We start from the raw sequence: 56,920 nt of genomic DNA, 5'->3' as shown, positions 1-56,920 counted from the left end.
ATCGACGAAATTCGGAGCAGAGCGCACCGAAAGAGCGCCTGGATATTCGCTCAGATTGACACGATTGCCCAGAGACCAAAACTAACGCCAACGCGCCGGTTTATTTCTGGCGAGACCCATCTTTTGCTTGGCCGACAGTATCGGTTAGCAATCGAGCAATCCAATGATCCACACGTGAGAATTGAGGGCGGGCGAATGGTGATCAGTGCCCGTTCGACCGACGATCAGCCCCATTGCAGACGTCTTCTTCACGCATATTATGCACTCCGCGCTCGAGAAGTGTTCCGACAACGGTTGGAAATTGTCGCGGAACCGTTCATTCGAAAAGGTTTGAAGCGCCCCCCAATGATAATTCGCCGAATGTCAAAGCGCTGGGGTAGCTTCACGCCTGGAGGACGGGTGGTGCTCAACGTCGACCTGGTGCGTGCCAGTTTCAGGTTGATCGACTATGTGATTTGTCATGAACTAGCGCACGCTTTCTACCCAGATCACGGCGAAGAGTGGAGCAAATTGCTTCGAACGGTAATGCCTGACTGGGAGGAACGAAAGGGAGAACTGGAAGCGAAGTTACGCTAAATCGGCGACCATAAGCCTAGCGCGCTGATCGCAACTGATCACACCGCAGTGGCAAGTCCTCCTGTCGCTTCGCTTTCGCGAATTCCCAATCCGTCTCCATAAGCCTGACGACCTTGGGCACTATGAGCTTTGCCGGCTCCGTCGTTCCTGCCTCGCCATCAGATCCAAGAGCTGAAACCGGAGGAAACAGAATGACCTCGTTCGATCATCGGAGATAAAGTCGCTAGCGAGCTCCTGCCGGAGCCTGGTTCTCTGCGCAAGGCCCACCAAATCCGGCTTCGACCCTTCTAGTGGCGAGACTTACATCCAATTCTTTAGGCGCCAGCTTGATGCAGGCCTTGATTTCCGTCAACGGAACCGATTGATTGCCAAGCAATTTTGGATTTGGGAGTCGGTATGATTGACGAAAAAATTGAACTTGGCCTTAGTGCTTTGGATATTCCAAGTCTATTGTGGTTAGTCCGCGACGGCATAGAACAAGTAAAGAACTCACGCGACCCTTCTTTGAACTACGCTTTGGGGATCGAGGACCGCCTCCACAGCTTGGGGTACTCGCCCGAACCAATATTTCACCCAGACGAGATCAGGGTGATGATTGAACTGCTTGAGATCGGCAAGGGCAGAAACTTAGACTCGATTGAAAATACGGATAGAGCGCCCGGTCTGACCCAACGCGTAAGTCTCGTCAAATCAAAGCTGGAAGCCCTGGTGTAACCAAAAGCGTCGATTTGGATTCGCAACCACTGTAACCGACAGCTATGCAGTCGGTTTAAATGTTTTTGGAATGAGTAGAGAGGGGGTGGCGTCACGCTGCCGGCAGCTCGCATTCCGGAAACTGGACTGGATGGTTGTCGCGCTGTCGTCGCGCACTCCGTCCCGGAATATTGATGCTTTCTATCCTCACACCCCGCCTGTCTTCAGGACCACAAGATGTGGCTGCCGTCGAAACAGGTTCGACGGCAACCACATTGCCTTGGGAGGCTAGTGCAAGTTGAATTTGTCCGGGAATCTCGTCTCCTGATCGGGAAACTAGACGCAGCCCTGTTGCAGCACATTCGGCCCGAACGCGATTGCCGCCGCGGGAATCGTTGGGGTGTGCCACGCTGAACTCTCGCGCCGGCGATGACCCTCCTTCAGAGGTGAATTGCTGGCAGCAGCCTTAGCAGAAGTGCAGCCGATTGTTATCACGCCTCCCTATGGCGGCTACGACCTGGTGCGCATTTGCCAATGTCGAGAAAAATGCCGGTCATTATCTTGATTCCCTCGCGCGCGATCGAAAGCAAGGCGTGCTCGTCAGGCCCATGTTGTCCACAATCGGCGTAGGAATGAGGTATCCAGATTGTGGGCAATCCGAGTATGTCGGCAAAGATGTCGTTCGGCAGCGAGCCTCCAAGATTTGGCAGGACGTGGGGGCGCTTGTGAATGGTTTTCTCGATCGAGTCACAAACGAAGCGCACCCAGGGATGGCCGGGCGAAAGCCGGGTGGCCTTGAACGGCTCGTCAATCTGCGAAAGTTTGACCATTCGGAAGCCATGGGCGTCGAGGTGTCGCCTCAAGGAAGGCAAGATGTCTTTCATTTCGGTGCCCACGACGAAGCGCAACTGTCCAATGGCCCTGGCTTCACCAGAGATGGCTGATTGCGGAGCGTCAATAGATCCCGAAGATGTCGCAAGGATCGAGAACGAATTCCAGCCATAGACTCGCTCTGGCGGCGTGAGGTAAGGCTCGCCCCAATGAGGATCATTTAACGGATGCGGAAGATCTACAAGCGCTTCACGGATATCATCTGTCAGGCTATTTGGTAGCCACTCGGGAATGCGAACCACCCCTCGCGCGTCCGCAATGCTTGCGATGGCGTGGGCAAGAATGATCGCGGGATCAGCCAGCAGCCCACCGAAGTTACCCGAATGAGAATCGCTGTCCCGCAGTCGTACGACCATTTCGAATGCGATAGTCCCCCTGGATCCCAAAAAGACAGTTGGAGTCGCTGGTGAATGACGGGGGCCGTCTGAAGCGATGAAGACATCAGCAGCAAGCTCGTTCCGCTTGGCGGTCACAAACTCGCGCAGGCCATGAGAGCCTTTTTCTTCTCCCATTTCCAATAGGAACTTTACGTTAAAGCCAAGCTTGCCATTGGTTTCAAGAAGGAGGCCTAAAGCCACCACATTTATCAAATGTTGGATCTTGTTATCCGCCGTTCCCCGGCCATACAGCCGGTCGCCCTCCTGAACCAGTTCAAAAGGCCGCAAACCGTCGCGCCAGCGATGCTGCTCGCCGTTGCACACATCGCCGTGTCCATACATGAGCACCGTTGGTGAAGCTCTATTTTCGACATAACTCGCCACAAGCAGAGGCGCGCCCCCGCGTAGCGGGTTTTCGTGGATCTCGGTAGCAAAGCCGTAGCGGTTTAGCAGCGGCCCGATATCTTCTGTGAGATAGGCCATAAGATTTTCCGGCTTTCCCTCATTCTGACTGACGGAGGGCCGGGCAACCAGGCTCGCAAGATCGCGTATCAATGCACCATTGTCCACGTAGTCGATGGCACGTTGTAGAGAGAATTCATGGGACATCAAAAACTCCGGTTTGGCGGCCGCATCGGCCGTGAAAAGCTAAGAGATGGGCTCCGGGGGGCTCGCCGATCAGATGAACCCGGAGGACGGCCTCGTCTGGGGCCATGACACAAACGCACGCCAAACCATAGTCATTACATCTTTCGGCCGGTCCCTCAGGCAACTGATCGCCGATCAGTGACAGAAAGCTGAAGTCCTGCGGTGCTTGGCGATTGCTGTCTTCAAATGGGACAAGATTTGGATGCATTGTCGCGTCACGGTTTTTGCGGCGTATGGGATGGCTGGTGCTCAACGGTCTATTTCAATCCTCCGAAGTAAGCGCGCTGCACCTCGGTATTTGACCTGAGGTAGTCTGCTGATCCTTTGACGATGACATGGCCTTGCAGCAGGACATATCCATAGTCGGCAATGGCGAGGGTTTGATTGACGTTTTGCTCGACCAGGAGCACGGTGACGCCGGTTTTTGCGATGTCGCGAATGACATTGAAGTTTTCTTGCACGAAGAGCGGTGAGAGCCCCAGCGACGGTTCGTCGATGATGAGCATATGCGGGTCCGTCATTAATCCGCGTCCGATCGACACCATTGCCTGCTCGCCGCCTGACAGGGTGCCTGCAATCTGCTTTTCGCGTTCTTTCAGGCGCGGAAAGATCTGAAACACGCGCTCCAAACGGGCGCGAATTTTGGCGCTGGATGGCTCATTGTAAGCGCCGACGTGGAGATTTTCTTCAACGGTCATGCGACCGAAGATCCGGCGGCCTTCGGGGATACAGCCAATACCGAGACGAACAATCTCGTGGGTCTTCAATCTGTCGAGGGTGTTTCCGTTGAAAGTGACGGTACCGGCCCGGGGCGGTGTGAGCCTCAGGATCGATCGGATCAAAGTCGACTTGCCCGCCCCGTTTGCCCCGAGAATGCAGGTTATCTGTCCCGGCAGAACATCTATATCGACCCCCGTCAGAACGTCGACGCTGTCATAGGCGGTGTAAACGCCGCGAACTGTAAGAATCGGGTTCATGACTCCCCCAAATATGCGCGTCGGACTGCAGGATCGGCTGCCACCTGTTTAAAGGTTCCTTCGCAAATCTTCTGTCCATAGTTCAAAACGATGCAGTGGTCGGTGACGCGCTCGATGAGACCCATCTCATGCTCGACAATCACAATTGTCGGGTTTCCGAATTTTGGTCGGATCGCCAGGATTTCATCCATAAGCTGGTTCGTTTCGTCGTGCGTCATCCCCGCAGATGGCTCGTCGAGGAGAAGCAGCGAAGGCTTTCCAAGAAGGGCGCGGCAAATCTCAACCCGTCTGCGATCAATCATCCCGAGTGTTTCAGCTTGCGCAAACATCTTCTTGGCCAGGCCATCATCGAATTTGGCAAGCAAGTCCTCGATCTCCTGCGTGAGGTGGCGAAGTTCAGCGTGGAAAGCAGAGCGTCGCACTATGTTGTGCCACAAGGTGCTACAGACGCGTTCCTGCGCTCCAATGGCGATATTGTCGAAGACCGAGAGGGGGAGGCAAAGCCGCGAGCGCTGAAATGTCCGCGCCAGGCCTCGCGATGCGAGCTGGTCAACCTTCACTTTCGTGGTGTCGGAACCTTCGAAGGTAATCGATCCGGAGCTGGACCGAACCAAGCCGCTGATCGTGTTGAAAAACGTGGTTTTTCCCGATCCATTCGGGCCGATAAGGCCGATGACATCTCCCCTTGAAATGGAGATATTGAGGTCGTTCAGGGCCAACAAGCCGCCAAAACGCACGGTCAAGCCACGGGTTGCAAGGACGGTATCATTCATGCTGTGGCACCTTCCTGCAAGCGGCGCAGTCGTCGAGGCAATAGCCCGGAAGGGCGCACAATAAGGACGAACACCACCACCAACGCGAATATGAGGAAACGATACTCCTGAACAATCTGGAGCTTCTCCGGCAGCAGCACGACCAAAAGCGTCGCGGGAAGGATGCCCCATATGTTTCCAACGCCTCCCAAAATGAGGATCGACACAATGGCCAGACTGTCGCCCAGCTGAAAATTCGCAGGCGCGATAAAGCCGGTCATTTGCGCATAGATCGCCCCTGCCAGCCCGAGCAGAAAATTACCCAGGGTGAAGGCGAGGAGCTTCCAATACCAGACGCGCAAACCAAAGATCGAGGCTGCTGTTTCATCCAGTCGAACCACGTCCAGCCACACGCCGATCCAGGACCGGTTCATCAATCCGAGTAGCAGGCCGGATAATCCGACCAGGCCCCCGGTCAAAATCACATAGTTTGCAAACGAGTTGAAGGTATAACCACCCAAGAGAATGTCTTTGCTGAAATCCCAGCCGAAGAGCACCAGGCCTGGGACCTTAATTCCCTGCGGGCCGCCGAGCACATCACTTGCCTCTACATAAACCGTGAACATGACACTGAACGCCAGGGTGGTCAGCGCAGCATAGTGCCCTCGGGTTCGAAGAACCGGGGCCAACAAAATAAATCCAATCACGACGGAGACCGCACCTGCACAAATCAAGGATATCAAGCCCGGCACCTCGCCGAAGCGTCCAAGCATTGCGACCGTGTAACCACCGGTCCCCATAAAGGCAGCGGCCCCGAAATTCGTCAATCCAGCGAACCCCATCTGGATTGTCAGGCCGAAACAAGCAAGAACATAGATGAGGACAGTTGCAAGCATCAGCAATCCGAAGATATCTTCGCGCAAGGCGACGATCAAAACAATTGCGGACACCAGGAGACCGGCAAGAAGTAAATTTGGTTTTTCCTTAGCTGCAAGTTCCGCCCCAAGCAGTAATCCTGCGCGATGCGCAAGCCACGTCCCGGCGATAATGACGAGCAACACAACAATGAAGAGCGTCTCGTCCGTTATCTGAATGACTGCCGACAAAGCGCCGGTCGCCACAATCAATGTAGCCAGCAGGGCTGCAATTCGCCTTGGCGCCGTATCAAATATATACATGGCTATACTCTCTCACTGGTACGCTCGGCCAATAAGCCGGTGGGCCGCCACGTAATTAGTATGATCATTATCGCGAATCCTATTACGTTCTTGTATTCACTCAGAGAGGGCGTCGCTGCGACAACCAAAGTCTGCAAAGCAGCAAAAAGATATCCTCCGAGGATCGCCCCCCAAATGTTTCCCAAGCCGCCGACAATTGCAGCTGAGAAACCTATGACAGACAGTAACAAGCCCATGTTGTAGCTGACCTCGCTGTAGTAGATTCCATACATGATGCCGGCGAACCCCGCCGTCATGGATCCGAGCGCAAAGGTAAGAGGCGCAATACGTTCAAAATTAATTCCCATCATGCTGGCAGTCTCTAAGTCTTCAGCCACAGCACGCATCGCCAACCCGAACCGCGTTCTGTTGATAATCAGATAGACGAGGGCGATTGATCCCACCCCGCCACAGATCAGGAGCATTCCGTCCAATCGCACATGAGCTCCCAGAAACTCATATCCTCCCGCTGGCAACAACGAAGGGAAGCGTTGCGGATTGGACCCGTTCGGAAAGAACAGACGAATGCTTTCGCGGATCGCGGTTCCAACCATCATGGTCATAAGAAGCATGTTGAGAGGCGGCGCATTGCGCAGCGGAAGAATGAGCACTCTGGAGATCAAGGCTCCCAGTACACTGGCCAACAAGATTGCCACTGTGAATCCGAGCAGGAGTTGACACCAAATCGGCAAGCCGATTGCATCGGCCATCCATACGGCAACCAGACCCCCAAATGCGCCAAACGTGAAGACATCCCCATGGGAGAACTTAATGACGTTCATCACACCGAAAAAGATCGTGAATCCCATCGCAACAAGCCCGTAGACGGTGCCTTGCATGAGGCCGTTTATTATGTGTTGGATCCAAGTGGCCATGCTACTGTCCTGTTCACGTGATGGAAATTAACGAGGGCACAGAGTACCGGCATCGGCGTCACTCCAGATTCTTCAACTTCCGCTTTCCGCTCGCATATTCGCTATCTTCCCAAACGATCCATTTGCCGTCCTGAACTATGTATTTGGTGGTCTGAAGCGTTACGTTTTGACCATGATCGTCGAAGGTGATGGGTCCCACGATGGACGGGCGATCTTTCGTCTTACCGAGCTCCGCGGTCACGGCAGCTCTTGTTGGCCCAACCTTCTCGATCGCCTCCAGAACAAGCATCGTCGCAGCGTAAGAGAAATGGCCGTAGGCTTCGGGCGCCTCTTTAAAGCCAGCTGTTTGGTATTTCTCTAGAAAAAACTTACCGCCGGCTGTTTGCGAGAGTGAGGGGCTGTCGTAGAACGCAATTGTGCCTTCTGCCAACTCTGGTCCCACCGCCGTGATATAAGCATCACCCATGATCGCAGAATTGCCTTCAAACTGCGCCTTGATCCCCAGCTTCTCCATTTGCGTTCTTAGTCTGGCGCCAAGGGGGACCAGCCCTCCGAAGTAAACCACTTCAGGGTTCAGCTCTTTTACTTTTGTAAGCTCAGCGGAAAGATCCTGCTGATCCGGCGGGACACTGAAACCCGCAAGGATTTTGCCGCCTTCCTCGCCGGTATAGAGGCTAAAATATTTCGTGGTCGATTTGCCAAAGTCGGTAGAGTCAGCAAAGGAGATGAAGGTCTTATAACCCGCATCCTTCATGAACTTTGCGCCGACCTTGTTCTGACCAATCAGCGCACCCGTTACGCGATGCACCTCGGGATAGTTATTGCCATAGGTAATTTCTGGAAGCACAGCCGCCCATACAACCATCGGCAGCTTGTAACGGTTGAAAATGTCAATTGCCGCCATCGCAGTTGAAGAGCAGTAGAACGGTATTGCCGCAATAATCGACCGGTCAACCGCTGCCTTGGTCACAACCTGGACCCCGACATTCGGTTTGCATTCATCGTCGAGCGCCACGAGCTCATAGTCGTAGTTAGCCGCTGAATTCGCGTTCATCACTTGAATGGCCAGTTCCGCGGAATTGCGGCCGCCCAAGCCGTAGGCCGATAGGGCGCCTGTCAACGGCCCCACCCATGCGATCTTCACCTTTTGCTTGGCTTCCGCTCCATGACTGACTGCCACAAGTGAAGCACTCATGACTGCAGAGATTATGCACTTTGTTACGAAACGCATGTGAGATCCTCCTCCCTGTAAGCCGCCGACTTTACTCCCTGTAAGCCGAAGACCTTGGGAAGCATAAGCGCTCGCAACCCGGCCCGATAGGACGTTTGCGCGGCTGGATTTGGATTATTGCGACGTCATCGGAGACGGCGGCGGAGCTTTCATATACCCACGGCTTTCCAATTCTATCGAACCGATCGCACTCGGGCGAAGATGCGCTTGATGATCGATCCGATGAACCTGCGCTTTGGAGTGATCGCAAGCTGTTCACTAAGGGAACAACGTTGGTCACAGGCGAGCATCGATCAATGTTCCGGATTAAGAGCCTAAGGAGTTTTTCTTCATGAGACTATATTGGTCATCGACATCGCCATTCGTAAGAAAAGTCATCGTAAGTGCACATGAGCTCGGACTAGGCGACAGGTTGGAAACGATCCCGACGCGCGTTGCGCCGAGTAAGCCCGACCCGGCTTTATTGCCATACAACCCGCTTGGGCAGCTCCCAACCCTCGTTCTGGATGGCGGGACCGTGCTTTACGATAGCCTGGTAATCATCGAGTACCTCGATCATATGGCCGGTGGTGCTAAACTCATTCCCTCCTCGTCGGAGCGGCGAATTGAAGAGCTTCGGCTGCATGCGCTGTGCAATGGTTTTCTTGACCTGTTGGTGCAATGGCGGATCGAATCTCTCAAGGAGACAAAGCAGATTGCGCTCATTAACGCCTTCAATTTGAAGGCAAGTAAGATATGGACAAATCTGGAGGCGACAGTCGAGGCAGGACTTGCCCAACAACCCTTTGGGTTGTCGTCAATTACCCTGGCTATCGTTGCTGAATACACTGACTTTCGGTTTCCGAAGCTCGGCTGGCGGGAAAAATACCCGGCACTGTCCAACTGGCATCAATCTATAAAGTCACGGCCCTCTTTGGCCTCTACCAGATTTTTCGACAGCGCGAAGCCTCAGTAGGAAAGCAAGATTTTGCCGCGGCAATGACAACGGTCCATACTGCTGCTTCGTACAAGGACTATAGCTTACGATCTCCACGACGACTGCGGATTCCACCAAAACAGGATTACAAAAATGTCGAAACTCGAGCGCAAACTGATCCCGACCCCTGAAGGTCAGGTCGAACTTTTTGTCGAAGGTAAAGGCCCCCGTATTGTCCTGCTCCCCTCGCTGGCGAGAGGCGCTTCGGATTTTGATGAAATTGCCCCCATGATTGCTGCGGCGGGATTCCGCGTTTTGCGACCGCAGCCCCGCGGCATAGGCGCAAGCACAGGCCCGACCGAAGGCATCACATTGATCGATCTTGCCGCCGATGTCGTTGCTGCCATCGAAGCTGATTGTGCGCCGGAAAAACCCGAAGCTTTGTTTGTGGTCGGCCACGCATTCGGCAACTGGGTCGCGCGGGTTCTTGCCCACCATTGGCCTTCGATGACCAGATCCGTCGGACTTCTTGCTGCTATTATCGGCAGTACGATATCGCCCGAACTGTTGATTTCTGTGAATGTCGTATCGGACAATTCCAAGCCGGACGCAGATCGCCTGTTTTATTTGCAGCGCGACTTCTTCGCTCCGGGGCACGATGCTTCCCTCTGGTTAAGCGGGTGGCACACAGAGGTCTCTCAATTTCAGCTCGCAGCCACAAATGCGACGGCGGACAGCAGCTGGACCGAAGTCGGCAAAAATCTGCCGGTCCTTTATGTCGCCCCGGAATTTGACAAGATCGCCCCCGTTCCCGAAGAAGACTTCCTGCGAGACCGTGTCGGCCATCTCACGACATTGGAAATCATTTATGGAGCTGGCCACGCCCTTCTTCCGGAAAAGGTTTCTGAGGCCGCGGCGGTCCTTGTCTCATTTGCAAAGTCCATCATGCGCGGCGAAGCCGACCAACCCAAATCCGCCTAGACCGCGCACATGCGCTTCAAAGCTACCAACGCACAAAAAGAGGGACATCATGAAACAGGATGGTCGTCAATCCTCATGCTTGCATCAGCCCGCGCGCCGCGTTCAGGTGGGGATATGTTCATTCAGACGGGTAATCGACCTCATGGGTGAGGCAATTGCCTGCGTCTCGCTCAACTAGCGTGGCCACAATCGCCTGGATCGGAGGTTGACTCGCAAAAGCAGCCGAGACGAGAGAAATATCGTTAAGATAATACGGGAGAGATCGGCATACGCCGGCGCCGACGGAGCAACCCCCCAAGGAAACTCTCAGGCAAAAATGACCGTACTTTCGAACACTCTGGAGAGAGACGCTTCGAGCGTCCACCGAAGGGGAACGCCGAGGTCAAGCGCGTCGGTTAAGCTCTCAGGTAAAAGGACAGATTTGGGGATAGCCGCAGATTTGAAGATCTGCACCCATTGATCTGTCTGGAGAGCAAACATGCCAGAAATTGTTGTTATTGGCGCCGGTGTAGCTGGCGTGTCGACGGCTTATTCACTTCTACGCGCTGGCTATAATGTCACCGTCGTGGAACGTCAGCGTTATGCGGCGATGGAAACGTCGCTTGCAAACGGTGGACAACTTTCAGCCAGCAACGCGGAAGTATGGAATCACTGGTCGACCCTCCTGAAGGGAATTAAGTGGATGGTCAAAAGGGACGCTCCCTTTTTGATGAACCCCAAGCCAACTTGGCATAAGTACAGCTGGCTTGCAGAATTTATCTCCAACATTTCCAAGTATCGCGAGAACACCGTCGCCACAACTAGGCTAGCAATAGCTGCGCGCAAGTTCATGTTCGAAATTGCGGAACAGGAAAAGATCGAATTCGACCACGTTCGTCGCGGCATTCTGCACGTTTACTGGGACAAGCATAGCTTTGAGCACGCGACCGTAGTAAACCGCCTGCTTGTTGAGGGAGGATTGGATCGACGGCCGGTGACGGCAAACGAAATGAAGACCATTGAGCCGACGCTGCACGGAACGTTCCATGGCGGATTCTATACGCCGTCAGATTCTACCGGAGACATCCACAAGTACACAACCGGCCTTGCCAAAGCATGCCAGAACCGCGGCGCTAGGTTCCTGTATGATGCTACGATAAGGCGCATCGAGCGGCGCGGCGGCTTCCAGTTAATCTATTCGACCACGGAGACCGAACGCGAGCCTCAGGTGATCGAAGCCGACGCAGTAGTTGTATGTGCTGGCACAGGCAGCCGCGATTTGGCAATGATGCTAGGCGACCGCGTCAACATCTATCCCGTTAAAGGTTACTCGATCACAGTTCATCTCGATGACGAGATCTCTCAACAGTCGGCGCCTTGGGTCAGCCTGCTGGACGACCGGGCAAAAATAGTCACAAGCAGACTAGGAATGGACCGTTTCCGAGTTGCAGGTACGGCCGAACTCAACGGTCTGAACTGGGACATCCGTGATGATAGAGTTAAGCCTTTGGTCGATTGGACACGCATGCTTTTCCCGGGAGTTGGTACGAAGCGCGTGGTGCCCTGGGCAGGTCTGCGACCAATGATGCCGAATATGATGCCCAAGGTCGGAAAAGGTCGCATGCCTGGTGTATTTTACAACACCGGGCACGGACATCTGGGGTGGACACTGTCGGCTGCGACAGCCGCAATGCTTGCGGAGGCCTTAGCACGGGAGTTGCCGCTCGAGCCACGGTAGAAGGGTGGGCGGCTTGTTTCACTATAGTATAAATTGGTTGGCGGCGGCCTCGTGACGGGACCAATCTCTGGGCATTGCCATCGTGCTTCGGATCCTGATTGCATAACTTCACTGATCGTTTTCGTTCGCCGGGTGCCGGACTGGGGAACCTAACCCAAGTGCACCATGCCTGTTTGGCGGGTAGGGGATCATGCTCGTTCGCGCAAATGGGTGGCAGCCTTCGGCCGGCGTTCTGTAACCGATGTACTTTCGCGGCTTGTCGTTCAGATGGCGGGCAAGTTGAATCAGGTCGCGTTGCGAGACGGCTGCAAAATCCGTATCGCCTGGCATGAAGCGGTACTGAGGCGCATCAATCCGGACGCTCAAGCACGCGCCACATCGGTGCCATTGAGCGCGCCGAGATGTCTGCAACGTCACTATTCTTGGCCAGCTCTCCGAAGCCCTGGCTGTGGACCCGAGGGAATTCTTGGCGAAAGTACACCAGGCTGGTTCCGATTTGGGGTGGAAGACAATGCGGGACGCGCCAACGCCCGAAGAACCTTAGGCGTCGCGGATGCGTTCGACGAAGTTTTGCACCTTCTCGAAAGCCGATGCGAATTCAGGTCTGTCACCATAAACCATGTCACCGAGCAGCTTCGCATAGCCCTCGGCGAACCTCTCGTTTTTGGACATGATCTCATACGCGCGGAGCGTTTCACCCCTGGGGTCTGCCTTATAGGCGAGGTATTCGTCGCCGCGGCTTTCAGCGTCTGCCTTCATCGTCTTCAAAGCAATCATGGCCGCCTCCGCTGCATCATAGTGGCCGTCCATGCGTGACAAGTCATAAACGTGACGGACAAGAGTGTGGTCGAGGTCTCCCAGTCCCGCGAAAGCGAAGCCAGCCCGACGCCCAAGCGCAACGAACTTGTCCGCGGCGGTCTCGGCCAGTCTCACGCATGCGACGTCGTTGGCTTCGGCGTCGGCACCACTGGCCTCAGCGACAAACGATGAGACAGAGAGCTTTTCCGGTGCGGTGCAAACAGGAAATACAGCGATCTCGATTTTGATCTCCGGGCGCAAGACGCCCTCTCCCTTAGCGATGGGTTCGTAGGGAAGATCATACCGGACGTAGCTGTCTTTATGCAGAACGCGGCAGTGGCCATCTGTCTGAAAACCCGCCGCTGTGAGCCTCTCTGTCACCTCTCTTCGAAAACGCCTCAACGCTCCGCGCGAGTTGGCCCCGTCGCCAATTATGCGAAGGTCGATGTCTTCTGACATCCGCTCGAGCAGGCGATAGGCGCGTCCAAGCGCCGTTCCCCCGCCGAACGCCAGCGTCAGTCCATCGATCTCCACATCGTGTATGGCAGCCAAGGCGCGAACGACAAACCAATCCTTCTCGACCAGAGCGGGCGAAGGAAGGCCAAAATAGTCTTGTACTTCCAGAAGCGTTTTCTGGTCTGGCTTACCGTTCAACACGAAGCTCCGTGCGACCGTCAGATAGCCGCCGGTTGAAGCGCGCCTTGACCTTGACTGTCGGGTTCACCGGGATCTGGGTAGAGCGGCCTTCATTAAAGGCTTTTGTGCTGTCGCTCTGCTCCCATGGCACACCAAGCTTATTGAGCGCCTGAAGTGCCGCACTGTGGAAACCGTTTGCGCTTAAGACCATAGGCCGACCGGTCAAGCGTGACCGCATCGCTCGGGCATAGACACCGTAGCCCAACCGCATCAGAGTGCCATCATGGACCAGTGACCTAAGCGCGCGCAGAACCTGGTCCTCGCCACTAAGGTCAGCAAAATCTCGCGGAAGAAAGACATCGGTCTTCTTCGTTCTGGCGACGCGGTTCTGAATTTTCTGCTTCAATGTCTTTGGCTGGTGCATGGTCAACTTCTTTCTGCAAACACCCGACATGCAATATATGCAAAAACCCGACACCAAACAAGAGCCCATGGCGCACCAGTGCAACCATCAGATCGGACGCCGAAATGGTTGCCATTAGCCAACTGATGGCCACCGTTTCCACGAGCCAACCCAGACTGGATATTTGTGAGGCCGTCCAGATCGAACGAAAAACCTCGTTCCGCAGCGGGGCAAGGGTCGGCGAACCGGACATGGGAAGCTCTTCGCGCTGCGTATCCTCCTAAATCTCGAACCTCCCAATGTAACGGCGATGCAGCAGGATATCCGGCCTGTAGCGACGTAAACCGGCATAAGTCATCAGTCTATGCAGAAAGTCGGCGATAGCGCCCGCACCAATAATGTTACGCTATAACGTATCGCATAACATAGCTTACTTAACGCGGACTCGATTGCCGTCTCGGGCGGGAGCGTTTGGCCGAAACTCGTCGCGTCTTTCCCAAACAAATCGGGCAACACGCTGGGCAGCGTCACGAGCCTTTTGTGCATCCCCATTGGCGATTACTAACACCGACGGCCCAGTGTCAGGGCTAGGGCGCCGACACGGTACCATATCTCTCAATCGGATCCGGGCACGGGGGCTACACCAGCATCATTATGGGCCCGACTGACAGAGTACTTGGCAAAGGTGACGTGCTTATTCTGGACACGGGATCGAAGGTCGGCGGCTACTACTGCGATTTTGACCGCAACTTTGCCTTTGGGAGACCGGCAGGCGAGGTGGAACGCGTGTATGACGCTCTTTGGCTGGCGACTGAAGCAGGCATCGCAGCCGCCCGCCCTGGAAAGACAGCGGCCGATCTATTTCATGCCCAACGTACTGTCCTCGCGCGGCTTTGAGGTCGGTACTGTCGGTCGGTTTGGCCATGGTCTTGGGAAGATCGTTACAGAGTTTCCGTCGAACGCGCCTGATGACACGACCATTCTCGAACCTGGAATGGTATTTACCATCGAACCGTCTGCAGATTATAACGGAAAGATCATGGCTCACGAAGAAAACATCGTGATACGGAAAGTGGCGCTGAGCTGATAGGCCCTCGTGCTCCCCGGGAGATTCCAGTCATAGAAGCTTAGCCCCTTACTGACGAGCGGCGCGGGACGCGCTTGGCTTGTTGGGGGGCTATGCTCAATGAAGGAAGTTGAATGCGTTATCGAACACGCCGGTCGCGATACTTTCGGCTTCGATGCTGAAATCCGTGCCCGGGCGCGCAAATGGCAACTGCGCGCCGGTGGTTGTCCAAGCTTCTGGGCCGGCCTCACTTCGACGTTCGTTCCTCGAACTTGCCGTTCTTGAGTTCGTACAAGACGAAATCCAAGCGGGTGACGTCACCTTTCTCTGTATAAGAAAGCGGACCGATCACCGTATCGATTGACATGCCGCTGTGGAGCTTTTCAGCGACTGCTTGCGGGTCCGCTTTTCCAGCCGCTTCGATACCTGCCTTGACTACTTGTACGGCAGCATATGCGTAGAGGGTGAAGCCTTCGGGATCAATCTTCTTGTCAGCGAACTTCTTGATGACGCCCGCGGCAGCTGGCTCCTTTCGAGCATCAGGTCCGAAGGTAATCAGAGTACCCTCACCCGCTGGGCCAGCAATCGCCGAAAATTCAGTCGAGAACATTGCGTCGCCACCAATCATCGCGACCTTGCTTGCCTGATCACGCAACTGACGGAGAATGAGGCCGCCTTCGGTATAGACACCACCAAAATAGATCACATCGGCTTTGGTTTCCTTGATTTTCGCGATCAGCGCCGAGAAGTCCTTGTCTCCAACGGAGATGCCCTCGAAGCCGACTTCTTTCAAACCACCTGCATTGATAGATTTCTTGACTTCCTCGACGAGCCCCTGACCGTAGGGGGTCTTGTCATGCACTAGGAAGACATTCTTTCCAGCGAAGTTCTTCGTGAGGTAGTTTCCAGCAATGGTACCTTGCTGGTCATCCCGGCCGCATGTGCGAAAGGTATTCCAGAGACCGCGTTCCGTGAAATTTGGGTTCGTGGAACCGGGCGTGACCTGCAACATGCCATTTTCGGCATAAACATCCGATGCTGGGATGGAAGCACCAGAATTCTGGTGGCCGATAACAAACTGGGCGCCGGCAGCCGCAAGTCGGTTGGCGACCGAGACGGCCTGCTTCGGATCGCCTGCATCGTCTTCGACCTGAAGGACGAGCTTTTCCCCCAAGATCCCGCCCGCAGCGTTAATATCCTCGACTGCCTGTTTCACGCCGTTGAGAGTTTGTTCGCCCACCGCGGCGCTGCCGCCCGTGATGGGACCACCCCAACCAATAGTCATGTCTGCGAGCGCAGAAGTGCTGATTGTTGCGAGCATTGTTGCTGCCAAAAGAAACCGTTTCATCTTCATTCCCCTTTTTTGGTTTCGAGATTGAGTTGGATTAGAGTCGGCGCTCGGCTCTCCGACCAAGGTCAATGCGCGGCCGGAGAACTTCGTCTCAGGAGGGACCGGCCTCCGGTAGGCGACGCCGCACGATTGCAGCATGGGTTTTAACCCCATAGATCAGACCAGCGTCATTGAAGTCATAGCTAGGATTATGGAGGGGTGCCGATGCCTCGCCGTTACCGAGGTTGAGAAAGCAGCCGGGAACCCTGCTCAAGTAGTGCGCGAAGTCCTCCGAACCCGTGAAAGGCTCAGTGATCTTCCGGACATCTTCCAATGGCAAGAAGGTGCGGCCAGCTTCGAAAACCTCCTCCGCCAATTCGGCGTCGTTGATTAGTGGCACGAATTCCCTACTGTACTTGACCTCAGCGGAGACGTTGTAGGCCGCTGCCGTCGATTCGGCGATAATCCGCATCTGCTTCTCGATGGTCTCGCTGACCTCCGGCTTGAAACTGCGGGCATCGCCAAGGATGCGCGCCAGACCAGGAAGCGCGTTGCGAGTACCATCCGTCAAAAGTTCAGTGACGGAAACGACTGCAACGTCCGTCGGGCTTACCCGGCGCGAAACGATGGACTGCAGGTTTGTCACAAGAGCGCAGGCGGCAACCAAAACTTCATTGCCCCAGTGCGGGCGAGCGGCGTGGCCACCAACGCCAGTCAGGATGATCTCGAAATTATCCTCTGCGGACATCATTGCGCCGCTCTTGGTCATCAATACGCCAATAGGGACACCAGGCATATTGTGAATCCCGTAAATCTCCTCGAACGGAAACCGATCCATCAAGCCGTCGTCTAGCATCGACAGCGCGCCCCTGCCCCATTCCTCGGCGGGCTGGAAGACGAACCGCACTGTTCCATCGAAGCCACCTTCTGACGCAAGATGCTTGGCTGCGCCAAGCAACATGGTCGTGTGACCATCGTGACCACAGGCGTGCATAAAACCGGGATTCCTAGACTTGTAGGACAGATCGCTATGTTCAGTGATCCGTAGAGCGTCCATGTCAGCGCGCAGTGCGATCGAGCGATTGCTCGTTCCCCGCTTCAAAGTTCCTACAACGCCCGTTCCTCCAAGACCCTCAGCGACTTCGAGGCCAAACTCGCGAAGTTTTGAAGCGACGAACGCGGAGGTCCGCTTCTCCTCAAAGCCGAACTCAGGATGCTGATGGAGGTCACGCCTCCAGGAAGTCATTTCCTCGTTAAGTTTCTGAAGTTCAGTCATCAGTGCGCTCCCGCCAGTTTGATTGATCGTGCCGCAATAACTTCATGGGAAACGCCAACCAGTTGCTGGTAGAGCGCCGGGTCGGTCGCCCCCTCGGTATTGATAAGCAAGACGCGGCTGTCCTTGCCCAACTTCAGCTTGGAGCGGAAATCCTGGTCGCCAGAAGCCTTGATCAAGGCAGCCAGACCCACACCACCGCTTTCACCTGAGACAATGGCCGGATCGCCCGCTTCCGGGTTCGCCAGACGGCGCATCGCGTCGATCGCTTCATCTTCCTCGACCGTCATGAATGCATCGGCGCTTCTGGATAAGATTCGCCAAGCAACTAACGACGGCTCGTAGCATTCAAGCATCGCCATTACCGTCGGTTCGCCTTGAGCGATTTTTATGGCCTTGCCTGCGCGTGCGCTCTCAAGGACGCAAGCTGCGCGGGAAGGATCTACGACTGTGAAGAATGGACGCTCATCGCCAAAAAGAAGGCTAAAGTAGCCTGCCACAGCCGCCGCGATGCCGCCTACTCCCGACTGGACGAACACGTGTGTTGGTCGCTCGGGGAGTTGCCTGACAGTTTCCCTGAGAAGCGCAGTATACCCCTGCATGACGAAGCCCGGGATTCGTTCGTAACCCGGCCATGAAGTATCGGAGACTGTCTGCCAGCCGTTCTGCGAAGCGACGCACGATGCCTCGGCAACAGAGTCATCATAGTTTCCATCGACGCGAATAATTTGGGCTCCAAACCGCGCGATAGCTGCGATGCGCTCGGCACTTACACCAGAGTGTACGAAGATCGCGCAGTTGGCGCTGACAAGTTGCGCACCTTGTGCGACGGAACGACCATGGTTCCCGTCGGTCGCGCAGGCTACAGTCAGTTTGCGTGCGACGGCAATGACTTCGGGCGAATGCAGCTCGGAGATATCGACCTCTCGGCCGAAATCCCGCGAGGCTTCTTCAAGAACTATGCGAATGACGGCATACGATCCGCCGAGCGCCTTAAAGCTTCCCAGTCCAAGTCGTTGGCCTTCGTCCTTGATATGGATCGAGCCAACGCCGAGCATCTCCGCAAGATCTCGACAACGAAACCAATGGCGTCTCCTTGTGACCTTCACGATAGCTAAGGAAGCGTTCGACTTCCTCAGCCGCGGCGAGGCTCAGGGTTTCCGCGTCGGACGGATCCAACTTCGTTCGATATTCAACGTTTTCGTTCAAGAGAAGCATTTCGTGGTCCACGAGCTAGAAAATGTTCCTGCATTTATATTGCAAGCGAGGTGTAATTTGCGCTTTAGTTCGCTGGCAACAATGAGATATTGGCTACTTAATGGGTGGGAAAATGAGCGAAAATTCCAGAACTGACGAGATCTCACTGGATCGGACGGACAAGGCGATCTTGAATCTCCTCCAGCGCGACAATAAGACGTCCCAGCGCAAGATCGCAGAGCAGGTCAATCTTTCGGCCCCTGCTGTCCAGCGAAGGATTAAGCGTCTTGAAGAGACTGGCGTCATCCAGGCAAATGTTGCGATAGTCGATCCGGCCAAAGTAGGTCAACCAATCACTCTCTTCGCGCAAGTCGCCATGGAGAGCGAGCGGACCGATCTATACGAGACGGCGAGGCGTTCCTTTGTCGCAGCGCCCGAAGTGCAGCAATGCTACTACGTCACCGGAGAGGCGGACTTCATGCTAGTGATTTCAGTCCGATCCATGAGCGATTATGAAGCCCTCACCCGCCGCCTTTTCTTCCAGAACAATAACGTAAAACACTTCCGAACATTCGTTGCGATGGATCGGGTGAAAGTCGGCTTGTCGATCCCTCTGGGCTAACGCAACCTCCGGCGTATCAATTGCTCGACCAAGCCCATTTCACGGTACAAAGTCGTAAATGGGCGCCGCTAAATCAGCCTCCACTAATCTCGCTTGGAACTATGGTGACGTTAACTGAAAAACCGTTGCGAACACAGGAGCCCTTGCCCATGAATAGCCTTTCCGTCGATGACCAGCGAATACTTGGCCGCCGACGCAGTCTCGGCGAGATTAAGCGTGACGGCGGGCTCGTTCGCCTCGCAGCGCCGGACAGTTAGAGCTCGGACGAGATAAGTTTGTCGAGGCTGAGGCAAGTCGGCCGTGAGGTCGAGACTGCATTGGTAACTGAACCACGCCCACTTGCGACCAAGCCCTCAGCCTAAGCAGCAATGCTCAAGCACAGGTTTGAGTATTAGCTTACATCTAACACGTTTCGACAGATTGAACTTATGGTCGGTGATGTCCGGCGACGGCTCTGGGCAACCGCTGCAGATCATCGAGGAGAGCTATGCCCAGGGAGACAGTTTCCTCTGCGGCTCTGCGACATGGAGTTTCACCAAACCTTCTCTATGGTTGGCGAGCTCGGGCTCGAAACGTTCTATCAAGAAAGCATAGTCGATGTGATTTTCGAAAGGTGTCGCGCGAGCAGCCCCGGCGGTATTCGCCGAACCAACAGTCTGTGCGACTTTCTTGGGGGAACATCGGCATTTTCCTTCGTCAAGTGTCTGTAAACATTGGAACTGTGCCGGCGCCAGAGGTGCGATACGGGCGATCCTTTCGGGCTACAGCGTCTTGAACCAGCGTTGAAGCAAGCTCATTAGCCCGGATTTGGTGCGGCGCACCATCAGCCCGATCGCCCTCCCGGATTTCAGGGCCGATAGCTTGGGCAACAGCGTCGCCGTCGCGTCGCCTCGATGGCCTCCAGGCGGCATCGACAAAATGAAACTCTGCGAAATGTTAGATCACCAGGACTCGCGGAAGGGCCGCAATTCTGTCAGGAATGACCAAGCGGAACGTGGCTGGTGAGTGACGTGCCAGACCTCTTCCGCGATGTCGGATGGCTGGATGAAAAAGTCATCCGGCTTGTCCGCGAACCGCGCGCGGGTCCAAGGCACGTCGATGACCGCATCGATCATCATGAAGGACACGTGCACGCCCCTAGGGCCCATCTCTCGGGCAATGGACTCAGTCAGAACCCGCTGCGCTGCCTTGCTTGGGGCAAAACCGGCAAAGGCGGCCTTACCGCGATAGGCAGCGGTGTTGCCTGTCACCAGCAAGGCTCCGCCCCCTGCCGCCTCCATCCGTGGTGCAACCCACCTCGCAAGGTGCAGCAGCGCCATGACATTGATCTGGAAATTTTGCTGAAGGACTTCCGGCTCGATGTCGAGGAAGTTGCCGAAAGCTCCGCCAACAGCGTTGTGGATCACCACCTTTGGTACTCCCGCGCGTCGCTCTCTAAGCCGAAAGACGGTCGGCGACCGGCGGCTGGCCGAGGTACGGATGAGGTTAGCCTTCCACTGCCCAACAGGCGTGTCGACCAGCACCCATGCAATTAATCCTCACGATTCACGACGAAAATCCACAAGGTCTCACTGTCGTGTGAGAGCGGCCTGCGAGGTTGCGCTGATGCTGAACCGCGCCACGGAGACCGGGGCGCTGACAGCCCGGCCCACAACTCAGGCCTAGTCCTTGTTGCCTGAGCGCGCCGACTCATTAGGCTCGTCGAAAGCCATCAGTTGTTTGCGCACGCCGTGGAGCAGGGCGTCGGAACGGGCCGAGTCCGTCATCACCCGCGACAGGGCCAGAGCGCCAACCATGGCGCTGACGGCAAACATTGCTCTGGAGTCATCTTCGTCGCCAAGCTGTTGCCGAGTGGCACCGATGTAATCCTCAATATAGGCGGCCATGACCGTCTTGGACTGGGCATCGGCGCGCCCGACATCGGAAACCAGCGCCGAAACTGCGCACCCAGTGCTGCGCGAGTCCCGATGGTTCCGACTTAAATAGTCTTTAACTCCGTTGGCGAAGGCGCGCGCGCCCCCTGATCCCTTTGGTGACCGACGCGCGCCGTCAACCAGGGCGCGCTTCAGAGCCTGGGCTAGCAGGTCTGCACGCGACGCGAAATGGCCGTAGAAGCCGCCATGCGTCAAATTAACGCTTTTCATGAGCTTGCCCACGCTCACCGACTCAAGCCCGCCGTCTCGGATCTGGTCGGCGGCCTCCCTCAGAATCCGCCCTCGACTTTGCGCTTTTTCGGCCTGTGAATGCCCCAACAAACGACTCCTTGCCATCTGACGATCTGCATGATCGTCAACATACTCATAGGATATTATTCATGCAATGACGCATCCAGCCGTACCAACGAAAGTGGCCAAATCCAATGCAATAGCTGACATTGGACGTCAAATGTGGTGCACCCTCCTTGCGGAATCATCGTGAGCTCTCCCGGGCCGGGAGGAACGTTCTCACACCGGCGCATCAGGACGCTGGCAGAAAGTTTCGGATCAGGACTAGGCTGTGGCCGTGAGCCCAGCCGTTGGTGGCACCCATTCCAAAAAAACGGTTGCGCTGAGACAGCAACAAGCGATCTCTTGATCGTTATCATCAACAACCCCAGCTTGCGTCAGCCTCCGCCCCCATCGGTTCCCAGATGCGGCTCTGATGGTACTCAGCCACCGCCATGCGCGTGGCCTGCGTCAGGACGAGGCCCAACACTTCGCGAATGATGTTGGCGTCGTGCCAATACGTTCCAGGCGGAGCGGCTAGGACGTTGAACTGCAATACTGCTTCGCTCAAAATAGCGATGGCCATCGCTATCGCTTTCGGCTTATGAGCAGCTCACCATCGTGCTGTAGAGTACGCAAGCATGGGCTTTCATTCTTCGCTTCGCCGCCGTTTTGAATTGGCGACCACCGTAGCAGAGTCTAGACGCCGCGATCATGAAACTCCCCTGCCCAGCTTACAGGATGCTCCAAAAAACTGTACTATTGATAGATCGGGGATTGCGCGCGTTTGTCTACGGGCCGGAGCAATCGCCTGTGTCCGTAGGTTCCAATGCAACCCGAGGTCCAACGTCGTCGCGGCCGTCGCTCGACCATTGTCAGGCATCTGCAAAAAGCTCCCCGTTCATGTACTTTAGACCGGTGTCGCTCGCGACGGTGACGACCGTTCTACCCTGCCCCAACTCCTTGGCCAAACGTATCGCCGCAGCGACGTTGAGGCCCGTGGACGTGCCGACCAACAATCCTTCTTCTCGAGCCAGTTGGCGGCACATAGCGCGTGCTTCTTCCTCCGGAATGTCAAGCGCTTCGTCATAGAGGTCGTGACTGAGCAAAGGCGGAACGAAGCCTACCCCTATCCCCTCGACGTGGTGGGTTCCGGCCCAACCTTTCGATATGACGGGTGAAGAGGCTGGCTCCAGAACCACGATCCGAACCGACGCTGACCGCGACTTCAGAATCCTTGCCACGCCCATTGTCATTCCGGCCACACCAACCGCGCCACAGAAGGCGTCGATACCGTCTGGAAATTGTGTGACCAACTCGTGGCCGATTTCTTCGTAGCCAATCAAGGCATCACGGTTGTTAAACTGGTCCGAGTAATAGCAGTCCGATCGGCTGGACACCTCCTGGGCGTGGCGGATCATTGACGGGATTAGATCCGATGAGATTTCACCGGACGGGCTGTGGATCAGATCAACGGTTGCGCCAAAGCTACGCATCGTACGCAACTTCTCCATGGCAAAGGCGTTGGAAGAAGCCACGATGAGAGGATAGCCTTTCACTGCGCAAACGAAGGCGAGCGAGGACCCGGTGCTTCCCCCACTCGCCTCAACCACTGTCATTCCCGGTTTCAAATCCCCGCGCCGCTCAGCCTCTTCTATGATGGATTTTGCCATGCGGTCTTTATACGAGCCTGTCGGGTTGAAATACTCGAGTTTGACAAAGACTTGAGCACTCCCGTCCGGAACGACGCGACGCAGGCGTATAACCGGTGTATTGCCAATAGCATTGAGCGCGGACTCGACAGGTGGCGGGGGGCTTAGTCGCATATTTTATTTGTCCTTCTGGTTGATCGTCTAGCGTCCATTGGGCAAGCTATCGGCGTGAATGCTTAAAGTGTGTGGAGCTTTTTATGGGGCCTGAACTGTGCCGGTGCCAAGTTAGATAGCGCGCTGTGAGCGTTGCGCAGAGGGTTCGGGAGGATGCGTTGGCCGCGGCGAGTTTCCTTTTCGCGAGTATCATAATTAGAATTGTGCCCACAATCTTGCTAAAGAGGTAGGCAAAATTGTCATATTTTAGCAGCTCAGCAAAGTTAGGTGGCGGTTCTTTAACAGTCCTTTCAATTTGGCTGCTGCTTCACCCTCGCTCGAAGGGTCAAGGTTCCACCGGGCTGTAGACTTTTCGCGCTGGTAGATACCCTTTTACCAAGGTGAACAGTCGCGCAGTTGACCGAGCGGAGGTGCAGTCGGTTGTTAACCTGTTCCACTGTGGTTGTCATAATCTAGCGACCGCAGCGCGAAGGGAACCGACGGCCACATTCCGAACCTTCAACGAATTGCGGATAAGGGTGCGTAGTCCGCCTTCGACACCCTGGTCTAGCTGTGTCAAACGCTACACTGCAATGCCAGCAATCGCCTTGAGAAACGCATCGATCTCTTCCTGGGTATTGTAATAATGCGGTGACGCTCGCACGACAGGCGGAAGTTGTCGCGTATGCGCGTCGACGGGCGTGCTGGAAGGAGGCGAAACCGAGACGTTGATCCCCTTGTCGGTCAGATACGCCATGACGGCTGATGACTCCCAGTCTCTGACGGTGAATGATATGATGGAGGCAAGCGGCGCCCCAAGATCATATACGGATACGGCACGCATCTCCCTCAGGCCTTCGCGAAGCTTTGACGACAGGTGGTTGCAACGCTCTTCAATAGCCTCGAGGCCAAGGGCGAGCGCGTAATCCACTGCTGCCCGCAGGCCGAGACGAACCGAGTAGTTTTTCTCCCACGTTTCAAAACGTCTTGCGTCAGGTCGCAATTCATATCGATCAGGCGCCGTCCAGGGCGCGCCATAGAGGTCGATCATCGCCGGCTCGATCTTTTCCAAGACTGATTTACGCATGTACATGAAACCAGTTCCCCGCGGCGCGCGGAGAAACTTCCTGCCAGTAGCGGTGAGGATGTCGCAGCCCAGCGCGTTAACGTCAATTGGGGTCTGACCCGCAGCTTGACAGGCGTCGAGGAGATAGAGAATGCCGTTGTCGCGCGCTATTCGACCGATCGCTGCTGCTGGATTGATAAGGCCGCCGTTCGTCGGAATCCAAGTAACCGCAATCAGCCGAACGCGCTCATCAATCATTTTCGCCAGTGCGTCCGGATCGAGGACGCCCGAGGCGTCATTCGGAATGACTTCGATCGAGACGCCGGTACGCTTGGCGACCTGCAGAAAGGCGACGTAGTTGGCTGCAAATTCGGCACTTGCCGTCAGGATCCGGTCCCCGGGTCCAAAAGAGAGGGAGTAAAATGCGCGCTGCCAGGCAATCGTTGCATTTTCAGCTATCGCTATCTCATCGCTGGCGCAGTTCACGAAAGTGGCCAAACTATCGTATGTGCCCTCCAGGAGAGAGTGAGCCTCAGCTGCGGCTTCGTATCCGCCGATCTCCCCTTCCCTGCTTAAGTACCCAACCACCGCATCAATAACCGGGCTCGGCATCAGCGCGGCGCCAGCATTATTGAGATGATTTCTGTTTTTTGTGCCGGGGGTATCAGCACGCAGGCGATAAAGGTCGAGAGTTTTCGTAGCGTCGCGGCTGATTTGCGACATGAGGGAATTCCTTCTTTGACCGAACCACCAGTCTTGTTGACGCAATTGGCATTGTCGCGAAAGCCGCTACTTTTGCAAACCCGTGTGCAGAATTGAACGTCGCCAGGGAAAGCTGCTGGAAAGCGTCATCTAGTGCCGGACAAGACCACAATAATGTCGTGCGGCGTCTGCTATCAACGCCTCCCCTCCATCGGGATTTTCTTGGAAGCAGCATTGACTGGCAGATGCCGAACTGGCTCACGCTGCACAAATTCCCCATCAATATGCCTTAGCACATGGCGCTGTCTCGCAAATGGCACCATTCCCAAGGCCGCATCGAACGAAATCCATTAAAACTCGCTGTTCATCGTTAATGACAACCTTCCCATCAGCATCCACGAAGCCGACGAAAACCGGTAGCATGCTGATAGAATTGCGATTGGCCTCATAGAACTGCTCACATATGTCTGCGTATAGACGGTCGTAGCTTAGAGCCGTTTCTTCGCGAACTTCATGCAACGCCGCTTCCCAAGCTTTTTCACCGTCCTCGATGTTGCCGGCGATTTGGCACCATTCTGCAACCAGCGTACGATTTAGGCGCAAAATACAACGTTCTTCGAGTTGGCCAAATTCGCAGTTTCGGGCCGACTGGGCCTGGCAAAGGGGCAGGTATTTTTACCTTGTCTGACTTCGCTGAATTCGACCAGGTTTGGCGAGATCGATTCGTTAACGCGCCCGCGCGATCGGTCATTGAGGCATCGCCGCTTCCGGTTGCCGGTGCCAAAATTGCAGTCGAATTGATCGCAGCCACTGCCTAGGTGCTTGCCCCTCGATTGACTATGGCTCAAACCAAAATCTGTGGGTGTCAGGCCCGCTGGCAAGGAGCCCATGCGAAACTTCATACCGCCGCGCGACCGATGGCACGTATTGCTATCGCTTACCGGACCTTATGCCGTGGGATTGTTGTGAGATTTTACAATGACCAAAGCGCGTTTCTTAGAAGGCGCTGTTCGTCGCGCTGAAACAGTTCCTTCAGGAACCGCTTCACAGCGCGGACTCTCGGAAGATAAGCCAGGTCCTGATGTGCTGAGAGCCAAATTTCGCGCTCGCCTGCCAGATCTTCGAGCACGGGAACGAGACCTAGGTTCAGACTGCGCGCGAATTCGGGAAGTGCTACAATTCCTGCACCCGCGGACGCCACGAACATCTGCGACATCATGCTGTTTGAGCTGAACGCAATCTTTGGGGCGGGTACGAGTTCCTCTAGCCAGAGGACGCTTTCGAGCTGGACCAGCTCCTCGATATAGCCAACAAAGCGGTGCTCGCTAAGATCTGCGGCGTGAGAGGGAACGCCGTTGCGCTCCAGATAAGCCTGCGAAGCGAATAGCCCTGTCCTGAACCGCCCGATCAGCTGGCTGTCAAGGGCGGTTCCATGGGGCTTGAAGAAGCTCAAGAACAGATCCGCCTCCCGGCGAGCGACCCGAACCGTTTGCGGCGATGTGACAAGTTCGAGGTGAAGATCCGGATGCCTGCTGCTGAGTTCGACAAGCCGCTCGGACAGATAAAGCGTCGCGATACCCTCCATCGTGGCTAATCTGACCGTACCACGTATCTCGTCACGTTTACTCATGTCACTTCGCAGAGCATTCACTCCATTTTCAATTTCCTCAGCTCGCCGCATCGTGACTAGCCCAGCAGGTGTCAGCAAAAGTCCTTCCCGGGTCCGTTCGACGAGCGCGCCGCCCACCGTATATTCCAAACGAGCAAGCCGGCGGGAAACGGTGGAGTGGCTAACTCTCAATTCCCGGGCCGCGCCGGTCACGCTCTTACACCTGACGACGCTGAGGAAGAGCTTGAGATCGTCCCAATCAAGATGGTCAATTGCAGTCGTCATAGTACCCCCGTCTATTTTTGCACAGGGTAGTGCGTTCTATTCGGCTTGGCGCGCAAATTCGTTCTGCTAGCTTCATGAGCGCTGTGCCGGTGAAATGTAGCGGTCAAGCAACCCTTATGCGAACACGCTGATCAGCAGCAGGTGCGCTCCTTTAACCTACCTGGGGAGAAAGCATGCCTAGACAAACTGTGAATGCTTCGAAAGCTGCGGCAGTGGGACCGTATTCGCACGCAACATGGGCCGGAGATTTGCTGTTCTGCTCCGGCCAGACGCCGCTTGACGTCAAAACTGGCATACTTGTCGACGGAAATGTTGCCGATCAGACCCGCCAGTGTTTCGATAATCTGTTTCAGGTCCTGGAGGCAGCAGGCCTCGGGCCGGATGATGTCGTATCCGTCAACGTCTATCTCACCGACATGAGTGACTTTGGCCAGATGAATGAGATTTACGCGACGCGTTTTTCATCGCCTTACCCGGCGCGAACCACAATCGGCTGTTCCAGTCTGCCACTTGGAGCGCGCATAGAGATCGGACTAACGGCAAAACGGCAATCGTGAACCTGTTTCGCCGTAATATTCGAGACGGCTATTGGCGAGCCTTGATCACCGGAGGAATAGATGGGACACATAGATTTTAAGGCCGCCGCTGTTCATGTTGCCCCGGTTTATCTCGATCCCGAGGCGAGCGCGGAGAAAGCCTGTTCAGTGATTGCAGAGGCTGCCGGCAATGGCGCATCGCTCGTGGTATTTTCGGAGAGCTTTCTTCCTGGTTTCCCCGTCTGGGCAGCACTTTACCCACCCATTCAATCGCACGAACATTTCAAGCGCTTCTTAAACGCTTCCGTATACGTGGATGGACCTGAAATCGAGCGTGTGCGGAAAGCTGCGTCCGACAACGGTGTTTTCGTTTCAATCGGTTTCTCCGAGCGCAACCCGGCAAGTGTCGCAGGTTTGTGGAATAGCAATGTCCTGATTTCCGATACAGGAGAGATCCTGATCCACCATCGAAAGCTGGTCGAGCAGGTTCATATAAGCAGTGATCCGCCGATCTGGCCCACTCGCGTTCCGACGGAGAGCGACAACTACGACAACCGGGCGGCCAATCGCATCCGGGCCTCAGCCCATTGTTTCGAGGCCAAGTGCTTCGGCATCGTTGTCGCCGGTCGGTTGGATGAAAGCGCACGCAGATCTATTGCTTTGGATGACCCCACAATCGCAGCGATCATAGATGCCAGTCCGCGGGCCAGCAGCTTTTTCCTTGGACCAACTGGGGCGCCAATTGGGGATGAAATGATCGATGAAGGTATCGGCTATGCCTATGTCGATCTTGACGAGTGTGTTGAACCAAAACGGTTCCACGACGTTGTTGCTGGTTATAACCGATTCGATATTTTCGACGTCGCCGTTAACCGCACACGCCGACAGCCGATCAAATTTTGGGAAGGCAGCGCTGAGGAGGCTCCAAGGGCCTCCGATTCGCCGGTTTTGCCTAAGTAAAATGATGAAGCGGACAGGTATGCACATGCCTAAGAAAGGCTTCTCCTTCTACGGTCCGGCTGAAGGCGTTCATGCCCTCGACTCCTGGATTACACCTGAAGACGAACTTTTTCTGGTGACTCATATGGGGTTCTTGGAGATCGACCGCGAGCATTGGCACCTGGATGTCGATGGTCTTGTCGACAAGCCGATGAGATTGCGTCTGGCTGATCTTCAAGCAATGCCACAGCGCGAGTTTATGTCATTTCACGAATGCGCTGGAAGCCCTCTTGCTCCGACAGTAGCCAAGCGCAGAATCGGAAACGTGGTTTGGAAAGGGGTGCCGCTGTCGCTTGTTTTGGAACACGCGAAGATAAGCAAGCAGGCGTCTTTCATCTGGACTTCCGGCCTCGAGTGGGGCGAGTATGCGGGGGTCGAAGAACCCTATAAAAAAGATTTGCCGATCGGCAAAGCATTCGCCGAAGAAGTTCTCCTTGCACTCGAGATCAACGGTCAGCCGCTAACTTCGGATCGCGGAGGTCCGGTTCGACTGGTTGTGCCGGGTTGGTATGGCACAAACTCTGTAAAATGGGTTGGTTCGATCACGGCTGCAGATCAGCGGGCGAGCGGCGCCTATACGACGCGCTTCTACAACGACTCCACGGCTTCGGGAATAACGCCGGTTTGGAGTGTCGCCCCTGAGGCCGTTATCGTGTCACCGTCTCCCAATGATTTGTTGCCAGCTGACATGCCAACGAAAATATGGGGCTGGGCTTGGGGAGATCATCGGATTTCGAACGTCGAAGTCAGCGTGGATGGAGGCGACTCGTGGCAAACTGCAACCGTAGGTCCGCGCAAGGATAAAAGTTGGCAGCGGTTTGAGCTGCCATGGTCGCCGGAGTCGGGCCAGCATGTCTTGCTGTGTCGGTGCACCAACGAACTTGGGGAAGGACAGCCGCCATCTGACGCAAGAAACGCGGTGCACTCTGTCGAAGTTGAAGTTGGTCCTTTGGCGGCAGGAGCATAACCGGTGCTAGAGCAAGGATTTCCGCAACCGAACGGAAAGATAAGCCGATTACATCTAAGGCGCGAATTGATAATACTCGCTGTTACAAAAAGCGAGCATAATCAGGCAGACCACGACGAGTGCAAAGATCAAGGAAGCGGGATGTGGCAAGCGATACCTCAGTCGGGCTCTTCAGGCATGAACACCTGATTTGAAAGATTGAGTCTGATGCGCCTTCGGCATGCACGGAGAGCTGCCAAGAGACGGAAGGATTGCCCGGCTTATGAGCGGGCCCGCCAGCGGCAAACCATCGATCATTGAGGTCAGGCTCGATCCGGAAGCGATCACGACAGCGCCTAAGCTGGCGCAGATTCGCGGAAAAGCATGAATAAAAAGCCGGGTTGTCGAAGCGACAGGCCGGCTTTCTGCTTCGATATCGCTGCGATCAGATTGCCGCCGTGACGATGAACTCGACCTTTAATTTCGGCGTGGTGAGCTTGGCTTCGCTGGTGGCGCGCGCCGGCGGGTTGGCCGGATCGATCCAGGCTTCCCAGACGGCGTTCATTTCTCCGAAATACGCGATGTCCGAGAGATAGATGATCGTCTGCAGGATCTTCGACTTGTTGCTGCCGGCGGCGGTAAGCAGGCGGTCGACTTCAGCAAGTGCGCTCTTGCACTGGTCGGTGACACTCTCACCTTCGCCGACCCGGCCGGCGAGATAGACGGTGTTACCGTGGACGACGGCGCCGCTCATGCGGGCGCCCGGTTCAATGCGCTGGATGCTCATGGTATTCTCCTTGAAAAACTGAGCTTCGGGAAAGGCTCCGCGAGAAAAGCGAGGCCGGGGGAAATCTTTAGCCGCGAAAGATGCTGGCTCTTTTCGTGGTTGCAGAGCGCTAGCGCTTTGCACCGTGTCCGTCCGTTATAGACAAGTGACAGAGCGGGGTGACGGTGCGTATCCCATTAGAATGCGAACCGCCATTGGGCGTTGCGATAGGTTTTGAGCCGAATGCACCTTTAGCCGCGAGACGCAGGCAATTGCCTCACCCATGAGGTCGATTACCCGTCTGAATGAACATATCCCCACCTGAACGCGGCGCGCGGGCTGATGCAAGCATGAGGATTGACGACCATCCTGTTTCATGATGTCCATCTTTCTATGCGTTCGTAGCTTTGAAGCGCATGTGCGCGGTCTAGGCGGATTTGGGTTGGTCGGCTTCGCCGCGCATGATGGACTTTGCAAATGAGACAAGGACCGCCGCGGCCTCAGAAACCTTTTCCGGAAGAAGGGCGTGGCCAGCTCCATAAATGATTTCCAATGTCGTGAGATGGCCGACACGGTCTCGCAGGAAGTCTTCTTCGGGAACGGGGGCGATCTTGTCAAATTCCGGGGCGACATAAAGGACCGGCAGATTTTTGCCGACTTCGGTCCAGCTGCTGTCCGCCGTCGCATTTGTGGCTGCGAGCTGAAATTGAGAGACCTCTGTGTGCCACCCGCTTAACCAGAGGGAAGCATCGTGCCCCGGAGCGAAGAAGTCGCGCTGCAAATAAAACAGGCGATCTGCGTCCGGCTTGGAATTGTCCGATACGACATTCACAGAAATCAACAGTTCGGGCGATATCGTACTGCCGATAATAGCAGCAAGAAGTCCGACGGATCTGGTCATCGAAGGCCAATGGTGGGCAAGAACCCGCGCGACCCAGTTGCCGAATGCGTGGCCGACCACAAACAAAGCTTCGGGTTTTTCCGGCGCACAATCAGCTTCGATGGCAGCAACGACATCGGCGGCAAGATCGATCAATGTGATGCCTTCGGTCGGGCCTGTGCTTGCGCCTATGCCGCGGGGCTGCGGTCGCAAAACGCGGAATCCCGCCGCAGCAATCATGGGGGCAATTTCATCAAAATCCGAAGCGCCTCTCGCCAGCGAGGGGAGCAGGACAATACGGGGGCCTTTACCTTCGACAAAAAGTTCGACCTGACCTTCAGGGGTCGGGATCAGTTTGCGCTCGAGTTTCGACATTTTTGTAATCCTGTTTTGGTGGAATCCGCAGTCGTCGTGGAGATCGTAAGCTATAGTCCTTGTACGAAGCAGCAGTATGGACCGTTGTCATTGCCGCGGCAAAATCTTGCTTTCCTACTGAGGCTTCGCGCTGTCGAAAAATCTGGTAGAGGCCAAAGAGGGCCGTGACTTTATAGATTGATGCCAGTTGGACAGTGCCGGGTATTTTTCCCGCCAGCCGAGCTTCGGAAACCGAAAGTCAGTGTATTCAGCAACGATAGCCAGGGTAATTGACGACAACCCAAAGGGTTGTTGGGCAAGTCCTGCCTCGACTGTCGCCTCCAGATTTGTCCATATCTTACTTGCCTTCAAATTGAAGGCGTTAATGAGCGCAATCTGCTTTGTCTCCTTGAGAGATTCGATCCGCCATTGCACCAACAGGTCAAGAAAACCATTGCACAGCGCATGCAGCCGAAGCTCTTCAATTCGCCGCTCCGACGAGGAGGGAATGAGTTTAGCACCACCGGCCATATGATCGAGGTACTCGATGATTACCAGGCTATCGTAAAGCACGGTCCCGCCATCCAGAACGAGGGTTGGGAGCTGCCCAAGCGGGTTGTATGGCAATAAAGCCGGGTCGGGCTTACTCGGCGCAACGCGCGTCGGGATCGTTTCCAACCTGTCGCCTAGTCCGAGCTCATGTGCACTTACGATGACTTTTCTTACGAATGGCGATGTCGATGACCAATATAGTCTCATGAAGAAAAACTCCTTAGGCTCTTAATCCGGAACATTGATCGATGCTCGCCTGTGACCAACGTTGTTCCCTTAGTGAACAGCTTGCGATCACTCCAAAGCGCAGGTTCATCGGATCGATCATCAAGCGCATCTTCGCCCGAGTGCGATCGGTTCGATAGAATTGGAAAGCCGTGGGTATATGAAAGCTCCGCCGCCGTCTCCGATGACGTCGCAATAATCCAAATCCAGCCGCGCAAACGTCCTATCGGGCCGGGTTGCGAGCGCTTATGCTTCCCAAGGTCTTCGGCTTACAGGGAGTAAAGTCGGCGGCTTACAGGGAGGAGGATCTCACATGCGTTTCGTAACAAAGTGCATAATCTCTGCAGTCATGAGTGCTTCACTTGTGGCAGTCAGTCATGGAGCGGAAGCCAAGCAAAAGGTGAAGATCGCATGGGTGGGGCCGTTGACAGGCGCCCTATCGGCCTACGGCTTGGGCGGCCGCAATTCCGCGGAACTGGCCATTCAAGTGATGAACGCGAATTCAGCGGCTAACTACGACTATGAGCTCGTGGCGCTCGACGATGAATGCAAACCGAATGTCGGGGTCCAGGTTGTGACCAAGGCAGCGGTTGACCGGTCGATTATTGCGGCAATACCGTTCTACTGCTCTTCAACTGCGATGGCGGCAATTGACATTTTCAACCGTTACAAGCTGCCGATGGTTGTATGGGCGGCTGTGCTTCCAGAAATTACCTATGGCAATAACTATCCCGAGGTGCATCGCGTAACGGGTGCGCTGATTGGTCAGAACAAGGTCGGCGCAAAGTTCATGAAGGATGCGGGTTATAAGACCTTCATCTCCTTTGCTGACTCTACCGACTTTGGCAAATCGACCACGAAATATTTTAGCCTCTATACCGGCGAGGAAGGCGGCAAAATCCTTGCGGGTTTCAGTGTCCCGCCGGATCAGCAGGATCTTTCCGCTGAGCTTACAAAAGTAAAAGAGCTGAACCCTGAAGTGGTTTACTTCGGAGGGCTGGTCCCCCTTGGCGCCAGACTAAGAACGCAAATGGAGAAGCTGGGGATCAAGGCGCAGTTTGAAGGCAATTCTGCGATCATGGGTGATGCTTATATCACGGCGGTGGGACCAGAGTTGGCAGAAGGCACAATTGCGTTCTACGACAGCCCCTCACTCTCGCAAACAGCCGGCGGTAAGTTTTTTCTAGAGAAATACCAAACAGCTGGCTTTAAAGAGGCGCCCGAAGCCTACGGCCATTTCTCTTACGCTGCGACGATGCTTGTTCTGGAGGCGATCGAGAAGGTTGGGCCAACAAGAGCTGCCGTGACCGCGGAGCTCGGTAAGACGAAAGATCGCCCGTCCATCGTGGGACCCATCACCTTCGACGATCATGGTCAAAACGTAACGCTTCAGACCACCAAATACATAGTTCAGGACGGCAAATGGATCGTTTGGGAAGATAGCGAATATGCGAGCGGAAAGCGGAAGTTGAAGAATCTGGAGTGACGCCGATGCCGGTACTCTGTGCCCTCGTTAATTTCCATCACGTGAACAGGACAGTAGCATGGCCACTTGGATCCAACACATAATAAACGGCCTCATGCAAGGCACCGTCTACGGGCTTGTTGCGATGGGATTCACGATCTTTTTCGGTGTGATGAACGTCATTAAGTTCTCCCATGGGGATGTCTTCACGTTTGGCGCATTTGGGGGTCTGGTTGCCGTATGGATGGCCGATGCAATCGGCTTGCCGATTTGGTGTCAACTCCTGCTCGGATTCACAGTGGCAATCTTGTTGGCCAGTGTACTGGGAGCCTTGATCTCCAGAGTGCTCATTCTTCCGCTGCGCAATGCGCCGCCTCTCAACATGCTTCTTATGACCATGATGGTTGGAACCGCGATCCGCGAAAGCATTCGTCTGTTCTTTCCGAACGGGTCCAATCCGCAACGCTTCCCTTCGTTGTTGCCAGCGGGAGGATATGAGTTTCTGGGAGCTCATGTGCGATTGGACGGAATGCTCCTGATCTGTGGCGGGGTGGGATCAATCGCCCTCGTCTATCTGATTATCAACAGAACGCGGTTCGGGTTGGCGATGCGTGCTGTGGCTGAAGACTTAGAGACTGCCAGCATGATGGGAATTAATTTTGAACGTATTGCGCCTCTTACCTTTGCGCTCGGATCCATGACGGCGGGGTTCGCCGGCATCATGTATGGAATCTACTACAGCGAGGTCAGCTACAACATGGGCTTGTTACTGTCTGTCATAGGTTTCTCAGCTGCAATTGTCGGCGGCTTGGGAAACATTTGGGGGGCGATCCTCGGAGGATATCTTTTTGCTGCTTTGCAGACTTTGGTTGTCGCAGCGACGCCCTCTCTGAGTGAATACAAGAACGTAATAGGATTCGCGATAATGATCATACTAATTACGTGGCGGCCCACCGGCTTATTGGCCGAGCGTACCAGTGAGAGAGTATAGCCATGTATATATTTGATACGGCGCCAAGGCGAATTGCAGCCCTGCTGGCTACATTGATTGTGGCGACCGGCGCTTTGTCGGCAGTCATTCAGATAACGGACGAGACGCTCTTCATTGTTGTGTTGCTCGTCATTATCGCCGGGACGTGGCTTGCGCATCGCGCAGGATTACTGCTTGGGGCGGAACTTGCAGCTAAGGAAAAACCAAATTTACTTCTTGCCGGTCTCCTGGTGTCCGCAATTGTTTTGATCGTCGCCTTGCGCGAAGATATCTTCGGATTGCTGATGCTTGCAACTGTCCTCATCTATGTTCTTGCTTGTTTCGGCCTGACAATCCAGATGGGGTTCGCTGGATTGACGAATTTCGGGGCCGCTGCCTTTATGGGGACCGGTGGTTACACGGTCGCAATGCTTGGACGCTTCGGCGAGGTGCCGGGCTTGATATCCTTGATTTGTGCAGGTGCGGTCTCCGTCGTGATTGGATTTATTTTGTTGGCCCCGGTTCTTCGAACCCGAGGGCACTATGCTGCGCTGACCACCCTGGCGTTCAGTGTCATGTTCACGGTTTATGTAGAGGCAAGTGATGTGCTCGGCGGCCCGCAGGGAATTAAGGTCCCAGGCCTGGTGCTCTTCGGCTGGGATTTCAGCAAAGACATTCTCTTGGGTGGTTATACCTTCAACTCGTTTGCAAACTATGTGATTTTGACCGGGGGCCTGGTCGGATTATCCGGCCTGCTACTCGGATTGATGAACCGGTCCTGGATCGGCGTGTGGCTGGACGTGGTTCGACTGGATGAAACAGCAGCCTCGATCTTTGGTTTGCGCGTCTGGTATTGGAAGCTCCTCGCCTTCACCCTGGGTAATTTTCTGCTCGGGCTGGCAGGGGCGATCTATGCGCAAATGACCGGCTTTATCGCGCCTGCGAATTTTCAGCTGGGCGACAGTCTGGCCATTGTGTCGATCCTCATTTTGGGAGGCGTTGGAAACATATGGGGCATCCTTCCCGCGACGCTTTTGGTCGTGCTGCTGCCGGAGAAGCTCCAGATTGTTCAGGAGTATCGTTTCCTCATATTCGCGTTGGTGGTGGTGTTCGTCCTTATTGTGCGCCCTTCCGGGCTATTGCCTCGACGACTGCGCCGCTTGCAGGAAGGTGCCACAGCATGAATGATACCGTCCTTGCAACCCGTGGCTTGACCGTGCGTTTTGGCGGCTTGTTGGCCCTGAACGACCTCAATATCTCCATTTCAAGGGGAGATGTCATCGGCCTTATCGGCCCGAATGGATCGGGAAAAACCACGTTTTTCAACACGATCAGCGGCTTGGTTCGGTCCAGCTCCGGATCAATTACCTTCGAAGGTTCCGACACCACGAAAGTGAAGGTTGACCAGCTCGCATCGCGAGGCCTGGCGCGGACATTTCAGCGCTCGCGGCTTTGCCTCCCCCTCTCGGTCTTCGACAATATCGCCATTGGAGCGCAGGAACGCGTCTGTAGCTCCTTGTGGCACAATATTGTGCGACGCTCTGCTTTCCACGCTGAACTTCGCCACCTCACGCAGGAGATCGAGGACTTGCTTGCCAAATTCGATGATGGCCTGGCCAAGAAGATGTTTGCGCAAGCTGAAACACTCGGGATGATTGATCGCAGACGGGTTGAGATTTGCCGCGCCCTTCTTGGAAAGCCTTCACTGCTTCTCCTCGACGAGCCATCTGCGGGGATGACGCACGACGAAACCAACCAGCTTATGGATGAAATCCTGGCGATCCGACCAAAATTCGGAAACCCGACAATTGTGATTGTCGAGCATGAGATGGGGCTCATCGAGCGCGTCACCGACCACTGCATCGTTTTGAACTATGGACAGAAGATTTGCGAAGGAACCTTTAAACAGGTGGCAGCCGATCCTGCAGTCCGACGCGCATATTTGGGGGAGTCATGAACCCGATTCTTACAGTTCGCGGCGTTTACACCGCCTATGACAGCGTCGACGTTCTGACGGGGGTCGATATAGATGTTCTGCCGGGACAGATAACCTGCATTCTCGGGGCAAACGGGGCGGGCAAGTCGACTTTGATCCGATCGATCCTGAGGCTCACACCGCCCCGGGCCGGTACCGTCACTTTCAACGGAAATACCCTCGACAGATTGAAGACCCACGAGATTGTTCGTCTCGGTATTGGCTGTATCCCCGAAGGCCGCCGGATCTTCGGGCGTATGACCGTTGAAGAAAATCTCCACGTCGGCGCTTACAACGAGCCATCCAGCGCCAAAATTCGCGCGCGTTTGGAGCGCGTGTTTCAGATCTTTCCGCGCCTGAAAGAACGCGAAAAGCAGATTGCAGGCACCCTGTCAGGCGGCGAGCAGGCAATGGTGTCGATCGGACGCGGATTAATGACGGACCCGCATATGCTCATCATCGACGAACCGTCGCTGGGGCTCTCGCCGCTGTTCGTGCAAGAAAACTTCAATGTCATTCGCGACATCGCAAAAACCGGCGTCACCGTGCTCCTGGTCGAGCAAAACGTCAATCAAACCCTCGCCATTGCCGACTATGGATATGTCCTGCTGCAAGGCCATGTCATCGTCAAAGGATCAGCAGACTACCTCAGGTCAAATACCGAGGTGCAGCGCGCTTACTTCGGAGGATTGAAATAGACCGTTGAGTTGGTGCGATTTGACAGCGCCGTCGCAAAGTCAGGCTCACTCCAAAACGCCGGTCGAAGTACAGGTGGAACCTCCTTGCAGAGACCGCCTTGTTGACTGTCATGAATGTCGCGATCTTACGCTCTTAAGGCGGACTAAAAGGCGCATACAGTCTCATGAGACATCCAATTTTGCTGACAGCGCCAGAGCGATGTCGGCGATGGTCGGCAGATAAGCGGGCAAAATACTTACAGCGGCATTTGCGCCGGAGATCGGGTGTTGGTATGTTGTCTCGACAGGGTTGATTTACACGTGGCGCCGCGCGATTGCGCAAGATGCCGCTCCCAAGCTTCCGCCCGCGAAGCTTGTGGGCTCGCAGCTACGATCATGCGAGCGAGAAACTCGATCTTACGAAATGGCATCCACTCCATCAGTTCTCAGTGAAAACCAACACCGGGCGCGTACGATTTGAAGAGCCAACTGAATGAGCCAAATTCGTGTAAACTGACTTTCTTGATCGTGATAAGTCCAAATCCTGTTCGCTCTTTACAACTCGTTCGTAGAGAGAAGCCCATTGTGGTGATATAGCGTCATCCACGCATAGTTTTGATTGTCGTGCGTGGGATGGGGTCGTTGCAAATCGACTTCGGAAACATCGGTTGAAGTGGGAGCTATCGGAGAAACCGGTAACAGTCGCGATCTCAGTGATTGACTTGGGGGTATTCAAAAGTAGCCAATATCCATAGCCCAGTCGGAGTTGACGGCAGTATTGCTGGACCGTTTGCTTCATTTCCTGTTGGAAAAGGCGTTCCATCTGGCGCTTAGAAATTCCCAAGGACGACGCAAGAGATTTGACCTTCGACGGCTGACCGGGATTTCTTTCGATGATCTTGATCGCCCGGAGTACTCTCGCATCGAGTGCACTTTCTCCCGCTCCAGAATTCTGGTCGGTTTCGGGCAAAGAGGCCGAAAGCTCTTGCGGTGCAGGAACGTCGGCGCCGATAGCGGAATAGTGACGTTCTAATAGCCATGATCCGAGTTCCAGTGCGGCTAGTCCTCCCGCACAGCTAACTCGCCTGCCGCTCACCACTAAATTAATGCCTGAGATTGGCTGCACCTCCGCAAAACGGGTATCTCGGTCGGCGCCGCGATACCAATCTGTTGCGCAGGGGAGCCCATCGAAAAACCCGGCTTCGATTAACACAAATAGTCCAGAACCGACTCCTACAAGAGTTGCACTGTTCATATCGGCGCTAGTTAATCCTTCCAGAATTGCTCTGCGGTTCTCAATGGGAGCGACCGTCCTTCCCCCTATCACGAAAACATAGTTACAGGCGCGGGCAGCGTGTAGTGGTGCTGTCGGAGGTACTTGGACACCGCAGGTCGTTTGGGCTGGGTTTTGTCCTAAAACGAGATACTCAAAATCAATCCCGACCGCGGCTGCAGGGTCGGTGCAATGCTTCAAAATATAAACTAGAGCAGAGTATGAAAACATCGTGAAGCCTGGAAGGAGGATGAAGCCAACCTTCACACGCCGCCGCACACCCAAAACCGACATCATCGTAGATTCTCCTGCCATAAAGTGGCCTAATCGTAGCGTTGCGTGTACACTCTCTGGATAGTTGCCACTGCTCGTCGCATAGAAGATTCACGCATGGCAAAAAATCCCAAGATTTCGACGATTGAGTTTCTGACCGATCTGCTGACGGCCTAGGGCGGTCGGGGAGCGGTTGAAAACGCTGGCGCAAATCAAGTCGCGCCCGAAAATTGAACCCGTTATATCGCCGTTGAAATTCGGCCTTAACAGGTCAGTCGCGGCATCACGGTGGCGACATCAGCGGTTACTAAGCACGGAAAAACGGCTCTACAGCCCCAAAACGCAAAGTACCGCTTTTTTAATTTACATTGGCCTTTTAGTTTGTCAACTAAACTATCTACCCCTTTGCAGGCTCGGTCTGTCCTGCTTCCTGTTGGTCCCGGTGCATTAAGATCGTGTTCTAGTTTCCGCCCCTGACGGTGGCCGTTGCTCGATCCAGTCGAACGCTATGTGGTTCCTGTCACGTTTTCGCAAATGCCTTCATTAAAAGATCGATCCCGGCCTGAGCGCACTCGATGTCCTGCGCGGGAGTTCCGGAACTTAGACCAATCGCGCCCACGACCTCGCCATCCATGATAACAGGAAGACCTCCACCAACCACGACCAGCCTGCCGCCGATTGCAGAGTTGATGCCGTAGGCCGCACTGCCTGGCTGGCTAGCAACGCCGTAGCTTTCCGTCGTCCTCTTCGCGCCCGCAGCAGTGTAGGCTTTGTCTTGCGCAATGATCGTGCTGGTGATCTTTCCGCCGTCCATGCGCTCAAACGCGATGAGTTGTCCGGAATCGTCGGTGATAGCGATGCACATTGGAACTGCGATCTCTCTCGCTTTCGCCGACGCGCCTTCGATCAAAATCTGCGCGTCTTCCAGGCTCAGACGCTTTATGGTCAGCATGTTGCTCTCTCCGCATGCTGTCGGGTTAGTGCCCCCATGTTGATTGGCTGGATCGTCGCGATGATGAACATAGCGACCAGCAGCCCCCCTGACAGTAATTCAATACCCATGTCTTCCTCCCTTCGACGCCTCCAGCGCGCCGACGTTGTTGTTTTCAACGTTGATACGAAATGCCGACGCACCTCCTCCCAAAGGGGTCGTCTTAAGTCCCGATGTACAGATCGGCGTATTGCTGCCGAAGAATGTTCTTTTGAACCTTACCCATCGTATTGCGCGGCAGGTCCTCGGCGAAGATGATACGCTTGGGTTGCTTGTAGCGCGCGAGACGGTCCTGCAGTGCGCTGACGATGGCCTTTTCATCCAAGGCGGCGCCGGGCTTGCACACGACGATGGCAGTCACGCCTTCTCCGAAATCAGGATGCGGCACGCCGATCACGGCGCTCTCCACCACACCCTCGATCTGGTCGATCTCTCCCTCGACCTCTTTCGGATAGATGTTGTATCCACCCGAAATCACCAGATCCTTTCCGCGACCGACTATGTGCACGTAGCCGTCGCCGTCGATTTTGCCAAGATCGCCGCTGATGAAGAAGCCGTCGGTTGTGAATTCGGCCGCGGTCTTTTCTAGCATGCGCCAATAGCCCTTGAAGACATTCGGCCCTTTGATCTCTATCATGCCGGTTTCTTCGGGAGGCAACACGAGCCCCGTCGCGGGATCGGTTACGCGCACGGTGACGCCCGGCAGTGGGAAACCGACCGTGCCAGCTATCCGTTTCCCCTCATAGGGGTTCGATGTATTCATATTAGTTTCCGTCATGCCGTAGCGCTCAAGGATTGCATGACCGGTGCGGGCTTGGAATTCGGTATGTATTTCTCCAAGCAGGGGAGCCGAACCCGAAATGAAGAGGCGGATGTTGGCGACCGCCTCACGGTTGAGCCGCGGGCTTTGCAGAAGGCGCACATAAAAGGTCGGCACGCCCATCAGCATGGTCGCGTGGGGCATCAATGAAATCACCTCGTCTGGGTCGAATTTCGACAGAAGGAACATCGACGCACCGGCAAGCAGTGTGACGTTCGTGGCGACGAACAGCCCATGCGTATGGAAGATCGGCAAGGCATGGATCAACCGATCGCTGTCGGTGACGCGCCAGTAGTCGCGCAACGTCAGGGCATTCGACAGCAGGTTCCCGTGCGTAAGCATCGCCCCCTTGGAACGTCCTGTTGTTCCTGATGTGTAGAGGATCGCAGCCAGATCATCTGCAGAGCGCGAGGCATCGACAAAGTCGGATGGCTCATCGCGGGCGAGATCAAGCAACGAGCCGCAGCCATCGGCGTCGAACGTTTCGACGATCGCGCCGTGAGGCTCCGCGATTTTCTCTATGCCCTCTCGAGCGGCAGACGCGACGACCACCAAACGCGGCTCCGCATCGCCAATAAAGTAATCGAGCTCAGCCAGCGTGTACGCGGTGTTGAGCGGCAGGTAGACCGCGCCGCTTCGAAGACAGGCGAGATAGAGGATCAATGACTCGGCGCTTTTCTCGACCTGCACCGCGACGCGGTCGCCCGGGCGAATGCCGAGCTTATCCATCGCATTGGCTATGCGGCCCGAAAGAGCAAGAGTGTCGTTGTAGGTCCATATGCGCGTGCTATCGACACGGATGAACGGTGCGTCACCGGGCGCGGCAGCCCGTATCGCGTCGAACAGATGGTTGGTCACTTTCGCCCTCCTCCAAGCGTTGAGTTCATTATTTGCGCGAATGGCCGCGAGCCTGGACGGTCATGGCCGCCGCGGCGGCTTTCGTCGTTCTGGTTGAGCAGACCTTTGACGCCCGGCGAGGCAATTACTTCGCCGCGCTGCGCCAGCGCCTCATGGTTCGCGACGATGTCGTCGAGCTTGTAAAGATAGTTGACCATCAACCCGTGTGCCTGCTGCATCGCCTTGGTGGAGCGGTCGCCGAGAAAGTTCAGTCGTTCAAGCCGAGCGCCGTTGCCAAGATGGAAGCGGGCGACAGGATCTATGGGGCGGCCCTCCGGCGTGCGTTCGACGAGGAAATAGCGCGCTGCAAGAGGCAGCAACACGCGCTCCAATTCGGCTGCCGTATCATCGTTGTCAGGCCAGCTCGCATCGTCCAGCAATCTCAGCGTTTCGCGCGCTGCTCCTGGCAGCGCCCGCTCGGGGGCTGAAGCGCGCGCGTTGGCAAGCCAACGGGCAAAGCCCGGAACAGGCGAAAGCGTAACGAAATTCTTTAGGCCGGGGAAATCTCTACGCAGATCATCCACCACCTGCTTTATGAGGAAGTTGCCGAACGAAATTCCCCGCAAGCCATCCTGGCAGTTGGAAATCGAGTAGAAGACGGCCGTCGTCGCCTCGTCTGGATTGAAATGCTCCCTGCCCTCGTCGAGCACATCTGCGATCCCGCTCGGTACGGATCGGGTGAGCGCCACCTCCACGAACACGAGAGGCTCGTCGGCCAGTCGCGGGTGGAAAAAAGCAAAGCATCGACGGTCGGCAGGCGCCAAACGACGGCGCAATTCCCCCCAGCCGGCGATCTCATGCACGGCCTCGTATTTGATAATTTTTTCCAGAATGTGAGCCGGCGTCGACCAGTCGATGGGGCGCAGCGTTAGAAAGCCGCGATTGAACCAGGAGCCAAACAAATGTGTGAAATCAGCGTCAAGCGCGTGATGACCTTCGGACCGGTCCTTGGAAGCAAGCAGATCCTGACGCATCCGGACAAGCTTGGCCGTGCCGTTCGGAGCATGATTCAAACGGCGTAGGAGCTCCTGTCGCCGCGGCTCGGCCGCCTTGTGAAGAGCAATGATTGCCGCAGAGTTTTCTTCGGCCCGGTAATTTTTAATCGCCTGGTCGAGCTTGGTCGTGTCGGGTCCAAACTGTTCATGTAGCATATGCAGGAACGCCTGCGCGCCCTCGCTATCAAGCGCGCCCCAGCGATCGAGTATCTCCGCAGCAAGGGCCATGCCTGAAGCTTCGCCGCGGCTCGACAAAAGCATTTCACAGAGTGTCTGGAGATCGACCTTGGCTGCAACCTGCGTAGCGCGCGAGCCGGAAAACAGAAGCTGGCGTCCGCGATCCGTAATGCTTTGGAGCATGTCGGCGAAGAAAGAGGTCTCAGACATGCCATTCTCCTGTCTGCCAGGCCAGTTGCGGACGGGGTTTTATTTTGCTTCCCATCACCGAGTTTCATCGCTAGTATGTAGGCTTATACATTTAGTACACGATATGGCTTGGCTTGTATACACTAGTTCGATTAAAATATGCACGAAAGTGAAACGAATGTCTGAGAATGTGGGCCGCTGGCTTCGAGATGCGATTGAAAACTCAATACTTTCCAATGAGTTCTCACCCGGTGAGCGGCTTGACGAAATGCTGCTTGCCACACGTTTCGGAGTCTCCCGAACACCGGTACGCGAGGCATTAATGCAACTTGATGCAATTGGCCTCATCGAGATTCGTCCGCGGAGAGGGGCGATCGTTATCGATCCGGGACCACACCGTGTCTTTGAGATGTTCGAGGTTATGGCTGAGCTGGAGGGTCTAGCGGGGGCGCTCGCCGCGCGACGACTGGACAAGACCTCTCAAGAAGCAATCACGGCCACCCATAATCGCTGCAAGCAATCAGCCGGTGCTGGTGATAGCGACGCCTATTATTACGACAACGAGGAGTTCCATAAAGCCATCTACGCAGCGGGCCGCAGCGATTTCCTCGAGGAGCAATGCGTGAAGTTGCATCGACGCCTGCGGCCCTATCGCCGGCTGCAGTTGCGCGTGCGCAACCGTCTATCGACATCGTTTTCAGAACATTGCGCTATCGTCGATGCTATTTTTGCCAGCGACGCTGATGAAGCTCGTCGCCTGTTGCGCGGGCATGTCGGCATTCAGGGCGAAAGGTTTAGCGATCTGGTCGCAAGCATGGCGACCAAGTGACGTCGTGTTCAAGCCGCAACTTGAATGATTTCCATGGTCTATTCGCCTCTTGAGGCCGCTTCGCCGCTCGTGCGAAGCGGTTCTTCCGCCCTGATTTGGATGAAGCCGGCTGGGAGGCTTGATCGGCGAATGGGGGCTTGCGAACCCGACAGTGCCTGTATGGGACAGAAGCAGGGTTCTCACGCGCCAAAGTGGCCGTATAGAAAATCCGGCAATTGTCGCCGTGGATTTTTTCAAGCAAGTTAGAAGTTGTCAGTCTGCCGCCCGGAATTTTGACGCAAGCTCCTGGCCAGCAATGTACCCGAACGTCAGTGCTGGACCAAGATTTATTCCTCCTGACGGATAATAGCCACCCATGATACTGGACATGTCGGCACCCACGACGAACAGCTTTGGAATTGCGGCTCCATCCGTGTCCAGGGCAGCGGCCTTAGCGTCTGTCTTCAAGCCCAAGAAGGTACCAAAGCTACCAGGAAGAACCTTAACTGCGTAATAGGGTCCTCTCCCGATTGGCGCGACACAAGGATTCGGCTTTACATCGGGATCACCACCCTTGCGATTAAAGGCTGTGCTTCCGCGCTCGAATAGCGGATCTTCGCCCTTTGCTGCATGTTTGTTGTAAAACTTGACAGTTGCCTCTAGTTCTGCAGCTGAAATCCCACAAGCATGCGCCAACTCTGCTATCGATCTTCCCATCTTGATATACCCCGAATTGACGAACGGTTTGACGGGCAAAGGAGATGGCCGGGATGCGCCGAGGCCATAGCGACGTTGAAAGGCGTGATCACAGATCAGCCACGAGGCTATCTCCTCGCCGGGCGGCGTGGCTTTGATCATCGCGGTAACGTAGTCATAGTATCCATGCGCCTCGTTTACGAAGCGGCGACCGTTCGCGAGCACAGCGATGAGACCGGGCTTGGCGCGATCGATGATGTGCGGAAAGCGGCCGTCAGTTCCATCAGAATAAGGCACGAGTGAAACGGGACACCAGGCCGCCGGCGATGCTATCGACGCGTCAACAAATCCACCAACCGCTTCCGCCAAACGTAGACCATCGCCAGATGCTGATTGGGGCGCGACCGACCAGTGCCTCACCGGCGTAGAAAACTTGTTCGCGACTTCTGACCAACGTTCTTCATCGTGCGGAAATCCGCCTGTCGCCAATACAGTCCCGAAGCGAGCCAAGATGCGCAATGGACCGTTCTCAGTATCTACGGCTGCTCCGCACACTGAATGGCCGTCGAAGATCAGTTCTTTGGCGCTAGTCGAAACTCTGATGTCCACATCGAGGCGTTCGGCCGATAATGCAAGCCGAGCGATCAATGCATTGCCGTTCGCGAGCTGGGTTGCCCGCCGGTACAGGAAAAGGTCAAAGAAATGTCGCCCAACGCGTTTGATGACGTGGGCGAGCGATTTTATCGAGCGAGTCATCGTGAGGAAGGCTTTCAAATCGTCGCCCGCCATGATCGGCATCCCCATAAACGAGGTCTCTCTCATCGGCCGCCGCAGCTTGTTGAAGAGGTCCCCCAGTGCACGGCCGCTGATCGGAGCTGCACATAGCTGATGCCCGCCTAAAGCCGCGCCTTCGGTCCAGCCATGCATATCGGGAATCCCGTTCCCATCGACAAACTGGAGGGCTGTCTTTGTATGAAAGAATTCCGCCATTTCCGGAGCCGCGTCCAGGAATGCTTTCACTTTTACCGGTTCGAAATAAGGCTCAGTCTCGTGACGCAAATATGTGAATGGACCATCGGGAGCGTCATTGTACCCGGCCTTCCGAGCAAAGAGATTGCCCGGCGCCCAAATCCATCCGCCCGACCAGGCGGTCGCTCCGCCGAAGACCGGCTCCTTTTCAACGACGATGACCTTCAAGCCATGCCATGCGGCAGTTACCGCCGCCGACAGACCACCGGCACCGGAGCCAATAACCAGAACATCGCAATCAACGGTGCGAAGCTTTGCGGCCTGGCCTTGACGACGTACAGTGTCATTTAGGACGGACGTTTCCATTATTGTGCGACCCACATTGATGCTTGGTGAAAGATTTTACGGCTTCGGAGGCGAACACCTTTCGCAAGGGCGATGGACGTGAAGCTCGAACCTGCGCCATTGATGATTGCCCCGCAGGCTTGTTCCCAAGCTTCATGCGCGTAGTTCACCATCGTCCCTTCGTAATCGGTCTGTTGTAAATCGACCGCCATGCGAAGATGCTTCGAACGTTCGGAGTAACGGCGTTATATATCTGCCAGCGCGTGGGTTTCATGGATAACAGGGTCTCTCTCGGTCGGTTGAGGTTTGGTCCGCCCAATATAAGGATCGGCTTGAGCATAGTGGTCACAGCGACTTAGCAATTGCCGCTGCTCGCTGCGCAAAGTAATCGCGTGACCTGTCTGCGGCGGATTGCATCCGATCGCTGATCGTCCAGGCAAGCTGATTCGCAACGGGGGTCTCGATGACCAACTGCGTATCGTCGGGTAAAGCATCAAGGTATTCGGACAGCGGGATCGCTCCGTCCCCGAGAGCCAGTCTGTCGCCGCGAGCTTCTGCCGGAAGGTTGTCAATTCCCGGCGAAACCTTCCTTGCATCGGAGAGTTGAGCATAGGCAATCCGGTTTGACGGAATGGATGCAAGATCGTCGGCTGTTCCGGCGCCGCGGTAATGGTGAAGAACGTCGACGATCAAGCCGGCGTTAGGTCGACCGGCGCTTTCCACTAGGTCAAGAGCATCTCGCCACGTCGCGACATCCCGATAGAGCATGTACTCGACGCCCACGTGCAGGCCATATTCGGCGGCTTGGTCGCAAAGACCACCGAACAAGTCCTCTCGTTCACTCTTGGTTAGAAACGTGCTGTCCTTCGACAACTGCGTTCCGATCGCCGAGATATGCGTTGCGCCAACCTCCGCGCCTGTTTCCAGGGCCTTTCTGAATCTGGCTAAATCCGCTGACGGCGAAAGAACGAAAGCCTCAACATCGAACACCCGCATGGCATTGCTTTTGAGCGCCGACTTCAGATCCCTCACCGCCTCCGGCTTCCCCAGAATCTCGAACTCGAGCGGTTGAGGCGTGGCGGTCATCAACAACAATCCGACGGCACCAAAACCGGCGGACGCTGCTGCCTCGACAAAGCGGATGGGGTCCGCTCTCCCGATGGTCAAGTTGGCAACCGAAACTTGTCTCACATCGATATGTTGCTGCATTTCACTTCCTCAGGCAGTTTCGGCTGCGCGTGCGACTAGCGGTACTTGAAGCCGGTGTTTTCAGACCACCAGTTCAAGATCTTATCCCGCTCCTTGAGTGCGGCGGCCAAATCCAGTTCGATCAGCTTCGTGGAGTTGATATCCGGTAGACCTTTTGGCGACGCAATGCCGACCCTCATCGGGTAGACGCCTGCTTCGGCGAAGGCTGTTTGCATCTCTTGGCTGAGCGCAAACTCGGCGAGAAGGCGGGCAGCATTCGGATGCGGCGCGTTCTTGTTGATGCCGATCGCGTTGAACTGGGCAACGGCCCCGCTTGCGGGAACCAGGAGATCAACCGGCGCGCCCTTGGCGAGCACGCCGGAGACGGCGGTGGTGATATTGAAGAAATCGAGCGGGCGTTCGCCAGTTTGCAGTTTCGTCGCCATGACACCCATCGATGGGTTCAGCTCTGCCTTGGTCTTGCGCAATCCTCTGAGGATTTCGCCGCCCTTTTCTGGTCCAAACTTCTGATAGATGCTGGCGATCGTGGCAAAGGTGGCCGACGATGAAGCCGGATTGGTTGTCGCGATCAGCCCCTCCCACTCCGCAGGAGGATTGGCAAAGTCGGTCCAGTCGGCCGGCTTGGCAACCGTTCCGAGAGCCTCCCGATTGAACGCAAACAGGATCAGATTTCCATTGCCGCGGACGTAGGATCCGCCCGCAGGTACCGCCAGTTTGGAGAGATTGGCGCCCTCCGTCGTTTTGAAGTCTGCGAGAAAGCCCGCCTGCTGAGCCGTGATGACCGTATCTTCTGCTTGATACATGATATCCATCAGAGGCCTGCCGGAGCTATTCTCCGACACAAAACGATTGTAGATTTGCCAGCCGTCGCCCGTCGCGGACGTCACCCGGATTTTGGGGTATTTCGCGCTGAAGTTCTTGAGAAGGATCGGAACGACGAACGGATCGCCATAGACGGCCAGTTCAGCTTCCTTCTCGGCGGCTGCAATCAAGGCATCGTCAGCCGCATGGGCGGTTCCGACACCTGCCAGGCCTATTGATAGCGCAAGTCCTGCTGCTGCCAGCGACATGAGTCTGCGTCTGCTCTTATTATGATCCATCACGGTTCCTCCCTTGGATGGTTCGACGGTTCACTGTCGGCCCGACCCCACTCGACCTCGAGACGTTGCCTGGCAATTGGTTGCTATGGATGATCTGGCAGCAGATGAATCTGCTGCGGCGCAATCGTTAAGGAGATGCGGGCGCCGGTAGAGAAGCGCTGGTGTCCAGGTGTCACGACAATCTGTCGCCCAATGGGTGTGTCGACGTGCAGCTCGCGGCGGTCCCCAACGAATACAGCCTCCAGCACGGTCGCAGGTAGACCGATGCGGTCGCCTTCAGCGGCTCCGATCTGCCAGGATTCGGGGCGTATCATGCAAAGCGCTTCATCGTCCCTGCTTTGACGAACGATGTCACCCTTGGCGATCAAGTGATCTGAGTTCGCCGCATAAACAGCCGTCTGGTCAGCCTCGCCTCTGAGCGTCACCGGAAAGAGGTTCGCCTTCCCGAGGAACTCGGCGACGTAGCGTGCCGCCGGGCGGAAGTAGAGATCTTCCGGAGATCCCTGTTGCTCTACCTTACCTTTGTTGAACAGGAAGATTTCGTCCGCGAGCGACATGGCCTCCTCCTGGTCGTGTGTAACGAACAGGATCGTAGCGCCAATTCGCTGCTGTAACTGACGAATCTCGTTGCGCATTTCGACCCGCAGCCGCGCGTCGAGGTTGCTCAAAGGTTCATCCATCAAGATGAGCCGCGGATTTCCTACAAGGCATCGCGCTATCGATACGCGCTGTTGCTGTCCACCGGAAAGCTTCATTGCGCTTTTGTCGGCCTGCTCCGAAAGCCCAACGATCGCCAGGGTCTCCTGGACGCGCCTCTCAATTTGCTCTTTCGGAACTTTTTGTGCCCTGAGAGGCATTCCGACATTGCCCCTGACGGTCAGATGCGGCCAGACCGCATAAGATTGAAAGACCATGCCGAGCCGACGCTTTTCCGGCGGCAGATCGATCCCGCGAGCTGACGAGAAAACAGGTTCATCCTCGATCCTGATCTCGCCGCCATTCGGGTTCTCCAGACCAGCGATGCAGCGCAACGTCGTCGTCTTGCCGCAACCGCTGGCGCCAAGCATGACGGAAATCTTGCCAGATTGAAACGTGACGCTGAGGTCATCGATTGCCCGAAACGCGCCGAAGCTTTTCACCATTTGCCGGACTTGTACGCTCATGGCTTCCTCCAAAGTCAGATAGGGTTAAACAGCAGTCGCATGGCGCTGGCGTGTGAAGGCGGTGACCAACCACATCACCCCGGCGCCCAGGACCAGCTGCAGCAGCGAAAGGGACGCAACCTGCGAGAACTCTCCCACAGCCCAGGTATCGAAGCTGAGGATCGAAAGCGTTCTCGTATTCGCCGTGTAGAGCGGCAGCACCATCGAGAGCTCAGAGATGTAGATGCTGTAGACCATGACCCAGCTTGAAATGATCGCGGGCAAGACAAGTGGCAGGGTGATCCGTCGGACCGTACTCAGCCAACCGAAACCCGAGACCCGCGCGCTTTCCTCCAGTTCGGGATGGATCTGCATCAAGCTGCTGGTGACAGCCCGCACAGCATAGCTGACATACCGCCCAATGAGACCGATGATGATGATCCAGATGGTGCCGTAAACGCTCCAAGGCGTCCAAAGCCAGAAGAAGCTGACCCCCAGGGCGAAAGCCAGGCTCGGGATAGACATCGGCAACAAGACGATGAACTGAAGGATTTCCCTGCCGGCTATCCGTGTGCGAACGGTAATCCAGGACACCGCGAAGCCGAGCACCGTAGTCGCCGTGGCCGCAATGATCGTGATTACAACGCTGTTCCAAAGCGTGGAGCGAACATCCTCGGAGGTCCAGAGAAAGGTGACATTAGCCCAAGTGAAGGTGCCCGACCACGTGAAGGTCGAAAATGCGGCGGCAGCGATGATGATGACCGGGCCGATGACCGTAAGGACCAGATAAAGCCAGATCACGGCCGCGACGAGGTAGCGGCCACTGGCCAGGGTGATGATGCGCGGCCTGAAACCCTTGCCGGTAACCGTGACGAATGAACGTCCTTTGAGAGCCCAGCCTTGCAGAAGGTTGGCGATCACAGAAAGGACCATCAGATAAATTGCCAGTACCGCGACGATGCCGAAGTTCGGTGGGAAATGCTGCAGCTCGGTGTAGATCCGCGTCGTGACCATGTAGATTTCCTTGGTCATACCAAGGAGTACCGGTGTTCCGAACAAACCGATGCAGATGACGAAGGAGAGCACGGCCCCGGAGAGAATGGATGGTGCGACGACGGGCAGCGTGATCAATAGCATGGTACGGACGCGGTTGAGACCGGAGATCTGCGCGGCCTCTTCCAGGCTTGGATCCATATTTCGAAGTGCTGCAGCCACAATCATCATCACGTAGGGCGCGATGTAGATCGCTGTCGTCCAGATGATGCCCAGATAGGTATAGATGTCGACGAGTTCGCCGCCACCCAAGCCGCGGAACGTGAGGTTGAGTAGCCCCACACGAGGAGCCCCGATCAGGACCCAGGCAAATGCTCCGATGAAAGGTGGGATGAAGATCGGTAATGTTGCAAGCTGCTCAAGGAGGCGCGCCCAAGGAACATTCGTCCTCACAAGGCACCAAGCGAGAATAACGCCGATAGCGGTTGCCAAGAGCATAGCGCCGATCGATATGACCACGGTATTCCACATTGCCGCCCAGTAGCTTGGCTCCCCCAGTACCGCAGAGACTGCGTTTAAGGTTAGGACGACGCGGCTGTTTTCTGTGTCGACAAAGCCGCGAACAACCAGCGACGCAATCGGCATCACGGTGAAGATGACCAGCACCAGGTAGAAGACCGTCAGCCACAGGCGCCCTGTCAGCGTTCTGCGTGAGAGGAAGCGGCGAACGTTCGACCGTTCGCTCACGCAGATCCCATGAGGTATGTTCACATTGGCTTTCGACACTTGCTCCTCCCAGGGTATTGGTCGACATGGCAGCGATAGTGATCATCACCACCTCAAGATCGACGTCTCGGCTTCAGTACGTCGCGCGCCCTCCTGTCAGGTCGAAGGTGAAACCTGTGGTAAAACTGCAGTCCGGACTTGCGGCAAACGCGACCATCGCCGCGACTTCCTCTCCAGTCACGAAGCGGCCCATCGGTATTTTTCCTTGGATTGCCGTGATGAACTCGGGAGTCATCTCTTGAAGCAACTCGGTCTCGGCCATCGTGGGAGCGACGCAATTGACGAGCACTCCCGTCTTGGCGAGTTCCTTGGCAATCGACTTTGTGTAGGCGATCACGCCGCCTTTTGCGGCTGCATAAGCACTTCCGCCTGCATTGCCTTCTTTGCCAGCGATCGACGCTATATTGATGATTCTGCCGTAACCTCGGTCGATCATGTGAGGGATCGCGCTGCGGCAGCAATAAAAGACCCCGTCCAGGTCAATCGCCAAAACGCGTTTCCAGTCCTCCACAGGATATTCGCAGGTGTTGGCAATGGGGCCGTTGACACCCGCGTTGTTGACCAAAATGTCGACGTGCCCCAGCGCCTCGACGGTGCTGCGAAACGCTTTGTCGACCGCATCCATGTCGGCGACGTCCACGATTTGCTTCATCGCCGGCGTGAAGCCAGCCTGCATCTCATCAAACCTCGAAAAGTCGATATCCCACAGTGCGACTCGGCACCCGTCGTCGGCCAGACGTTTGGCGATCGCTAGCCCTAGACCCTTCGCTGCACCAGTGACGATCGCAACCTGATAGTTTGCAGATGCGGCCAAGTGATCCATCGAACTCCTCCGAAATTCCGCATTCGCTCCCGTTGGAAGCGCTTCCATGAGACATTTATTCATTTTCGCCTCCTCGTCAAGAAAATATTGGAAGCGCTTCCACATATTTGCTATTGGGATTGGGGCGCGATGGGTTTTTCGATTCCAGCACTCTCGATATTTGGAGGCCTAGTTGGACAGCACGGTTCGCTTGTCAGACGTCGCTAAACGGGCAGCGGTCGGCGTTGGCACGGTTTCGCGAGTTTTGAACGGTTCGGCAAATGTTTCGGCCGCAACGCGACAAAAGGTTTTGGACGCAATCGCGGAACTTGGCTACGTTCCCAATCTGGTAGCGCGGAGTTTGGCAGCCAATCGAACGGGTTTGATCGCCGCCATCATCCCGGTGATTGGTTACACCCAGCATTCTGAAGTGATCCAGGGCATGACCGATGTCCTGCATGCGCATGGCATGAATTTGATGATCGGCGCATCGGGGTATTCGGATCAGGTCGAACTGCAGGTCATCGAAGCCTTTCTGGCTCGCAGGCCCGATGCCATCTATGTCACAGGGGTCCGTCATACGGAGGCCGTACGCTCTACCTTGCAGCGATCAGGAATCCCCGTGGTAGAAGGGAGCAATCTGACGGATCGTCCGATCGACACGGTCGTCGGATACTCCAATTTCAATGCGAGTGTCGATCTGACGAGGCTGCTCATTGATCGTGGCTATCGCCGCCTCTGGCACGTGACTGTTACCAGGGATTTTAACGACCGTATCGATGACCGCTTGGCGGGCTTTCGTTGGGTGACCTCTACGGAAACTGAACTCACAGCGGATGTCATCCGCTGTGAAAATAGTTTTGATGGCGGAGCGGAGGCAGTTCGGCTGGCTATGGCATCCAACATCAGGGTTGAAGCCATGACTTTCGCCACTGATGTCATGGCCGTTGGAGGTTTGTTGGAGTGCCAGCGGCGAGGCATCAATGTTCCAGCACAGCTTGCGATTGCCGGTTTTGACGACCTCACGATCGCCGCCTCGATAAATCCGTCACTGACCACCATAAAAGTCGATCGGGTAGACCTTGGTCGGAAGGCTGCAGAGATTATCGTCAATCGGCTTCAGGGCAACGACCAAACCTCTCGGATCGTCGACGTCGGATTCCAAGTGGTGGAGCGAGAAAGTACGAGGCGCCTTTGATCGAGCCGCTGCAGCGAAGGCCCAACCCAAGCTTCGCATTTCGCCGGAGGTTTCCCCATTGTATCTGAGCGCAAGGGCTTGCCAGTGCGACATGTACCCCCATATGTTGCCGGATGAGCTTTTGTTACGTCCAGACTGAATCTGCTTAACGAATGGTGGGGTTGAATTGTGATACGTGCAAAACGCTCTTTGATTTCCAGAGGATAGAGAGGGGCTCGCCCGAATGCTGCAATGAAAAGGTAGCATCGTAGGAACAAAGACATTGACAATTTCGCGATACTTCTTCTGCCGCGGCCGAAGTGCTGCTTCGTTGATTTTTAAAAAAGCCGGTCAACCACGATTTCCGCGAGGTTAAAGCACCGGATTGACTGGACTGTTTCCGTGTGTTCAAGGATAGGCCTACGAATATTTAAGGAATGAACCATGGTTGAACGCATCGAGATCAATGGCTTGAAGGTAGCGAAGGAACTCCACGACTTCGTGGCCAATGAAGCTATCCCGGGTACCGAAATCGATGCGGCGCAATTCTGGTCTGGCTTCGCACAGATCGTCGAAGATCTGGCTCAAAAAAACCGCGCACTCCTGCAAAAACGCGATGCCTTTCAGCAGAAGCTGGACGATTTTTATAAGAGCAAGCGCGACAGCGGCTACAGCCAAGAAGAATACGAAGCCTTCCTGAGGGGGATCGGCTACCTGCTGCCAGAAGGAGCAGCCTTCGCCGTTTCAACCAGCAATGTCGATCCTGAAATTGCTGTAGTTGCTGGTCCGCAGCTTGTCGTTCCCGTCATGAATGCTCGCTATGCGCTCAATGCCGCCAATGCGCGCTGGGGTTCGCTATATGATGCATTGTATGGAACGGATGCCATTTCGGATGACGGTGGCGCCGAAAAAGGCAAGGCGTTCAATCCCATTCGCGGTGCCAAGGTCATCGCTTGGGCCAAGGCGTTTCTCGATGACAGCGCGCCGCTGGATGGTGCAAACTGGGCCGACGTTTCCACCTTGAGTATCAATAATGGGACGCTCGCGCTCGAGGCGAGTGGCAAACCTGTCTCGCTCAAGGATAAAGGACAGTTTGCCGGTTATCGCGGTGCCGCGACTGCTCCGACCGCAATTCTTCTCATAAAGAATGGCCTGCATGTCGAGATCGTCATCAATGCCGATCATCCGATTGGCAGGACAGATCCCGCACATATTGCCGATGTTCTGCTGGAATCGGCTCTGACGACGATTCAGGATTGCGAGGATTCCGTTGCTGCAGTCGATGCTGAAGACAAGGTTGTCGTCTACCGCAACTGGCTCGGCCTGATGAATGGCGATCTCGAAGATTCATTCGAGAAGGGCGGCAATACGGTTACGCGCAAACTCAATGCAGATAGGGAGTACACAGGCAAGGACGGCAACTCTCTGACCGTACCAGGACGCTCGCTGATGCTGGTGCGCAATGTCGGCCATCTGATGACCAATCCTGCCATCCTCGACAGGGAGGGCAACGAAGTTCCCGAAGGTATTATGGACGCGGCGATTACAGCTTTGGCAGCGCTCCACGACATAGGACCAGACGGTCGCCATATGAATTCCCGCGCCGGATCCATGTATGTGGTCAAGCCAAAAATGCATGGTCCGGAAGAGGTAGCATTCGCTTCCGAGCTGTTTGGTAGGGTCGAGAGACTGCTTGGCATGCAGCCGAATACCATGAAGATGGGAATCATGGATGAGGAACGACGCACCACGGTTAACTTGAAAGAATCCATACGTGCTGCGAAGGAACGCGTCGTCTTCATCAATACAGGGTTCCTCGACCGCACGGGTGATGAAATTCACACTTCGATGGAAGCCGGTCCCATGATCCGCAAGGGCGACATGAAACAGGCCGCCTGGATTGGCGCGTATGAGGACTGGAACGTCGATGTCGGTCTTGAGTGCGGACTTTCAGGTCGTGCGCAGATCGGCAAGGGCATGTGGGCCATGCCGGACCTGATGGCAGCGATGCTTGAGCAGAAGATCGCGCATCCGAAAGCCGGTGCCAACACCGCCTGGGTACCATCGCCGACCGCTGCGACGCTCCATGCAACGCACTACCACAAGGTCAATGTCGCCGAGGTTCAAGCCGGTTTGAAAAAGCGTGGACGCGCCAAGCTCAGCGATATTCTGTCGGTACCCGTCATCTCCCGCCCCAACTGGACGCCGGAAGATATTCAGCGCGAACTCGATAACAATGCGCAAGGGATTCTTGGCTATGTCGTGCGTTGGGTCGACCAAGGCGTCGGCTGTTCAAAGGTGCCGGATATCAACAATGTCGGCTTGATGGAAGACCGCGCAACGCTTCGTATCTCCGCGCAGCATATCGCCAATTGGCTGCATCATGGCGTGGCGAGCGAGGCACAAGTGCTTGAGACGTTGAAGCGAATGGCAGCGGTCGTCGACAAGCAGAACGCTCACGATCCACTTTATCACCCGATGGCCGTTGATTTCGACGGTTCAATTGCTTTTCAAGCGGCCTGCGACCTCGTTTTCAAAGGCCGCGAACAGCCAAACGGCTATACGGAGCCGGTATTGCATCGCCGTAGGCTCGAGCTGAAGGCAAAGCAGACTATCTGACGTATTTTTGTCCAGCGCTAGAATAGCGAGCTCCATCTTTGGCGGGTTGTTGAATTCCTTGGTTCGACCCGGCTCCCATGAGCTCCGCGTCTGCGCTCGGAATTGCGCGGTTGCAGTGATTGCACATCCCAACCCACATTTCGTCCCACCGTATGATGGAAAGCCTGGCGACCGTCGGCGCTCAGCCGAAGGCGGTTATGACCGACGCGACCTATTTGGAGACACACCGCACGGCCTGAAGCTACGCGGTATAGATGGATGCAAACGCTTGATCGGCCGAACGAAAGCCGGCATGAACACGAAATTGCACACCTACACCGCCGCTGCTGCCTTATTGAATACTCTGCCCAAGGCAGAATGGCTCGTCGCCGACAGGGCTATGATGCTGACTGGCTCAGAGAGATGCCCTGAAAGACAAGGGCATCAAACCTCGTATCCCGAGGCGAAAGTCCCGGGCAAAGCCAATCAAATATGACAAGTGCAGATACAAACGTCGTAACCGAAATCATGTTCGGTAGGCTCAAGGATCGGCGATGCGTCGCTACCCGTTACGACAGATGTTCAACCGTCTTTCTATCTGCCGTCGCTCTCGCGGCAACTGTGCTCTTCTGGTTGTGAGTCCTGAGCCTAAGGATTTGGCGGCCTCCGAGAAAGAAAGGCATTCCAAAATGAGCGCCCGACGTGAAACAGTTGATGCGTTTATTTGGCAGCGACGATTTAAATGTATGGCTGAGGCTAAACTTGGATGTGGTCCAATTTCCCTTGGCGCATCAGCGTAGATGCAATCTGTGACCGATCCAACCGACGCATGAACTCAGCGAACCACGGCCGCTCTGGGAAATCGGTTGCAAAGAACCCGGCTCAGCAAGACCAAGGAAATGCTGATTAGGCGCTCTTTTTCAGATAGTCGTGGAAGATGTTGGCTTCTTTCGCTGCACCAATAAAGGCCGAGCGCGCATCCGCAGCGCTCGCTTTCCCTTCGAGGGCGTCAAAGCACAGCTGGCGGGCAATCTTTAATTTGGGTCCGTCATGTATCGGCCATTTCATAAGCAGAAACTCGGCTGCTTGCGTGACGGAACAGATATTCATCGGCTTGCCCAAGCGGGCGGCTTCGATGGTAACTGGCGGGAATGAATTGATCATGCGCTAAAACCGTTCCTGTGAAATTCCGGTTCCACGCCGCTTCGCAAGATAGTGCCCGAGTTTCTTCACGCACATATGACGCGAAGAAAGATCGATCGCGTTATTCCGCTGCGCCCGCGACGATGGTCCTCTCTGCTGTCACAAAAGGCCGGATTTCACTTACGGCCTGGGTGATCCGTGCATTGATGTGTGCGGTTGCAATTTCATAGTCCAGAAAGTCGCGATCTACAGCAAAAACACCGCTCGGCAATGTGTGTGCCATGAAGAAGCCGAAGAGCGGGCGCAGCTGGTGTTCAAGAATCAGCGCGTGCCGGTCGCTCCCTC

At 55.5% G+C, this 56,920-nt stretch carries 51 protein-coding genes, 5 pseudogenes and 1 riboswitch (2 of these 57 running past the window's edge); of the genes and pseudogenes, 20 read left to right on the top strand and 36 right to left on the bottom strand.

Annotated elements, in window-relative coordinates; genetic code table 11:
- Together N8E88_RS03735 and N8E88_RS03730 are read left to right on the top strand one after the other, a co-directional pair.
- Positions 1-576, top strand: partial view of a M48 family metallopeptidase gene (locus tag N8E88_RS03735; protein ID WP_262290718.1) — the 3' portion only. The gene continues 150 nt to the left of window position 1, outside the view; 576 of the gene's 726 nt are visible here — the last part of the coding sequence; its start codon lies off the left edge, out of view; its stop codon occupies positions 574-576.
- Positions 577-972: 396 nt separating this feature from the next.
- The gene (locus N8E88_RS03730; protein WP_262290717.1) at positions 973-1,290 is read left to right on the top strand and encodes a hypothetical protein; all 318 of its coding nucleotides are present in this window, start codon (positions 973-975) and stop codon (positions 1,288-1,290) included.
- Positions 1,291-1,760: 470 nt separating this feature from the next.
- Here the strand turns inward: N8E88_RS03730 and N8E88_RS03725 are convergent, their stop codons facing one another.
- The 6 genes from N8E88_RS03725 to N8E88_RS03700 all read right to left on the bottom strand — a co-directional run bounded on the left by N8E88_RS03725 (position 1,761) and on the right by N8E88_RS03700 (position 8,237).
- Entirely contained in the window at positions 1,761-3,146 is a 1,386-nt protein-coding gene (locus N8E88_RS03725; protein ID WP_262290716.1) for a M20 family metallopeptidase, read from the bottom strand.
- 296 nt (positions 3,147-3,442) lie between these two features.
- Positions 3,443-4,162: an ABC transporter ATP-binding protein gene (locus tag N8E88_RS03720; RefSeq protein ID WP_262290692.1), complete on the bottom strand. Its 720-nt coding sequence runs from the start codon at positions 4,160-4,162 to the stop codon at positions 3,443-3,445.
- Complete coding sequence (locus N8E88_RS03715) at positions 4,159-4,935, bottom strand: ABC transporter ATP-binding protein (protein WP_262290715.1); 777 nt, start codon at positions 4,933-4,935, stop codon at positions 4,159-4,161. Before N8E88_RS03715 ends, N8E88_RS03720 begins: the two co-directional genes overlap by 4 nt.
- A complete protein-coding gene (locus N8E88_RS03710; protein WP_262290694.1) occupies positions 4,932-5,849 on the bottom strand; it encodes a branched-chain amino acid ABC transporter permease in 918 nt (305 codons plus the stop codon). Before N8E88_RS03710 ends, N8E88_RS03715 begins: the two co-directional genes overlap by 4 nt.
- 245 nt (positions 5,850-6,094) lie before the next feature.
- Positions 6,095-7,006: a branched-chain amino acid ABC transporter permease gene (locus tag N8E88_RS03705; protein ID WP_262290695.1), complete on the bottom strand. Its 912-nt coding sequence runs from the start codon at positions 7,004-7,006 to the stop codon at positions 6,095-6,097.
- Between the two features lie 58 nt (positions 7,007-7,064).
- Complete coding sequence (locus N8E88_RS03700) at positions 7,065-8,237, bottom strand: branched-chain amino acid ABC transporter substrate-binding protein (RefSeq protein ID WP_410010510.1); 1,173 nt, start codon at positions 8,235-8,237, stop codon at positions 7,065-7,067.
- A 331-nt stretch (positions 8,238-8,568) separates the two neighbouring features.
- Here N8E88_RS03700 and N8E88_RS03695 point away from each other — a divergent pair, with 331 nt between their 5' ends.
- The 3 genes from N8E88_RS03695 to N8E88_RS03685 all read left to right on the top strand — a co-directional run bounded on the left by N8E88_RS03695 (position 8,569) and on the right by N8E88_RS03685 (position 11,851).
- On the top strand, positions 8,569-9,192 hold the full coding sequence (locus tag N8E88_RS03695) for a glutathione S-transferase family protein (RefSeq protein ID WP_262290696.1): 624 nt from the start codon (positions 8,569-8,571) through the stop codon (positions 9,190-9,192).
- Positions 9,193-9,306: 114 nt separating this feature from the next.
- A complete protein-coding gene (locus N8E88_RS03690; protein ID WP_262290697.1) occupies positions 9,307-10,134 on the top strand; it encodes an alpha/beta fold hydrolase in 828 nt (275 codons plus the stop codon).
- Positions 10,135-10,377: 243 nt separating this feature from the next.
- Positions 10,378-10,467, top strand: a riboswitch (glycine riboswitch).
- 145 nt (positions 10,468-10,612) lie between these two features.
- Positions 10,613-11,851: a D-amino acid dehydrogenase gene (locus N8E88_RS03685; RefSeq protein WP_262290714.1), complete on the top strand. Its 1,239-nt coding sequence runs from the start codon at positions 10,613-10,615 to the stop codon at positions 11,849-11,851.
- A gap of 540 nt (positions 11,852-12,391) precedes the next feature.
- Here the strand turns inward: N8E88_RS03685 and N8E88_RS03675 are convergent.
- The 4 genes and pseudogenes from N8E88_RS03675 to N8E88_RS31680 form a co-directional block, all read right to left on the bottom strand.
- On the bottom strand, positions 12,392-13,306 hold the full coding sequence (locus tag N8E88_RS03675) for a nucleotidyl transferase AbiEii/AbiGii toxin family protein (RefSeq protein WP_262290713.1): 915 nt from the start codon (positions 13,304-13,306) through the stop codon (positions 12,392-12,394).
- Positions 13,293-13,709: a DUF6088 family protein gene (locus tag N8E88_RS03670; RefSeq protein WP_262290712.1), complete on the bottom strand. Its 417-nt coding sequence runs from the start codon at positions 13,707-13,709 to the stop codon at positions 13,293-13,295. Before N8E88_RS03670 ends, N8E88_RS03675 begins: the two co-directional genes overlap by 14 nt.
- Before the next feature lie 31 nt (positions 13,710-13,740).
- Positions 13,741-13,941: pseudogene (locus N8E88_RS03665) on the bottom strand (MFS transporter); the annotation flags it as partial.
- A gap of 177 nt (positions 13,942-14,118) precedes the next feature.
- Positions 14,119-14,298, bottom strand: coding sequence for a M81 family metallopeptidase (locus N8E88_RS31680; protein ID WP_410010511.1), 180 nt, complete (start codon positions 14,296-14,298; stop codon positions 14,119-14,121).
- A 44-nt stretch (positions 14,299-14,342) separates the two neighbouring features.
- On the opposite strand from N8E88_RS31680, the pseudogene N8E88_RS03660 reads away from it, so the two are divergent.
- Positions 14,343-14,775 (top strand): annotated as a pseudogene (locus tag N8E88_RS03660) (M24 family metallopeptidase).
- A gap of 226 nt (positions 14,776-15,001) precedes the next feature.
- Here the strand turns inward: N8E88_RS03660 and N8E88_RS03655 are convergent.
- From N8E88_RS03655 to N8E88_RS03645, 3 genes and pseudogenes are all read right to left on the bottom strand, one after another.
- Complete coding sequence (locus N8E88_RS03655) at positions 15,002-16,102, bottom strand: branched-chain amino acid ABC transporter substrate-binding protein (protein WP_262290710.1); 1,101 nt, start codon at positions 16,100-16,102, stop codon at positions 15,002-15,004.
- Positions 16,103-16,196: 94 nt separating this feature from the next.
- Positions 16,197-17,360, bottom strand: a complete 1,164-nt coding sequence (locus tag N8E88_RS03650) for a M20 aminoacylase family protein (protein ID WP_262290709.1) — start codon at positions 17,358-17,360, stop codon at positions 16,197-16,199.
- A pseudogene (locus N8E88_RS03645) lies at positions 17,360-18,575 on the bottom strand (diaminopropionate ammonia-lyase). The gene N8E88_RS03650 and the pseudogene N8E88_RS03645 overlap by 1 nt, the downstream one beginning before the upstream one ends.
- 112 nt (positions 18,576-18,687) lie before the next feature.
- Here N8E88_RS03645 and N8E88_RS03640 point away from each other — a divergent pair.
- The gene (locus tag N8E88_RS03640) at positions 18,688-19,176 is read left to right on the top strand and encodes an Lrp/AsnC family transcriptional regulator (protein WP_262290708.1); all 489 of its coding nucleotides are present in this window, start codon (positions 18,688-18,690) and stop codon (positions 19,174-19,176) included.
- Between the two features lie 428 nt (positions 19,177-19,604).
- A pseudogene (locus N8E88_RS03635) lies at positions 19,605-19,735 on the top strand (transposase); the annotation flags it as partial.
- A 382-nt stretch (positions 19,736-20,117) separates the two neighbouring features.
- On the opposite strand, the gene N8E88_RS03630 reads toward N8E88_RS03635, so the two are convergent.
- From N8E88_RS03630 to N8E88_RS03600, 7 genes are all read right to left on the bottom strand, one after another.
- Positions 20,118-20,585 carry an SDR family NAD(P)-dependent oxidoreductase gene (locus N8E88_RS03630; protein ID WP_262290707.1) on the bottom strand — a complete coding sequence of 156 codons (468 nt, stop codon included), beginning with the start codon at positions 20,583-20,585 and terminating at the stop codon, positions 20,118-20,120.
- A gap of 252 nt (positions 20,586-20,837) precedes the next feature.
- Entirely contained in the window at positions 20,838-21,428 is a 591-nt protein-coding gene (locus N8E88_RS03625; RefSeq protein WP_262290706.1) for a TetR/AcrR family transcriptional regulator, read from the bottom strand.
- Between the two features lie 331 nt (positions 21,429-21,759).
- Positions 21,760-21,966 carry a hypothetical protein gene (locus tag N8E88_RS03620; protein WP_262290705.1) on the bottom strand — a complete coding sequence of 69 codons (207 nt, stop codon included), beginning with the start codon at positions 21,964-21,966 and terminating at the stop codon, positions 21,760-21,762.
- Between the two features lie 289 nt (positions 21,967-22,255).
- Entirely contained in the window at positions 22,256-23,206 is a 951-nt protein-coding gene (locus N8E88_RS03615; protein WP_262290704.1) for a PLP-dependent cysteine synthase family protein, read from the bottom strand.
- A 562-nt stretch (positions 23,207-23,768) separates the two neighbouring features.
- On the bottom strand, positions 23,769-24,974 hold the full coding sequence (locus tag N8E88_RS03610) for an aminotransferase class V-fold PLP-dependent enzyme (protein WP_262290703.1): 1,206 nt from the start codon (positions 24,972-24,974) through the stop codon (positions 23,769-23,771).
- Positions 24,975-25,232: 258 nt separating this feature from the next.
- Entirely contained in the window at positions 25,233-25,472 is a 240-nt protein-coding gene (locus N8E88_RS03605; RefSeq protein WP_410010529.1) for an NUDIX hydrolase, read from the bottom strand.
- A gap of 454 nt (positions 25,473-25,926) precedes the next feature.
- Complete coding sequence (locus N8E88_RS03600; RefSeq protein WP_262290701.1) at positions 25,927-26,847, bottom strand: LysR family transcriptional regulator; 921 nt, start codon at positions 26,845-26,847, stop codon at positions 25,927-25,929.
- 173 nt (positions 26,848-27,020) lie between these two features.
- Between N8E88_RS03600 and N8E88_RS03595 the strand changes: the two genes are divergently transcribed.
- Genes N8E88_RS03595 through N8E88_RS03585 form a run of 3 tightly spaced genes read left to right on the top strand, consistent with a single transcriptional unit; the run spans position 27,021 to position 29,349 of the window.
- Positions 27,021-27,404, top strand: coding sequence for a RidA family protein (locus N8E88_RS03595; protein ID WP_262290700.1), 384 nt, complete (start codon positions 27,021-27,023; stop codon positions 27,402-27,404).
- Positions 27,405-27,464: 60 nt separating this feature from the next.
- Positions 27,465-28,343: a nitrilase-related carbon-nitrogen hydrolase gene (locus N8E88_RS03590; RefSeq protein WP_262290699.1), complete on the top strand. Its 879-nt coding sequence runs from the start codon at positions 27,465-27,467 to the stop codon at positions 28,341-28,343.
- Positions 28,344-28,347: 4 nt separating this feature from the next.
- Positions 28,348-29,349, top strand: a complete 1,002-nt coding sequence (locus N8E88_RS03585) for a molybdopterin-dependent oxidoreductase (protein WP_262291082.1) — start codon at positions 28,348-28,350, stop codon at positions 29,347-29,349.
- A 424-nt stretch (positions 29,350-29,773) separates the two neighbouring features.
- Here the strand turns inward: N8E88_RS03585 and N8E88_RS03580 are convergent, their stop codons facing one another.
- The 3 genes from N8E88_RS03580 to N8E88_RS03570 form a co-directional block, all read right to left on the bottom strand.
- The gene (locus N8E88_RS03580) at positions 29,774-30,115 is read right to left on the bottom strand and encodes a RidA family protein (protein ID WP_262290698.1); all 342 of its coding nucleotides are present in this window, start codon (positions 30,113-30,115) and stop codon (positions 29,774-29,776) included.
- A 406-nt stretch (positions 30,116-30,521) separates the two neighbouring features.
- Positions 30,522-31,349 carry an alpha/beta fold hydrolase gene (locus N8E88_RS03575; RefSeq protein WP_262290697.1) on the bottom strand — a complete coding sequence of 276 codons (828 nt, stop codon included), beginning with the start codon at positions 31,347-31,349 and terminating at the stop codon, positions 30,522-30,524.
- A 114-nt stretch (positions 31,350-31,463) separates the two neighbouring features.
- Positions 31,464-32,087, bottom strand: a complete 624-nt coding sequence (locus N8E88_RS03570; RefSeq protein ID WP_262290696.1) for a glutathione S-transferase family protein — start codon at positions 32,085-32,087, stop codon at positions 31,464-31,466.
- 331 nt (positions 32,088-32,418) lie between these two features.
- On the opposite strand from N8E88_RS03570, the gene N8E88_RS03565 reads away from it, so the two are divergent.
- The 5 genes from N8E88_RS03565 to N8E88_RS03545 all read left to right on the top strand — a co-directional run bounded on the left by N8E88_RS03565 (position 32,419) and on the right by N8E88_RS03545 (position 37,213).
- Positions 32,419-33,591: a branched-chain amino acid ABC transporter substrate-binding protein gene (locus N8E88_RS03565; protein ID WP_410010510.1), complete on the top strand. Its 1,173-nt coding sequence runs from the start codon at positions 32,419-32,421 to the stop codon at positions 33,589-33,591.
- Between the two features lie 58 nt (positions 33,592-33,649).
- Positions 33,650-34,561, top strand: coding sequence for a branched-chain amino acid ABC transporter permease (locus N8E88_RS03560; RefSeq protein WP_262290695.1), 912 nt, complete (start codon positions 33,650-33,652; stop codon positions 34,559-34,561).
- A 245-nt stretch (positions 34,562-34,806) separates the two neighbouring features.
- The gene (locus tag N8E88_RS03555; protein WP_262290694.1) at positions 34,807-35,724 is read left to right on the top strand and encodes a branched-chain amino acid ABC transporter permease; all 918 of its coding nucleotides are present in this window, start codon (positions 34,807-34,809) and stop codon (positions 35,722-35,724) included.
- A complete protein-coding gene (locus tag N8E88_RS03550) occupies positions 35,721-36,497 on the top strand; it encodes an ABC transporter ATP-binding protein (protein ID WP_262290693.1) in 777 nt (258 codons plus the stop codon). The genes N8E88_RS03555 and N8E88_RS03550 overlap by 4 nt, the downstream gene beginning before the upstream one ends.
- Positions 36,494-37,213: an ABC transporter ATP-binding protein gene (locus tag N8E88_RS03545; protein WP_262290692.1), complete on the top strand. Its 720-nt coding sequence runs from the start codon at positions 36,494-36,496 to the stop codon at positions 37,211-37,213. Before N8E88_RS03550 ends, N8E88_RS03545 begins: the two co-directional genes overlap by 4 nt.
- 418 nt (positions 37,214-37,631) lie before the next feature.
- Here N8E88_RS03545 and N8E88_RS03540 read toward each other — a convergent pair whose 3' ends face one another.
- The 4 genes from N8E88_RS03540 to N8E88_RS03520 form a co-directional block, all read right to left on the bottom strand.
- Positions 37,632-38,762, bottom strand: a complete 1,131-nt coding sequence (locus tag N8E88_RS03540; protein WP_262290691.1) for a GlxA family transcriptional regulator — start codon at positions 38,760-38,762, stop codon at positions 37,632-37,634.
- A gap of 496 nt (positions 38,763-39,258) precedes the next feature.
- Positions 39,259-39,690, bottom strand: a complete 432-nt coding sequence (locus N8E88_RS03535; RefSeq protein WP_262290690.1) for a GlcG/HbpS family heme-binding protein — start codon at positions 39,688-39,690, stop codon at positions 39,259-39,261.
- A gap of 202 nt (positions 39,691-39,892) precedes the next feature.
- Positions 39,893-41,407, bottom strand: a complete 1,515-nt coding sequence (locus tag N8E88_RS03525; protein WP_262290689.1) for a malonate--CoA ligase — start codon at positions 41,405-41,407, stop codon at positions 39,893-39,895.
- Entirely contained in the window at positions 41,404-42,828 is a 1,425-nt protein-coding gene (locus tag N8E88_RS03520) for a malonyl-CoA decarboxylase (protein ID WP_262290688.1), read from the bottom strand. The genes N8E88_RS03525 and N8E88_RS03520 overlap by 4 nt, the downstream gene beginning before the upstream one ends.
- A 157-nt stretch (positions 42,829-42,985) precedes the next feature.
- Between N8E88_RS03520 and N8E88_RS03515 the strand changes: the two genes are divergently transcribed.
- A complete protein-coding gene (locus tag N8E88_RS03515; protein ID WP_262291080.1) occupies positions 42,986-43,636 on the top strand; it encodes a GntR family transcriptional regulator in 651 nt (216 codons plus the stop codon).
- 252 nt (positions 43,637-43,888) lie between these two features.
- Here the strand turns inward: N8E88_RS03515 and N8E88_RS03510 are convergent, their stop codons facing one another.
- The 7 genes from N8E88_RS03510 to N8E88_RS03485 all read right to left on the bottom strand — a co-directional run bounded on the left by N8E88_RS03510 (position 43,889) and on the right by N8E88_RS03485 (position 51,678).
- On the bottom strand, positions 43,889-45,646 hold the full coding sequence (locus N8E88_RS03510; RefSeq protein WP_262290687.1) for an FAD-dependent oxidoreductase: 1,758 nt from the start codon (positions 45,644-45,646) through the stop codon (positions 43,889-43,891).
- Positions 45,646-45,837: a type II 3-dehydroquinate dehydratase gene (locus N8E88_RS31675; protein WP_410010509.1), complete on the bottom strand. Its 192-nt coding sequence runs from the start codon at positions 45,835-45,837 to the stop codon at positions 45,646-45,648. Before N8E88_RS31675 ends, N8E88_RS03510 begins: the two co-directional genes overlap by 1 nt.
- Positions 45,838-45,970: 133 nt before the next feature.
- Complete coding sequence (locus N8E88_RS03505; RefSeq protein WP_262290686.1) at positions 45,971-46,834, bottom strand: sugar phosphate isomerase/epimerase family protein; 864 nt, start codon at positions 46,832-46,834, stop codon at positions 45,971-45,973.
- A 35-nt stretch (positions 46,835-46,869) separates the two neighbouring features.
- Positions 46,870-47,934: an ABC transporter substrate-binding protein gene (locus tag N8E88_RS03500; protein WP_262290685.1), complete on the bottom strand. Its 1,065-nt coding sequence runs from the start codon at positions 47,932-47,934 to the stop codon at positions 46,870-46,872.
- A gap of 83 nt (positions 47,935-48,017) precedes the next feature.
- Positions 48,018-49,097: an ABC transporter ATP-binding protein gene (locus tag N8E88_RS03495; RefSeq protein ID WP_262290684.1), complete on the bottom strand. Its 1,080-nt coding sequence runs from the start codon at positions 49,095-49,097 to the stop codon at positions 48,018-48,020.
- Positions 49,098-49,121: 24 nt separating this feature from the next.
- The gene (locus tag N8E88_RS03490; RefSeq protein ID WP_262290683.1) at positions 49,122-50,855 is read right to left on the bottom strand and encodes an ABC transporter permease; all 1,734 of its coding nucleotides are present in this window, start codon (positions 50,853-50,855) and stop codon (positions 49,122-49,124) included.
- A 73-nt stretch (positions 50,856-50,928) separates the two neighbouring features.
- A complete protein-coding gene (locus N8E88_RS03485) occupies positions 50,929-51,678 on the bottom strand; it encodes an SDR family NAD(P)-dependent oxidoreductase (protein WP_262290682.1) in 750 nt (249 codons plus the stop codon).
- A gap of 172 nt (positions 51,679-51,850) precedes the next feature.
- Here N8E88_RS03485 and N8E88_RS03480 point away from each other — a divergent pair, with 172 nt between their 5' ends.
- The 3 genes and pseudogenes from N8E88_RS03480 to N8E88_RS03470 form a co-directional block, all read left to right on the top strand.
- A complete protein-coding gene (locus tag N8E88_RS03480) occupies positions 51,851-52,855 on the top strand; it encodes a LacI family DNA-binding transcriptional regulator (RefSeq protein WP_262290681.1) in 1,005 nt (334 codons plus the stop codon).
- A gap of 423 nt (positions 52,856-53,278) precedes the next feature.
- On the top strand, positions 53,279-55,453 hold the full coding sequence (locus N8E88_RS03475) for a malate synthase G (RefSeq protein ID WP_262290680.1): 2,175 nt from the start codon (positions 53,279-53,281) through the stop codon (positions 55,451-55,453).
- Between the two features lie 149 nt (positions 55,454-55,602).
- Positions 55,603-56,071, top strand: a pseudogene (locus tag N8E88_RS03470) (transposase); the annotation flags it as partial.
- A 267-nt stretch (positions 56,072-56,338) separates the two neighbouring features.
- Here the strand turns inward: N8E88_RS03470 and N8E88_RS03465 are convergent.
- On the bottom strand, positions 56,339-56,596 hold the full coding sequence (locus N8E88_RS03465; RefSeq protein WP_262290679.1) for a DUF982 domain-containing protein: 258 nt from the start codon (positions 56,594-56,596) through the stop codon (positions 56,339-56,341).
- A gap of 100 nt (positions 56,597-56,696) precedes the next feature.
- A protein-coding gene (gene msuE / locus N8E88_RS03460; RefSeq protein WP_262291079.1) for an FMN reductase crosses the window boundary here: on the bottom strand, positions 56,697-56,920 show its 3' portion. The gene runs 340 nt beyond the window's last position; only the last 224 of its 564 coding nucleotides appear in the window; its start codon lies beyond the right edge, outside the window; the stop codon is at positions 56,697-56,699.

Source organism: Phyllobacterium zundukense (assembly GCF_025452195.1).
Classification (GTDB): domain Bacteria; phylum Pseudomonadota; class Alphaproteobacteria; order Rhizobiales; family Rhizobiaceae; genus Phyllobacterium; species Phyllobacterium zundukense_A.
This window is presented reverse-complemented; position numbering and strand designations above follow the sequence as displayed.

Excerpts from the sequence above, each read along its gene's own strand:
- N8E88_RS03670 (WP_262290712.1), bottom strand. The coding sequence starts at position 13,709 with ATGCACCAGCCAAAGACATTGAAGCAGAAAATTCAGAACCGCGTCGCC.
- N8E88_RS03715 (WP_262290715.1), bottom strand. The coding sequence starts at position 4,935 with ATGAATGATACCGTCCTTGCAACCCGTGGCTTGACCGTGCGTTTTGGC.
- N8E88_RS03725 (WP_262290716.1), bottom strand. The coding sequence starts at position 3,146 with ATGTCCCATGAATTCTCTCTACAACGTGCCATCGACTACGTGGACAAT.
- N8E88_RS03595 (WP_262290700.1), top strand. The coding sequence starts at position 27,021 with ATGCCTAGACAAACTGTGAATGCTTCGAAAGCTGCGGCAGTGGGACCG.
- N8E88_RS03610 (WP_262290703.1), bottom strand. The coding sequence starts at position 24,974 with ATGTCGCAAATCAGCCGCGACGCTACGAAAACTCTCGACCTTTATCGC.
- N8E88_RS03580 (WP_262290698.1), bottom strand. The coding sequence starts at position 30,115 with ATGAGCATCCAGCGCATTGAACCGGGCGCCCGCATGAGCGGCGCCGTC.
- N8E88_RS03705 (WP_262290695.1), bottom strand. The coding sequence starts at position 7,006 with ATGGCCACTTGGATCCAACACATAATAAACGGCCTCATGCAAGGCACC.
- N8E88_RS03560 (WP_262290695.1), top strand. The coding sequence starts at position 33,650 with ATGGCCACTTGGATCCAACACATAATAAACGGCCTCATGCAAGGCACC.
- N8E88_RS03720 (WP_262290692.1), bottom strand. The coding sequence starts at position 4,162 with ATGAACCCGATTCTTACAGTTCGCGGCGTTTACACCGCCTATGACAGC.
- N8E88_RS31680 (WP_410010511.1), bottom strand. The coding sequence starts at position 14,298 with ATGGTACCGTGTCGGCGCCCTAGCCCTGACACTGGGCCGTCGGTGTTA.
- N8E88_RS03655 (WP_262290710.1), bottom strand. The coding sequence starts at position 16,102 with ATGAAACGGTTTCTTTTGGCAGCAACAATGCTCGCAACAATCAGCACT.
- N8E88_RS03545 (WP_262290692.1), top strand. The coding sequence starts at position 36,494 with ATGAACCCGATTCTTACAGTTCGCGGCGTTTACACCGCCTATGACAGC.
- N8E88_RS03515 (WP_262291080.1), top strand. The coding sequence starts at position 42,986 with ATGTCTGAGAATGTGGGCCGCTGGCTTCGAGATGCGATTGAAAACTCA.
- N8E88_RS03540 (WP_262290691.1), bottom strand. The coding sequence starts at position 38,762 with ATGATGTCGGTTTTGGGTGTGCGGCGGCGTGTGAAGGTTGGCTTCATC.
- N8E88_RS03585 (WP_262291082.1), top strand. The coding sequence starts at position 28,348 with ATGAAGCGGACAGGTATGCACATGCCTAAGAAAGGCTTCTCCTTCTAC.
- N8E88_RS03700 (WP_410010510.1), bottom strand. The coding sequence starts at position 8,237 with ATGCGTTTCGTAACAAAGTGCATAATCTCTGCAGTCATGAGTGCTTCA.
- N8E88_RS03600 (WP_262290701.1), bottom strand. The coding sequence starts at position 26,847 with ATGACGACTGCAATTGACCATCTTGATTGGGACGATCTCAAGCTCTTC.
- N8E88_RS03535 (WP_262290690.1), bottom strand. The coding sequence starts at position 39,690 with ATGCTGACCATAAAGCGTCTGAGCCTGGAAGACGCGCAGATTTTGATC.
- N8E88_RS03500 (WP_262290685.1), bottom strand. The coding sequence starts at position 47,934 with ATGGATCATAATAAGAGCAGACGCAGACTCATGTCGCTGGCAGCAGCA.
- N8E88_RS31675 (WP_410010509.1), bottom strand. The coding sequence starts at position 45,837 with ATGGCGGTCGATTTACAACAGACCGATTACGAAGGGACGATGGTGAAC.
- N8E88_RS03575 (WP_262290697.1), bottom strand. The coding sequence starts at position 31,349 with ATGTCGAAACTCGAGCGCAAACTGATCCCGACCCCTGAAGGTCAGGTC.
- N8E88_RS03695 (WP_262290696.1), top strand. The coding sequence starts at position 8,569 with ATGAGACTATATTGGTCATCGACATCGCCATTCGTAAGAAAAGTCATC.
- N8E88_RS03505 (WP_262290686.1), bottom strand. The coding sequence starts at position 46,834 with ATGCAGCAACATATCGATGTGAGACAAGTTTCGGTTGCCAACTTGACC.
- N8E88_RS03615 (WP_262290704.1), bottom strand. The coding sequence starts at position 23,206 with ATGCGACTAAGCCCCCCGCCACCTGTCGAGTCCGCGCTCAATGCTATT.
- N8E88_RS03485 (WP_262290682.1), bottom strand. The coding sequence starts at position 51,678 with ATGGATCACTTGGCCGCATCTGCAAACTATCAGGTTGCGATCGTCACT.
- N8E88_RS03650 (WP_262290709.1), bottom strand. The coding sequence starts at position 17,360 with ATGACTGAACTTCAGAAACTTAACGAGGAAATGACTTCCTGGAGGCGT.
- N8E88_RS03685 (WP_262290714.1), top strand. The coding sequence starts at position 10,613 with ATGCCAGAAATTGTTGTTATTGGCGCCGGTGTAGCTGGCGTGTCGACG.
- N8E88_RS03495 (WP_262290684.1), bottom strand. The coding sequence starts at position 49,097 with ATGAGCGTACAAGTCCGGCAAATGGTGAAAAGCTTCGGCGCGTTTCGG.
- N8E88_RS03475 (WP_262290680.1), top strand. The coding sequence starts at position 53,279 with ATGGTTGAACGCATCGAGATCAATGGCTTGAAGGTAGCGAAGGAACTC.
- N8E88_RS03510 (WP_262290687.1), bottom strand. The coding sequence starts at position 45,646 with ATGGAAACGTCCGTCCTAAATGACACTGTACGTCGTCAAGGCCAGGCC.
- N8E88_RS03690 (WP_262290697.1), top strand. The coding sequence starts at position 9,307 with ATGTCGAAACTCGAGCGCAAACTGATCCCGACCCCTGAAGGTCAGGTC.
- N8E88_RS03520 (WP_262290688.1), bottom strand. The coding sequence starts at position 42,828 with ATGTCTGAGACCTCTTTCTTCGCCGACATGCTCCAAAGCATTACGGAT.
- N8E88_RS03570 (WP_262290696.1), bottom strand. The coding sequence starts at position 32,087 with ATGAGACTATATTGGTCATCGACATCGCCATTCGTAAGAAAAGTCATC.
- N8E88_RS03565 (WP_410010510.1), top strand. The coding sequence starts at position 32,419 with ATGCGTTTCGTAACAAAGTGCATAATCTCTGCAGTCATGAGTGCTTCA.
- N8E88_RS03730 (WP_262290717.1), top strand. The coding sequence starts at position 973 with ATGATTGACGAAAAAATTGAACTTGGCCTTAGTGCTTTGGATATTCCA.
- N8E88_RS03465 (WP_262290679.1), bottom strand. The coding sequence starts at position 56,596 with ATGATCAATTCATTCCCGCCAGTTACCATCGAAGCCGCCCGCTTGGGC.
- N8E88_RS03590 (WP_262290699.1), top strand. The coding sequence starts at position 27,465 with ATGGGACACATAGATTTTAAGGCCGCCGCTGTTCATGTTGCCCCGGTT.
- N8E88_RS03640 (WP_262290708.1), top strand. The coding sequence starts at position 18,688 with ATGAGCGAAAATTCCAGAACTGACGAGATCTCACTGGATCGGACGGAC.
- N8E88_RS03620 (WP_262290705.1), bottom strand. The coding sequence starts at position 21,966 with ATGGCCATCGCTATTTTGAGCGAAGCAGTATTGCAGTTCAACGTCCTA.
- N8E88_RS03550 (WP_262290693.1), top strand. The coding sequence starts at position 35,721 with ATGAATGATACCGTCCTTGCAACCCGTGGCTTGACCGTGCGTTTTGGC.